The sequence below is a fragment of the Arthrobacter sp. MYb227 genome, from assembly GCF_002975435.1.
Taxonomy (GTDB): Bacteria; Actinomycetota; Actinomycetes; order Actinomycetales; family Micrococcaceae; genus Paeniglutamicibacter.
Genome location: NZ_PCPT01000011.1, coordinates 1 through 57,027, shown reverse-complemented (window position 1 = coordinate 57,027; position 57,027 = coordinate 1). Strand labels below are relative to the sequence as shown.

Annotated in this window: 56 protein-coding genes, 1 other RNA gene and 1 pseudogene (1 of these 58 only partly in view); 36 read left to right on the top strand and 22 right to left on the bottom strand. The window is 57.9% G+C overall.

Annotated features, from left to right (window positions below; all coding sequences use genetic code 11):
• The 3 genes from CQ018_RS16585 to CQ018_RS16575 form a co-directional block, all read right to left on the bottom strand.
• Window positions 1–279, bottom strand: partial view of a long-chain fatty acid--CoA ligase gene (locus CQ018_RS16585; protein WP_105551130.1) — the start only. The gene continues 1,536 nt to the left of window position 1, outside the view; only the first 279 of its 1,815 coding nucleotides appear in the window; it begins with the start codon at window positions 277–279; the stop codon falls past the left edge of the window.
• Window positions 280–510: 231 nt separating this feature from the next.
• Window positions 511–990 (bottom strand): hypothetical protein, encoded by a 480-nt coding sequence (locus CQ018_RS16580; RefSeq protein WP_105551129.1) that lies wholly within the window; start codon window positions 988–990, stop codon window positions 511–513.
• A gap of 5 nt (window positions 991–995) precedes the next feature.
• Window positions 996–1,766 (bottom strand): carboxylesterase, encoded by a 771-nt coding sequence (locus CQ018_RS16575; protein WP_105551128.1) that lies wholly within the window; start codon window positions 1,764–1,766, stop codon window positions 996–998.
• A gap of 191 nt (window positions 1,767–1,957) precedes the next feature.
• Between CQ018_RS16575 and CQ018_RS16570 the strand changes: the two genes are divergently transcribed.
• The 3 genes from CQ018_RS16570 to CQ018_RS16560 all read left to right on the top strand — a co-directional run bounded on the left by CQ018_RS16570 (window position 1,958) and on the right by CQ018_RS16560 (window position 5,672).
• Window positions 1,958–2,665: a 1-acyl-sn-glycerol-3-phosphate acyltransferase gene (locus tag CQ018_RS16570; protein ID WP_105551127.1), complete on the top strand. Its 708-nt coding sequence runs from the start codon at window positions 1,958–1,960 to the stop codon at window positions 2,663–2,665.
• Between the two features lie 98 nt (window positions 2,666–2,763).
• A complete protein-coding gene (locus CQ018_RS16565; RefSeq protein ID WP_105551126.1) occupies window positions 2,764–4,161 on the top strand; it encodes a class II 3-deoxy-7-phosphoheptulonate synthase in 1,398 nt (465 codons plus the stop codon).
• A 224-nt stretch (window positions 4,162–4,385) separates the two neighbouring features.
• Complete coding sequence (locus CQ018_RS16560; protein WP_105551125.1) at window positions 4,386–5,672, top strand: MFS transporter; 1,287 nt, start codon at window positions 4,386–4,388, stop codon at window positions 5,670–5,672.
• Between the two features lie 116 nt (window positions 5,673–5,788).
• Here CQ018_RS16560 and CQ018_RS16555 read toward each other — a convergent pair whose 3' ends face one another.
• Window positions 5,789–8,044: a Stk1 family PASTA domain-containing Ser/Thr kinase gene (locus CQ018_RS16555; protein WP_146111937.1), complete on the bottom strand. Its 2,256-nt coding sequence runs from the start codon at window positions 8,042–8,044 to the stop codon at window positions 5,789–5,791.
• A 208-nt stretch (window positions 8,045–8,252) separates the two neighbouring features.
• On the bottom strand, window positions 8,253–8,501 hold the full coding sequence (locus CQ018_RS16550; RefSeq protein ID WP_007271814.1) for a WhiB family transcriptional regulator: 249 nt from the start codon (window positions 8,499–8,501) through the stop codon (window positions 8,253–8,255).
• Between the two features lie 327 nt (window positions 8,502–8,828).
• Between CQ018_RS16550 and CQ018_RS16545 the strand changes: the two genes are divergently transcribed.
• Window positions 8,829–9,311 (top strand): hypothetical protein, encoded by a 483-nt coding sequence (locus tag CQ018_RS16545; protein WP_105551123.1) that lies wholly within the window; start codon window positions 8,829–8,831, stop codon window positions 9,309–9,311.
• Window positions 9,312–9,370: 59 nt separating this feature from the next.
• Here CQ018_RS16545 and CQ018_RS16540 read toward each other — a convergent pair whose 3' ends face one another.
• On the bottom strand, window positions 9,371–13,564 hold the full coding sequence (locus CQ018_RS16540; protein WP_181149953.1) for an FtsK/SpoIIIE domain-containing protein: 4,194 nt from the start codon (window positions 13,562–13,564) through the stop codon (window positions 9,371–9,373).
• 316 nt (window positions 13,565–13,880) lie between these two features.
• Between CQ018_RS16540 and CQ018_RS16535 the strand changes: the two genes are divergently transcribed.
• The 6 genes and pseudogenes from CQ018_RS16535 to CQ018_RS16515 all read left to right on the top strand — a co-directional run bounded on the left by CQ018_RS16535 (window position 13,881) and on the right by CQ018_RS16515 (window position 18,339).
• Window positions 13,881–14,972, top strand: coding sequence for a CpaF family protein (locus CQ018_RS16535; RefSeq protein WP_105551168.1), 1,092 nt, complete (start codon window positions 13,881–13,883; stop codon window positions 14,970–14,972).
• A gap of 683 nt (window positions 14,973–15,655) precedes the next feature.
• Window positions 15,656–15,850 carry a hypothetical protein gene (locus CQ018_RS16530; protein WP_105551121.1) on the top strand — a complete coding sequence of 65 codons (195 nt, stop codon included), beginning with the start codon at window positions 15,656–15,658 and terminating at the stop codon, window positions 15,848–15,850.
• 63 nt (window positions 15,851–15,913) lie between these two features.
• Window positions 15,914–16,681: a hypothetical protein gene (locus CQ018_RS16525; RefSeq protein ID WP_105551120.1), complete on the top strand. Its 768-nt coding sequence runs from the start codon at window positions 15,914–15,916 to the stop codon at window positions 16,679–16,681.
• Between the two features lie 104 nt (window positions 16,682–16,785).
• A complete protein-coding gene (locus tag CQ018_RS16520) occupies window positions 16,786–17,370 on the top strand; it encodes an HNH endonuclease (protein WP_181149951.1) in 585 nt (194 codons plus the stop codon).
• A 12-nt stretch (window positions 17,371–17,382) separates the two neighbouring features.
• Window positions 17,383–17,541: pseudogene (locus CQ018_RS20855) on the top strand (helix-turn-helix domain-containing protein); the annotation flags it as partial.
• 150 nt (window positions 17,542–17,691) lie between these two features.
• Window positions 17,692–18,339 (top strand): HNH endonuclease signature motif containing protein, encoded by a 648-nt coding sequence (locus tag CQ018_RS16515; RefSeq protein ID WP_258142665.1) that lies wholly within the window; start codon window positions 17,692–17,694, stop codon window positions 18,337–18,339.
• Between the two features lie 246 nt (window positions 18,340–18,585).
• Here CQ018_RS16515 and CQ018_RS16510 read toward each other — a convergent pair whose 3' ends face one another.
• Window positions 18,586–19,074 (bottom strand): hypothetical protein, encoded by a 489-nt coding sequence (locus tag CQ018_RS16510; RefSeq protein WP_146111935.1) that lies wholly within the window; start codon window positions 19,072–19,074, stop codon window positions 18,586–18,588.
• 176 nt (window positions 19,075–19,250) lie between these two features.
• On the opposite strand from CQ018_RS16510, the gene CQ018_RS16505 reads away from it, so the two are divergent.
• Both CQ018_RS16505 and CQ018_RS16500 read left to right on the top strand, forming a co-directional pair.
• Window positions 19,251–19,454 (top strand): hypothetical protein, encoded by a 204-nt coding sequence (locus tag CQ018_RS16505; RefSeq protein ID WP_105551116.1) that lies wholly within the window; start codon window positions 19,251–19,253, stop codon window positions 19,452–19,454.
• A gap of 4 nt (window positions 19,455–19,458) precedes the next feature.
• On the top strand, window positions 19,459–20,040 hold the full coding sequence (locus CQ018_RS16500; protein WP_105551115.1) for a recombinase family protein: 582 nt from the start codon (window positions 19,459–19,461) through the stop codon (window positions 20,038–20,040).
• A gap of 136 nt (window positions 20,041–20,176) precedes the next feature.
• Here CQ018_RS16500 and CQ018_RS16495 read toward each other — a convergent pair whose 3' ends face one another.
• Together CQ018_RS16495 and CQ018_RS16490 are read right to left on the bottom strand one after the other, a co-directional pair.
• Window positions 20,177–20,410 (bottom strand): hypothetical protein, encoded by a 234-nt coding sequence (locus CQ018_RS16495; RefSeq protein WP_105551114.1) that lies wholly within the window; start codon window positions 20,408–20,410, stop codon window positions 20,177–20,179.
• 192 nt (window positions 20,411–20,602) lie between these two features.
• Window positions 20,603–22,234 carry a recombinase family protein gene (locus CQ018_RS16490; protein WP_181149949.1) on the bottom strand — a complete coding sequence of 544 codons (1,632 nt, stop codon included), beginning with the start codon at window positions 22,232–22,234 and terminating at the stop codon, window positions 20,603–20,605.
• Between the two features lie 36 nt (window positions 22,235–22,270).
• Here CQ018_RS16490 and CQ018_RS16485 point away from each other — a divergent pair, with 36 nt between their 5' ends.
• The 13 genes from CQ018_RS16485 (at window position 22,271) to ssrA (ending at window position 31,961) form a co-directional block, all read left to right on the top strand.
• Entirely contained in the window at window positions 22,271–22,519 is a 249-nt protein-coding gene (locus CQ018_RS16485) for a hypothetical protein (protein WP_181149948.1), read from the top strand.
• Window positions 22,516–23,367 (top strand): type II secretion system F family protein, encoded by an 852-nt coding sequence (locus CQ018_RS16480; RefSeq protein ID WP_105551112.1) that lies wholly within the window; start codon window positions 22,516–22,518, stop codon window positions 23,365–23,367. The genes CQ018_RS16485 and CQ018_RS16480 overlap by 4 nt, the downstream gene beginning before the upstream one ends.
• Before the next feature lie 13 nt (window positions 23,368–23,380).
• Window positions 23,381–24,322: a type II secretion system F family protein gene (locus CQ018_RS16475; protein ID WP_105551111.1), complete on the top strand. Its 942-nt coding sequence runs from the start codon at window positions 23,381–23,383 to the stop codon at window positions 24,320–24,322.
• Between the two features lie 166 nt (window positions 24,323–24,488).
• The gene (locus CQ018_RS16470) at window positions 24,489–24,677 is read left to right on the top strand and encodes a hypothetical protein (protein WP_258142670.1); all 189 of its coding nucleotides are present in this window, start codon (window positions 24,489–24,491) and stop codon (window positions 24,675–24,677) included.
• Window positions 24,678–24,735: 58 nt separating this feature from the next.
• Window positions 24,736–25,245, top strand: a complete 510-nt coding sequence (locus CQ018_RS16465; RefSeq protein WP_105551110.1) for a TadE family protein — start codon at window positions 24,736–24,738, stop codon at window positions 25,243–25,245.
• A gap of 130 nt (window positions 25,246–25,375) precedes the next feature.
• Window positions 25,376–25,759 carry a hypothetical protein gene (locus CQ018_RS16460; protein WP_105551109.1) on the top strand — a complete coding sequence of 128 codons (384 nt, stop codon included), beginning with the start codon at window positions 25,376–25,378 and terminating at the stop codon, window positions 25,757–25,759.
• Between the two features lie 40 nt (window positions 25,760–25,799).
• Window positions 25,800–26,204, top strand: coding sequence for a hypothetical protein (locus CQ018_RS16455; protein WP_105551108.1), 405 nt, complete (start codon window positions 25,800–25,802; stop codon window positions 26,202–26,204).
• 67 nt (window positions 26,205–26,271) lie between these two features.
• Complete coding sequence (gene prfB / locus CQ018_RS16450) at window positions 26,272–27,387, top strand: peptide chain release factor 2 (RefSeq protein ID WP_105551107.1); 1,116 nt, start codon at window positions 26,272–26,274, stop codon at window positions 27,385–27,387.
• Window positions 27,388–27,622: 235 nt separating this feature from the next.
• The gene (ftsE, locus tag CQ018_RS16445; protein WP_105551106.1) at window positions 27,623–28,429 is read left to right on the top strand and encodes a cell division ATP-binding protein FtsE; all 807 of its coding nucleotides are present in this window, start codon (window positions 27,623–27,625) and stop codon (window positions 28,427–28,429) included.
• Window positions 28,426–29,340, top strand: coding sequence for a permease-like cell division protein FtsX (gene ftsX / locus CQ018_RS16440; protein ID WP_105551105.1), 915 nt, complete (start codon window positions 28,426–28,428; stop codon window positions 29,338–29,340). Before ftsE ends, ftsX begins: the two co-directional genes overlap by 4 nt.
• Before the next feature lie 53 nt (window positions 29,341–29,393).
• Window positions 29,394–30,920, top strand: coding sequence for a M23 family metallopeptidase (locus CQ018_RS16435; RefSeq protein WP_105551104.1), 1,527 nt, complete (start codon window positions 29,394–29,396; stop codon window positions 30,918–30,920).
• A gap of 57 nt (window positions 30,921–30,977) precedes the next feature.
• Window positions 30,978–31,463: an SsrA-binding protein SmpB gene (gene smpB / locus CQ018_RS16430; protein ID WP_105551103.1), complete on the top strand. Its 486-nt coding sequence runs from the start codon at window positions 30,978–30,980 to the stop codon at window positions 31,461–31,463.
• 127 nt (window positions 31,464–31,590) lie between these two features.
• Window positions 31,591–31,961: a transfer-messenger RNA gene (gene ssrA / locus CQ018_RS16425) on the top strand.
• Window positions 31,962–32,407: 446 nt separating this feature from the next.
• On the opposite strand, the gene CQ018_RS20115 is transcribed toward ssrA, so the two are convergent.
• Entirely contained in the window at window positions 32,408–32,863 is a 456-nt protein-coding gene (locus CQ018_RS20115; protein ID WP_219844074.1) for a hypothetical protein, read from the bottom strand.
• A gap of 22 nt (window positions 32,864–32,885) precedes the next feature.
• On the opposite strand from CQ018_RS20115, the gene CQ018_RS20110 reads away from it, so the two are divergent.
• Window positions 32,886–33,875 carry a YrdB family protein gene (locus tag CQ018_RS20110; protein WP_181149944.1) on the top strand — a complete coding sequence of 330 codons (990 nt, stop codon included), beginning with the start codon at window positions 32,886–32,888 and terminating at the stop codon, window positions 33,873–33,875.
• Window positions 33,876–33,917: 42 nt separating this feature from the next.
• Here the strand turns inward: CQ018_RS20110 and CQ018_RS16415 are convergent, their stop codons facing one another.
• The 6 genes from CQ018_RS16415 to aroA all read right to left on the bottom strand — a co-directional run bounded on the left by CQ018_RS16415 (window position 33,918) and on the right by aroA (window position 39,054).
• Window positions 33,918–34,385, bottom strand: coding sequence for a CrcB family protein (locus tag CQ018_RS16415; RefSeq protein ID WP_105551101.1), 468 nt, complete (start codon window positions 34,383–34,385; stop codon window positions 33,918–33,920).
• Window positions 34,382–34,873: a CrcB family protein gene (locus CQ018_RS16410; RefSeq protein WP_105551100.1), complete on the bottom strand. Its 492-nt coding sequence runs from the start codon at window positions 34,871–34,873 to the stop codon at window positions 34,382–34,384. Before CQ018_RS16410 ends, CQ018_RS16415 begins: the two co-directional genes overlap by 4 nt.
• Before the next feature lie 25 nt (window positions 34,874–34,898).
• On the bottom strand, window positions 34,899–35,696 hold the full coding sequence (locus tag CQ018_RS16405) for a metal-dependent transcriptional regulator (RefSeq protein WP_105551099.1): 798 nt from the start codon (window positions 35,694–35,696) through the stop codon (window positions 34,899–34,901).
• Window positions 35,696–36,496: a histidinol-phosphatase gene (gene hisN / locus CQ018_RS16400; RefSeq protein WP_105551098.1), complete on the bottom strand. Its 801-nt coding sequence runs from the start codon at window positions 36,494–36,496 to the stop codon at window positions 35,696–35,698. The genes CQ018_RS16405 and hisN overlap by 1 nt, the downstream gene beginning before the upstream one ends.
• 112 nt (window positions 36,497–36,608) lie before the next feature.
• A complete protein-coding gene (rsgA, locus tag CQ018_RS16395) occupies window positions 36,609–37,712 on the bottom strand; it encodes a ribosome small subunit-dependent GTPase A (protein ID WP_105551097.1) in 1,104 nt (367 codons plus the stop codon).
• Between the two features lie 4 nt (window positions 37,713–37,716).
• Window positions 37,717–39,054: a 3-phosphoshikimate 1-carboxyvinyltransferase gene (gene aroA / locus CQ018_RS16390; protein ID WP_308729235.1), complete on the bottom strand. Its 1,338-nt coding sequence runs from the start codon at window positions 39,052–39,054 to the stop codon at window positions 37,717–37,719.
• Between the two features lie 471 nt (window positions 39,055–39,525).
• Between aroA and CQ018_RS16385 the strand changes: the two genes are divergently transcribed.
• On the top strand, window positions 39,526–40,245 hold the full coding sequence (locus tag CQ018_RS16385) for a sigma-70 family RNA polymerase sigma factor (RefSeq protein ID WP_105551095.1): 720 nt from the start codon (window positions 39,526–39,528) through the stop codon (window positions 40,243–40,245).
• Complete coding sequence (gene rsrA, locus CQ018_RS16380) at window positions 40,245–40,511, top strand: mycothiol system anti-sigma-R factor (RefSeq protein ID WP_105551094.1); 267 nt, start codon at window positions 40,245–40,247, stop codon at window positions 40,509–40,511. Before CQ018_RS16385 ends, rsrA begins: the two co-directional genes overlap by 1 nt.
• A 205-nt stretch (window positions 40,512–40,716) precedes the next feature.
• On the opposite strand, the gene CQ018_RS20850 is transcribed toward rsrA, so the two are convergent.
• The 3 genes from CQ018_RS20850 to CQ018_RS16370 all read right to left on the bottom strand — a co-directional run bounded on the left by CQ018_RS20850 (window position 40,717) and on the right by CQ018_RS16370 (window position 45,444).
• The gene (locus tag CQ018_RS20850) at window positions 40,717–40,791 is read right to left on the bottom strand and encodes a 50S ribosomal protein bL37 (protein ID WP_372342882.1); all 75 of its coding nucleotides are present in this window, start codon (window positions 40,789–40,791) and stop codon (window positions 40,717–40,719) included.
• 99 nt (window positions 40,792–40,890) lie between these two features.
• The gene (locus CQ018_RS16375) at window positions 40,891–41,496 is read right to left on the bottom strand and encodes a GDSL-type esterase/lipase family protein (protein WP_105551093.1); all 606 of its coding nucleotides are present in this window, start codon (window positions 41,494–41,496) and stop codon (window positions 40,891–40,893) included.
• Between the two features lie 156 nt (window positions 41,497–41,652).
• Window positions 41,653–45,444 carry a multifunctional oxoglutarate decarboxylase/oxoglutarate dehydrogenase thiamine pyrophosphate-binding subunit/dihydrolipoyllysine-residue succinyltransferase subunit gene (locus tag CQ018_RS16370; RefSeq protein ID WP_105551092.1) on the bottom strand — a complete coding sequence of 1,264 codons (3,792 nt, stop codon included), beginning with the start codon at window positions 45,442–45,444 and terminating at the stop codon, window positions 41,653–41,655.
• Window positions 45,445–46,296: 852 nt separating this feature from the next.
• On the opposite strand from CQ018_RS16370, the gene CQ018_RS16365 reads away from it, so the two are divergent.
• The 5 genes from CQ018_RS16365 (at window position 46,297) to CQ018_RS16345 (ending at window position 51,560) form a co-directional block, all read left to right on the top strand.
• Window positions 46,297–47,682: a hemolysin family protein gene (locus CQ018_RS16365; RefSeq protein WP_105551091.1), complete on the top strand. Its 1,386-nt coding sequence runs from the start codon at window positions 46,297–46,299 to the stop codon at window positions 47,680–47,682.
• On the top strand, window positions 47,679–48,746 hold the full coding sequence (locus CQ018_RS16360; protein WP_105551090.1) for a hemolysin family protein: 1,068 nt from the start codon (window positions 47,679–47,681) through the stop codon (window positions 48,744–48,746). Before CQ018_RS16365 ends, CQ018_RS16360 begins: the two co-directional genes overlap by 4 nt.
• 69 nt (window positions 48,747–48,815) lie before the next feature.
• A complete protein-coding gene (locus tag CQ018_RS16355) occupies window positions 48,816–49,820 on the top strand; it encodes a metal ABC transporter solute-binding protein, Zn/Mn family (RefSeq protein WP_105551089.1) in 1,005 nt (334 codons plus the stop codon).
• A gap of 52 nt (window positions 49,821–49,872) precedes the next feature.
• Window positions 49,873–50,688, top strand: coding sequence for a metal ABC transporter ATP-binding protein (locus CQ018_RS16350; protein WP_105551166.1), 816 nt, complete (start codon window positions 49,873–49,875; stop codon window positions 50,686–50,688).
• Window positions 50,685–51,560, top strand: a complete 876-nt coding sequence (locus tag CQ018_RS16345) for a metal ABC transporter permease (protein ID WP_181149942.1) — start codon at window positions 50,685–50,687, stop codon at window positions 51,558–51,560. Before CQ018_RS16350 ends, CQ018_RS16345 begins: the two co-directional genes overlap by 4 nt.
• A gap of 179 nt (window positions 51,561–51,739) precedes the next feature.
• Here CQ018_RS16345 and CQ018_RS16340 read toward each other — a convergent pair whose 3' ends face one another.
• Complete coding sequence (locus CQ018_RS16340; protein WP_105551087.1) at window positions 51,740–52,183, bottom strand: Fur family transcriptional regulator; 444 nt, start codon at window positions 52,181–52,183, stop codon at window positions 51,740–51,742.
• A gap of 209 nt (window positions 52,184–52,392) precedes the next feature.
• Between CQ018_RS16340 and CQ018_RS16335 the strand changes: the two genes are divergently transcribed.
• On the top strand, window positions 52,393–53,085 hold the full coding sequence (locus CQ018_RS16335; protein WP_105551086.1) for an MBL fold metallo-hydrolase: 693 nt from the start codon (window positions 52,393–52,395) through the stop codon (window positions 53,083–53,085).
• Window positions 53,086–53,147: 62 nt separating this feature from the next.
• Here the strand turns inward: CQ018_RS16335 and CQ018_RS16330 are convergent, their stop codons facing one another.
• Entirely contained in the window at window positions 53,148–54,170 is a 1,023-nt protein-coding gene (locus tag CQ018_RS16330) for a PLP-dependent cysteine synthase family protein (RefSeq protein ID WP_105551165.1), read from the bottom strand.
• A 219-nt stretch (window positions 54,171–54,389) separates the two neighbouring features.
• Here CQ018_RS16330 and CQ018_RS16325 point away from each other — a divergent pair, with 219 nt between their 5' ends.
• Complete coding sequence (locus tag CQ018_RS16325; RefSeq protein ID WP_105551085.1) at window positions 54,390–55,265, top strand: sulfurtransferase; 876 nt, start codon at window positions 54,390–54,392, stop codon at window positions 55,263–55,265.
• 520 nt (window positions 55,266–55,785) lie between these two features.
• Here CQ018_RS16325 and CQ018_RS16320 read toward each other — a convergent pair.
• Window positions 55,786–56,223 carry a VOC family protein gene (locus CQ018_RS16320; RefSeq protein ID WP_105551084.1) on the bottom strand — a complete coding sequence of 146 codons (438 nt, stop codon included), beginning with the start codon at window positions 56,221–56,223 and terminating at the stop codon, window positions 55,786–55,788.
• Window positions 56,224–56,324: 101 nt separating this feature from the next.
• On the opposite strand from CQ018_RS16320, the gene CQ018_RS16315 reads away from it, so the two are divergent.
• Window positions 56,325–57,027: alcohol dehydrogenase catalytic domain-containing protein (locus CQ018_RS16315; RefSeq protein WP_181149940.1), on the top strand; the 703-nt coding region annotated here is incomplete at its 3' end.

Below are 57,027 nucleotides of genomic sequence, written 5' to 3'. Positions count from 1 at the left end.
GAACCAGATGGCAAAGTCGACGAGCGTCCATTCGTACCGGGTACGTGCCATGAGCCCGATGCGTCCGCCAAGTTCGATGCCGCTGGCAATGAAGCCCTTGGCGATGGCCGAGGCATCATCGGCGAACTCCGAGGCCGACATATCAACCCACGTCCCGTTGGGTCCGGGCTTGGAAAGAAGTGGGGGATTAGCCGCCGAGCGAGCGTGACGCAACAGCAGGTCTGTGATGTTTGTCTGCGGTGGCGTCTCTACCAGTGGCGGGACAATAATTTCCTGCATCGGGGGCTCCTTCGTTTTCGGGTCCGGGGGGTGCATGCCTGCGATCGGTCCCACTACCACCATCTTAGTGGTTTGAATCACATTGTTTACTCAGTAGTAACTTACGGTGAAAATACGATCTACGCAACATGGATTTTCCACTCACGGTCGAAACCAGACTTTGATTGGTTCGGGGCTAAAGTGCCCGAGCACATGGCGAGTGGTCCACTGCGCGAGGACGCGTGTTGAGGGTCAGACTTGCGCACCATCATCGTTATCATGACGGTGACGTGGCATGCGAGCAAAAAGATAGGCACCACCACCTAGCGCCAACACGCACAGCCCGATCCACAGGGGCATTGGCGCGCGACGCCAAAAAATTGCCAGCAGCAGTAGCACCAGTGGGGCACCGGCCGCGGCTACCCAGGCAAGATTCACCAAGGGGTTTCCCGAACCAATGGCTGGAGGATCTGCCGGGACGAAATCCTCGAGTAGTTCCTCGGAAGCCTCATAGTCACGTGGTCCACCCAAGGCAGGATGCATCGTGAAAAGAGTCGGGTCCACGCCCGGTGCGGCTTTGGGTGTCGGTTCCGCTGGAGCCTGAGCTGAGTCGGCCTCCAGCTCATGGGCGGGTTGAGTCGTAGGCTCATGCTCTAACCTGCGCACCAGATCTTCCCAGACCGCGTCGTCCGAACCGCCGGAACCGCCGGGCTCGTGAAATTGGTTAGTCATGGTGCTTACCGCTTAGCTTCTTTGAAAAATTCGATGGACTCGGCAAAAATCTCTTCCGCCTCATAATCAAGTGTCGCCACGTGATAGCTACGCGGCAAGCGACGCACCCGCAATTCCACTGCCGGCGTCAAACCCTTGTGTAGCGCCTCAACGCTGCTCTCCGGTACCACATGGTCTTGATCGGATCGGAAAACAATGATTGGACAGGTGATCTTGGGCAGGGAGGCGATGGTGGCCTTGAACAACTTGCGTAATTCATGGACCCCACCAATTGGTGTTCGATCATAGGCGTGCTCATCGCCGCCCGGCTTGGCAATATCATTGGCGATCGAAGGAATTGAAGGAACGACAAAGCGTAGTGCACCGCTAAATTTTGCCACCGGGGAAGCGATGGTCAACCCCGGGTTAATCAGCGCAAGGCCGGCAGGGGCATGGGTCGAGCCAAGGTGTAATGCAAGGGCTCCGCCCATCGACATTCCCGCAACATATACTCGAGTGTGTTTTGCTGCGAGTGCTTCGTAAGCACGTTCGACCGCAGCAACGATCTGCCTATAGGGAGTCTTGGCTAGCTGCTGCCAGCTGGTGACATGCCCGGGGAGTACCGGCAGATCAACCGTGTATCCGGCGTCGGCAATTGCTTGAGCCCAGGGAAGCATGCTTGCCGGCCCTGCGGTAAACCCGTGGATTACCAGTACCGCCTCACCATTGGTGCCTTGGTAGTGGAACGGGTCATTGGGTGTGAGGCTATTCGAACTGGCCGAATCGGATGCTGACATGTTCTCTCTCCCTTGCGGTAAACCACCCCTAGGAAACTGCCATCGTTAGTGACCGGGGTATGAGAATTGGCAATGTTTTGCCTACAGTTAGAGCGTAACTGAGAACCAATGAATCACCGCGTGATCAGCCATGCGGGCGCATCGCCCGGATAAACTGCATTAAGAACTCCGGCCCGGAAGGCACACCACACATGTTTTACCTCTTCATGAAACGGTTGATCGTTGGACCGTTGGTGAACGTGTTTTTCCGTCCCTGGGTCAAGGGCATCGATCACATCCCCAAAACCGGTGGTGCAATCCTTGCAAGTAATCACCTCTCGGTTTCCGACTCGATCTTCCTTCCGGTGGCCGTGGATCGCCCGGTCATCTTCTTGGCAAAAAGCGACTACTTCAACGGAAAGGGCCTGAAGGGGCGGGTCACCGCATGGTTTTTCCGCATGATCAACCAGATCCCGATGGACCGATCCGGGGGTGCGGCAAGCGCCAACTCATTGGGTGCCGGCGCCCAAGCACTTGTCGATGGGCAACTGTTGGGAATATATCCGGAAGGCACCCGCAGTCCAGATGGCCGGCTCTACCGCGGCAAACTCGGTGTTGCAAAGCTGGCCCTGGAGGCCGGGGTACCGGTCATCCCCGTGGCAATGATCGGCACAGATAAGGTCCAGCCCATCGGAAAACGCGTACCAAATATCCGCCGCGTCGGTCTGATTATTGGTGAACCATTGGATTTCTCCCGTTATGCGGGAATGAGCGAGGACCGCTTCGTGCAGCGCTCTGTTACCGATGAGATTATGTACGCGATTATGCGCTTGTCAGGGCAGGAATATGTGGATACCTATGCGGCAAGTGTGAAGGCCGCGTTGGAAGCCGAGCGCCGCGAAAACCCGAAGAAAAAATAGTGCCAGCCCGAGGAAAAACAGCTAACTGTTAACGCTTTGGCACCTTGGGTTACGCACCAAATACCACATGAAGCCGTGGGCCGGTCTACCCTTAGAGGGTGACTCAGCTATCTTCGACATCCCCATTCCCAGGCCGTTCCACGGCAGGTCCCGCTACCGATCCCGAACTGGATATTTGGCGCACTCTGCCCATTGCCCAGCAGCCCACCTGGAGTGAACATCCAAACTATGCCGAGTCCGTAACCGAACTCGGTACCCGTCCACCACTGGTTTTCGCCGGTGAGGTAGACATTCTTCGTGAGCGTCTCGCCGCAGCAGCCCAGGGCAAGGCCTTCCTGCTCCAGGGCGGCGACTGCGCAGAAACCTTTGACGGGGCAACCGCAGATAAGATCTCGGCACGAGTGAAGACCATCTTGCAGATGGCAGTGGTACTGACCTACGGCTCGTCGATGCCGGTAGTCAAGATGGGTCGCATGGCGGGGCAGTTCGCCAAGCCACGTTCCTCCAACGATGAGACCCGCGACGGTATCACGCTGCCAGCCTTCCGCGGCGACATCGTCAACGGCTACGAATTTACCCCCGAATCCCGAGCGCACGATCCGCGCCGCATGGTCGAGGCCTACAACACCTCATCCTCAACGCTGAACCTGATCCGCGCGTTCACCCAGGGCGGCTTTGCCGATCTGCGTTCGGTACACTCCTGGAACGCTGGTTTCATGGCAAACCCGGCACACACCGCCTACGAGCAGCTGGCTGGCGAAATCGACCGTGCCGTGAAGTTCATGGACGCCTGCGGGGCGGACTTTGAGGCGCTCAAGCGCACCGAATTCTTCGCCTCCCACGAGGCACTTTTGCTTGACTACGAGCGTGCGCTGACCCGCACCGACTCACGCACCTCGCAGCCTTACGACACCAGCGGCCACTTCCTGTGGATCGGCGAGCGTACCCGACAGCTCGACGGCGCACACGTGGACTTCCTCTCGCGCGTGCGTAACCCGATCGGCGTCAAGCTTGGCCCGACCACCACCGCCGAAGATGCACTCGCGCTGATCGAGAAGCTCGACCCGAACCGCGAGCCGGGCCGTCTGACCTTCATCACCCGCATGGGCGCGAAGAACATCCGCGAGAAGCTGCCAAACCTTGTAGAAAAGGTCACCGCCTCCGGAGCCCAGGTCCTCTGGGTCACCGACCCCATGCACGGAAACACCGTCACCTCCGAGAACGGCTATAAGACGCGCCGCTTCGACGATGTCATGGATGAGGTTCGTGGTTTCTTCGAGGTTCATGACTCGTTGGGCACCTTCCCCGGTGGCCTGCACGTGGAAATGACCGGCGACGACGTGGCAGAGTGCCTCGGTGGCGCCGACCCGATCCGCCAGGAACAGTTCGATGACCTCTACGAATCGGTCTGCGACCCGCGTCTAAACCACAAGCAGTCCCTGGAAATGGCATTCCTGGTTTCCGGTGCGCTTGCCAAGCGTGGTCCGCGTAACTAAGTAACACAGCCGCATAGCGGAATTAGTTGAGGCCGGTTTTCTTGCTCCATCCCCGTGAGGGGATCAAGAAAACCGGCCTCAACTTTTTAAGCACGTTGCCAGACCCAGAACACGACGCGGCCAGAACGGGAAGTGGTGTCGGGTACCCCCCCCGGGTCGGCACCAAGAAATTGCCTAAGGACCAGCGGAAGAACTGACACCAGGCAGGGGAGTCTGACCCACGCATGAAGAGCATCAACGAAGCATCAGCAGTTTTGCGCCACCGGCAGTTTCGTAGTTTCTGGATCGGTCGCGTTGTATCGTCGCTCGGCTCTGCTATTGCACCGATTGCCGTGGCCTTCGCCGCACTCGACGCCGGAGGCGGGGCTCAATGGCTAGGACTGATCCTTGCGTTAAATGTGGCCCCACAGGTGCTTCTGTTGCTGATCGGTGGCGTGCTGGGGGATAGGGTGCGACGCGACCGTGTCATGATGGCGGCTAATTGCGTTTCGGGCGTTGTCCAGCTATCGATCGCCATACTCATTCTCACCGGCGTGGCCGAGCTCTGGATGCTTGCCGCCTCGGTGTTCATGCTCGGTTGTGCCTCGGCATTCTTTCAACCTGCTTCGCAGGGGTCGATAGTTCAGTTGGTTCCCGCGCCGTTGCGCGTTGCAGCAAATGCGGTACTGCGGTTGCCACTGAACGTTGCCAAGGTGTTGGGACCGGCACTTGGCGGTTTGCTGGTGGCACTACTGGGATCCGGATGGGCATTGGCCTTCAACTCGGCAACCTTTGTTATCTCGGTGTTTTTCCTCGCCGCGATCAACTCACCGCAGCCGCTCAAACCGAAGGCCTCGGCGATCGCCGAGTTCAAAGCAGGATTCAAAGAATTTACAGCGCGGCGTTGGTTCGTGATCATGGTGGCCCAATCGGCAATCACCGTGTTGATGTGGCTCGTGGGATTCCAGCTCTTTGGCCCGGTGATCTCGCAAGAGTCCCTGGGCGGTGCCATGGCCTGGGGAATGATCAGTGCTGGCTTTGCCTTTGGCATGGTTGGGGGTTCGGTCATCGCCATCGCAGTGCGCCCGCAACGCATTGGTATCACCGTGTCGCTGTGTCTCGCAGCTCAAGCGTTGCCTTTGATCGCTCTGGCCTGTGTGGCACCAACCTGGGTGATAGTCGCAGCAACCGTGGTAGCCGGGGTGGCGCTGGATATTTCCATAGTGTCCTGGTCAGCGTTCTTTCAAGAACAAATTCCCGAAAGCTTACAGTCCAGATTGTCTTCGATCAGTACCTTTGGGCAGCTGCTGCCGGTGCCGTTGGGATACGTACTTTTTGGCTTGCTCAGCCAAAAATTTAGCACCACGGCAATGATGAGTTTGTTCTCGGGAATCTTGCTGGTAGCCGCGTTAGTACCACTCCTAATTCCGCTAATCCGTTCGCTGAAGCTTGGGCAACTTATTGAGGCGCGTTCAACCCGGGTAGCCGATCAGGCACGTCGGGACGAGACAACGCTAGATAGTGCTTCCTGATCTCAGCGTGATTCAACAGTTCACTGGAGTGTGCAAAGCTCCGGCAGGCCGGAGGTTAAGCGCTAGTAGCATTGCGTAGCCGTCCAAGGCTCTGCCACGTCAGCGGGAATAGATTTTTAGACAACCACGAGCTTGATAGTTGAACCTTCGGCAGCGGTTCCACCGGCAGGTGTTTGGGAACGCACAGTTCCAAAGAATCCGCCCAAGAATTCATCGACCTGGACCTTGAAACCCAGGGACTCGAGGGTCGCCCGGGCCTCGCGCAGCTGCTTACCCTGCACATTTGGAACTTCAATCATCTTCGGTCCCAGGGAAACCACATAACCGACCGTCGAACCACGCTCGGCCTGCCCCTTGGCTGGTTTCTGCGAGATCACGGCGCCGGCCGGGATGCTGCGGCTATAGGCCTTGGAATCTTCGGAGCCCTTCAACCCGGCGGTTTCAAGGGCTGCGTTAGCATCGGAAACGGTTTCGCCCACGATATTTGGAACGTCAACGGGAGCGGGACCCTTAGATATCACCAAGGAGATCTTTGAATCACGCCGCACCATCTCTTCGGGGCCCGGAGTGTGGCTGATGACAGCGTCCTTGGCGACCTCCTCAGAGTACTTCTGAGTCACCTTCCCCACAACGAGCTGGGCTGTCTTGAGATCTTTTTCGGCGTCCTGCTGACTGCGGCCGTTCAAATTTGGGACGGCAAAGAGCTCGGGTCCCTTAGAAACGTTAAGATCTAGACCTTGAAATCGGCGGATCGTTTCCCCAGCGGCGGGTTCACTTCCAACCACGAGGCCGCGCTCGATTTTCTCGTCAAAAACTTCAGTGGTACGTGCTTCGACCCCGGCATCCCTCAGCTGTGAAACTGCCTGTGCGCTAGCAACGTTGGTGAGCTGCGGGACGGTAAATGGTGCACCGGGTCCCATCCCAAAATAGAATCCAACGGCGGCAAGAAGTGCTGCAAGCATGCTCAGAAGCACGCCGATGAGCCATTTTCGGCGTGCTGGCATCTTGGGAGCCAGCTGATGGGTGGGGATTTGTGCGTTCTTTCTCCAAGCCACTTCGGTGGCCTTGGCATTCTTGCGTGCACGACGAGCCGACATTGGACGTCGACTCGGAACAGCAGCAAGTTCGCCCGTCGAGGGACTCGAAGCAGAATTTCTGCTTCCCAGCCCCGAAGGCATGACACTTGTATGGTCCGAACCCTTGTGCAGCACCGTGGTGTGATCCACATCCGGGTTTCCCGACGGCGAATTAATGATCGTCGTGTCTGCGGATGCGCTAATAACTTCTGTGGCATCAGGGTTCTTCTGCGGCGCGGTGCCAACGGGTGCTGAGCCTCCGGCACTTGGGTTCAGCGTACGGACTTGCTCTTCCATGGTTTCGGTCATGGCATCCGCAGCGCTTTCGGCAAGCGCATCACGTTTTTGTTGTGCCTGAGCCAACCTGTCGTGAACTGTTGTATGCGCGGAAGTTATCGCGGGGACCAGGTCCGAAACCATACCCAAGGTTTCGGATCCCAGATCGAGCTGCTCCTTGCCCAAGGTCGCGAGCATCTGCTGAATATCGCTAAGCAGGAACGAGGCGTTTTGCGGGCGGTTCTCCGGGTCTTTGTCGGTGCAATAGGCAACGAGTTCATCGAGTTCCGGTGAAAGACCCGGGACAAGTTCCGAAGGGGCCGGGACCGGGTTATTAATATGTTTGAAGGCAAGCCCGTAGACGCTTTCGGAACTAAACGGTTGGCGACCGGTCAGCAACTCGTAGGCCATGATGCCCACGGCGTAAATATCGCTACGCTCATCGGCCGGATCCCCGACGGCAAGCTCGGGAGAAATATATGCTGCAGTGCCAAAGACCGATGTTGCATTTGTGTGCGCCGATGCGGCACGTGCCAAACCAAAATCGGCGACCTTGACACTTGCCTCGTCGGAAATCAGCACGTTTGCCGGTTTCATATCCCGGTGCACGATGCCTTCTTGGTGGGCAACGGCCAAACCTGTACAGATTGCTCGCAGCATGGCCAAGGTCTGACGTGGGGTGAAACGTCCACGTTCATCAAGTAGCTGACGCAAATTAAGCCCACGGACGTATTCCATCACCAAGTAGGCGGCATCGGGGGATACATGGTGGTCAAGGATCTTGACGATGTTTGCGTGATCTAGCCCCGCAGAAATGATTGCTTCTGCAGTGAATCTTTCTAACACGGCGGGGTCGGAAGCCATGTGCGCGTGCAACACCTTAACCGCCACCGTGCGATGCAACCGGGTATCGGAGGCACGGTAAACGGTAGACATGCCTCCGTCAGCGATACGCGCTTCTAAGAAATAGCGTCCATCGAGCGTGGTGCCTATGCGTGGGTCGGTTCGGTTCTCTGTCACTTATCGATCGTAACTAGTGGTGTGGATATCGGGTTGTTCCAACACGTCAGGGTGCTGGTTTGTTGCGCTCTCGTCGATAGGTTTCTCTAAGGAAACAGGGTAGAGCCATGTTGCTAAGACTGCAGCTGGCCACATTGCGAAAGACAAAAATCGGGGGACGGCTCCGTACGGAACCATCCCCCGATCAAAATTTGTAAAGCTGCCGTGACTAGGAAGCGCGGCGGGCACGTGCTGCCCGACGCTTGAGCGCACGACGCTCGTCTTCACTCATGCCACCCCAGACTCCGGCGTCTTGTCCGGACTCGATGGCCCAGGCTAGGCAGGTGTCAACGACGGGACAACGTCGACAGACACTCTTGGCTTCTTCAATCTGGAGCAGAGCCGGTCCGGTGTTTCCTACCGGGAAAAACAGCTCCGGGTCCTTGTCCAGACAGGCCGCGCGGCTACGCCAATCCATGCTTGATGATGCTCCTTGAAAGTAGGTCTGAGGGAGAAGTGCCCCGGGAATGACGCCAGGGCAGCGGCAGTGACCGGAATAAATGGGATTAGCGGTCGACTGCCTAACAAGGTTTTCATGTTACGTTCACGTAAACAAGGGGGCGATGTTGCAAAAGCGGCAGCAGTCTTGAGTGCTTGGTCACAAGGACCAGATTTCACGTGACGACTAACAGGTTTCTGCGCCGCTGACAAGGGTGTTATTGGGCACCTTGGGAGCCGCTTGGCGCATATTTAGGTTTTTGCTGCTTTCGCGTCTGCACACCCACCGGGCTAGATTTAAGGGGTGATGAACCAACCAGAAGTACACCAGCCTGCTAGCCCGGCCCGCCGCCCTCGACCATTCTCGGTGCTGTTGATTAGCGCAATGCTGGTTCTCGAGGGACTAGCGGTATTGGCCTATGGCCTGAGCTACGCAATGCATCTGGGTGATGCAGGGGTGCTAAACCTTGGTGCACGACTCTTCATGCTGGTGATCATCTTCGTCGGCGGAATTTGGCAACTTACCGTCGCCCACTTCTTCTTCCGTGGCAAGGCCTGGACCCGAGCCGCAGCACTCTTCTGGCAGTTATTCCAGATCATCCTGGCGATCCCATACCTGCAGACCGAAGCCGCCCCGTGGGCCTGGATCTGGCTCATTCCCGCAGCAATCATCGTCATACTGCTCTTTGACCCACGCACCACGGCTTTCCTGGGCGACCGTCCGGCGGCTGCTAAAGGAGCGAACGAACATAACAACGACGGAAAGACCGGCGGAAAAAACCGCAAGTAGAGGGCTGCAACAACGTTGAGACGAGGTTCACACTAAACCCCCTACGAGGACGCGTTGAGCTATACAGCATTGACGCATTGAATCTGCCGCAGGGTCCCACCGTCAAAGACCAGACCGCGGCCCCGAACACTGCGGGCCTGGGCGGCGAATCTGAAATCGGCAGGCTCGGCATCAAGTGTGGAACGTGGATCTAGCACCAGAAAACTGCCTGGGTCACGCACCATTGAACTGAGTCCAAGATCAAAAAGTAGTCTTGCCGAGGGTTCGGTGCTGATGATCAACGGAATGTTTGCGGCAGTGATCGGCCCCAAAATATTGAGCGTTTCAGAGACCCGGGTATCCACCCGTTCAATCAGCACCAATCCCACGCTCGTTGAGCCAAGCTCCTCAAGGGTGCGCGGAAGACTGTCCTCGATTCCGTAGATCTTTATCTGGCAACCCTGGGTTGGAACACTTGTCGCGAGGTATCGAAGCAGCATATGTTTACCGGCACCTCGCCTGCCAACCACGATTCCAATACTTCCCGGGTTCCAATAGAAGAGTCGATGATCGGGTGCGCTGACACCCACGGGTAGGCCCAAGACGGCTGGCTCCAAAGACCCGGCCGAGTCCGGTGTGTGCGGCTCTTTTCTGCTATTCCATTGCTCACGCAGCAGGGAGCCGGAGAGCACCTCGGGGAGTTTGATATTTTTTATCCAGTGCTCGGGTACGGGTTCGCTCAATAGTTCGGCATTGTCCAATGCGCACGGGTCTAAGAGTTGGAATTCGGAACCTGATTGCGGACCTTGCGAATTTATTATGAGCCCTCGTCCGGGTGTAGGTGTGATGGGTTTGAGTTTTGGCCATCCCATAAGTACCTCTGGTCCGGCACCACAGGGGAAATACCAGCGCGTTTCGCACAGCGCCAAGGCCCGAACGCCAGCTAAATCCTTATCCCCGCAGAGCACCAATGAACGACCATTATGTGCTGCGCTTCGGGCGTAGGAACCGAGCGCCGTATCAAATTGTTGGAAAGCATGTGGTCCCATCGCCTGTGCCCATCCGGCAAGACCACTGACAATCAAGAGCATGGGCCCGGTGCCGCTCGAATCTTCGAGCTGCCGCAGAAGCTCATCGATGCGCCAGGTATCCCGGGGACCAAAATACCCACGTACCCCCGGAACATCGGCAAGATGCTCTTGATTACCATCACCATCAAGCACCAGGCCGGCCAGCTGCCATGAGTCTCGGTTCATTGACCTGACTAATACTTCGGGAACCGATTCAACTCCCGAACCGGGCAACCCACAAACGGCCAATCTACAACATGTAGCAGGCTCAAAGAGCAAGGGATCGGGACGCGGCGCATCGACTCTGTCGACCATTCCCAAAACAATGGCTCCAGGGCTCAGCCCACGCAAAAGGGATCGTGGAAGTGCACGTAAGGTTTTAGGCAGTTGCGCAGAGAACGGGTTTGCTGCGCTCTCGAAATGGGCCCAGCGCAGAAGAATACGGGAAACTCTGACTTCTAGTTCGGCAGCAGAACCTAGCTTGACCATCTCACTGGCGGCTTCTTGCCCGGTTTGTGGTACCTGATCAACGGCAAGCTTTTGCCCGAATGCGTCGGTGGCTAGCCGCTGGCTCCACAAGGGAGCCCCAAGATTTCTTCCCCAGGCACGCAGATGCAGTGAATCAGCTGCCCGCGCGTTGAGCCGTGCTCTAAACTTCCGCGGTGTTTCTCCGCCGCAACGCATCAAGGCGAGACCTGGTTCACCCGGGTCCAAATGTGCTGCAGCACTTGAACCTATCAAATCATTCGACTCAAATTCACCAATGGTCCGTAAAGCAATCACAGTTGAAATGTTTGCCCGTAATTGTGCGTTGAGGATGCCCGCGGGCCGCTGCGTGCTCAACACCAGATGAATCCCCAAAGATCGACCAACTGTGGCAAGTTGCACGATATTTTCTAAGGCTCCTGGCAACTCGGCAGCAAACACCCTAAACTCATCGATCACCACCACGAGTATTGGCAAATACGGGCGGTCCTCTGCACCAATTTTGAGGTAGTTCGAATGGTCGCTTGCTCCATACTCGGCGAATATGGTTTCACGACGCCGCAACTCGCAAGCCAATTGTTCAAGCACACGCCGAGCGGCCGGCGCATCCAGATCAGAGACGAAGCTTTGTACCTGCGGCAATTCTGCTAGCGGGGCCAATGTCGCACCGCCCTTGAAATCTACAAGCATAAAGGCCAACTCGGCCGGCCCATACTCAAGAGCAAGCCCGAGGATCATAGAGCGTAAGAGTTCTGACTTCCCACTTCCAGTGGTGCCCGCTATTAGAAAATGTGGTCCGTGCGCCGCGAAATCAAGTTTTACCGGTCCATGCGCGTCATCCCCAATCACCGTTCGAATGCCGGATTTTTCGTTGACCTCGGCCGTATCCGGTGTGCCTTCGAACAGGACTGGGCTCATGGCAGGTTCGACTTCATTCTTCATCGCGGCATCGACGGAGTATTTTGCCACAGCAGATTCGAGTACTTCCATGCTGAGTTTTGCCGGTTTCATAGCTACACCACGCCCTACGGTAGACATACCCCGCTGCAAAATGACTGTTTGTTCGGCAGGGGCAAACCACGGATTCATTTGGTGAGCTTCATGACTTAGCACCAAGGCACCCCTAGCATTGATGCGTGCCTGCGCGCGCAACCATGTGGGTGCGCTTCCGCAAAAAATCCAGATCCGTGGTGCCATAGCAGGATCGGCCGCGGCGACGTGGTTCGGTTGCATCGAGTCTAAAGAACTTGGGCCCTGAACCTGATCCTGCATGTTGATCCGAGCTGCGGGCCCCACAATCACGATTGTTGAAATGTGGCTTTCAGCGCTTAGCCCGACCGAATCTTCTAGTACTTCGACTCCGTCCATCAACAAGAGATTTGACGGGAGAAAGTCGGCATAATCAATAATTACCAACCGCAAAGATCCGATCCGCAACATGGGTAGCCAACGAACTACCAAGGCACGGCACAACGGCGCCCAAGCGTCGGCTTCACCTTCTAGAACCAACGACTGTGCGTTGGTTAGGCGCAAGAGCACCGGAGTGTGAATGCCGGGCACAGCAGGAAAACTCGTAGTATGCGAGGGCCTAGAAGAAACCCCAGATTTCCACGCACCCTTTAACGTTTTCGCCTCCTGCACCGCTCGAGCCTTGAAAGAACTTTCTTTGCCTAGAAAATCGCCTGTAGTATTCCCCGAGACATGGGCGAGCCACGGTCTGAGGGGAGCTATACCCAGTGCCAATGGGGGAAATCCATCTTTGGCAACAACGCTGGAGTGTGCAAGGCCAGCGGCAACACGTCCAAGCAGCGGTGCAAGGTCGGCACGTCGATCCGCGTCTTGGGCCGTGGCTAATTGCTGCGCTCGAGCAAATTTGCGTTTGCCACGCACTATAAAGAGTGCCGGTAGCCCACCGGTAAGTATTGAGACGGCCGAAAAGGCAAGAAAAAATACGCTGTGAGTCACCAAAAACAGTCCCAAGCCCATGACCAGTGGGGTCAAAGCTCCGGTCAGCAGCATAGCCAATCGTGTCGTGGGCGGTGAACCGGGGACTTGTACCGGTTCTAAGGGCCAGCTACCAAACCCACCTTCAACGCCAGCATGATCCTGCGCGGCTCCGTGATCTCGGTGCAGCTCTACTACCTCAAAAGCTGAGTTTCCTGCCCTGAAACGATCCCCGATCATGAGCCTGCATGACTCCACCTTGCGCGTGGCAAACCACACCCCATTTGCCGATCCCTCATCATTGAGCAGGATCGATGTTGGAAGGACGCTAATCAGTGCATGTCTTCGCGATAGTTTCGCATCTCCGATGCGAAGATCTGCCTCTCCGCGGCCCAAAGAATAAACACCTCGCCGTAGCTCTAGCACCCCGCCCGGATCCGGCCCGTCAACCACCACTAGCCCACTAAGTGCAGGTTCGGGGGTGTACAGCCGCTCGGGTAACCTTTCGCCTAAGGGATCTAAGAGTTGCCGTGGAGCGGGAATACGAACATCGCTGAAAATTAGCTCCCTCACTGATGCCCGGTTAGCCAATCCGATGAGTTCACCGGCCTCTGAAAGCGGATTACCTTCAAAAAACCAATCAACTCCAGGCATAAATTGTGCCAATACCGCGCAAAATGCTGCCCCGGTACATTCCCCGGTACCTTGGACCTCAATCAGTAAACAGCGGCGCTGATCATCGGAAACCAATCTGATGAGAACTTTTCGTGCCATCCGCATACACCTCCAGAAGCTGACTATCCTGCTGGCAACCATTGGCCTGCCTCCACCATAAGAGCGCCGGATTGCTTCCGACCGCACCTAGGCGCAGCTGTGGATAAACCTCAACCCAATAACGACGAGTTATCAACAGTTTCAAATAAGTCTTGTTCGGCCCACCAGCCACGGGTAGTCTCGGCCGTAATTGCGCGGCACCGACGTCCTCTGCCAGACCCAGCCGAAGCGGGAAATCTAGCAACATCGAGTTACCTACGCCGGATACCGCTCATCGCGGAATTAGAACGTGACGTGTGTGAAGCGGGGCGAAGACATGGAAGCAATTGAGATAGTTATCGATGAATTGCGCGAGCTTATTCGCCGCCATGGACTTGACCCAGCAACCCAACTAGGTGAAATTCGTCGACTCGCTGATGATCTGATTCGTGATTACGACGAACGCTCCTTACTCGGGGTGCTTCCCGCCTTGGGCGAGGTAAACGCTGCGCGCCGTCGTATCTTGGATGCCGTCATCGGCTTAGGCACATTACAGCCGCTCCTTGACGATCCGGAAATCGAAGAGATCTGGATCAACGGGCCCAACCAAATATTTGTGGCACGCGGCGGCACCTCGGAACTTACAAATCTACGTATCCCGGAACCCGAAATCCATGCGCTCGTCGAACGAATGCTTAAGTCCTCGGGGCGCAGGCTTGACCTTTCCCAACCCTTTGTTGATTGCCAGCTCAATGACGGATCGCGCCTGCACGTGGTCATCCCCGATATCACGCAGAAACACTGGGCGATTAATATTCGAAAATTTATTGCCCGAGCCAGCAAACTCGAACACCTAGTTGAGTTGGGTTCCATTACCCCGCAATGCGCACACTATCTCGACATCGCGGTAGGAGCGGGGCTCAATGTTCTTGTCTCCGGCGGCACCCAGGCAGGCAAAACTACGATGCTCAATTGTTTGGCATCCTCAATTGGTAGCCGAGAACGCGTTATCACCATTGAAGAAATCTTCGAACTGAAGATCAATCTGCGTGATGTGGTGGGTCTGCAAACCCGGCAACGAAACCTTGAAGGTCATGGCGAGATCGACATGCGTCAACTGGTCAAGGAAGCATTGAGAATGCGACCAGATCGGATTCTTGTCGGAGAGGTACGCCAAGCCGAATCTCTGGATATGCTTTTGGCGCTCAATTCAGGACTTCCCGGTCTCTGCACGCTACACGCGAACTCCGCCCACGATGCGATAAACAAACTTTGCACACTACCGCTGCTGGCTGGCGAAAATATTTCGAGCCAATTTGTTGTGCCCAACGTACAAAGACCCCCTGCATTCCAAGACAAGAATCGTGGATCATCGACACACAAATCTAGAAGCCGTAGAACGCATTCTAAGAGCCTGACTTACCACTAGCGCCCACTTGTGCCACTAACGCCTATCAGCGCGCTCAGCATTGCCCTGAAGACTGTTACGAGGATATCTGTCAGGTGGCAGCTGCATGCAATCCACGCTCGACACATGGCCGGCACCCATCATCTGATACGTCAAACACTGACGTTCGGACATGGCGACATGTATTTACTGAGTAGCGACACAATATAAGAGTCGAAGGGGGTAAGGGGGTTGAAGCTCTTAAGACTCAAACGTTCCTTACGACCCAAGCAGAACCCGTTAGGGTTCACTTAGAAGCTCCTACCCCCTGAAGCCGTTAACGTGTTGACGATGTAAAAGGGAACCCTAACGGGTTCTAGTCAAAGCTGTTACAGCGTTTATGCCTTAGGGGAGTCTCGGTTTTTTTGGTCTAGGAATCCTTGCGCTCGCCGAACATGAAACAGATTCTTTTACTAGGTCTAGGCTTCTGTAAAACTTCTGCCCCGGTTTCGCGTCAAATCCCCATATACTTATTTGTAGGTCGGAAACGATCAAAGAATTACCAACAAACTTCATACCTGGCACGCGGACACCACGGGCAAGAATAGCTAGTCATCGAACTAGAGCCATGTCAACGCCATACATACACCCTTACCGGTGTGCGTATGGCGTTTTTTATTTAACCAATCATTCAATATGAATCCATATGAAATGGAGCATCATCAATGCCCCGAGCGCTTGGCGAACTACACCACCTATCCAAACTAAAAGAACATCAGGTGCTTTCAATCCGAAAGAAATACGAACCGGGCAAAGTCACCATGCAGACCTTGGCCAATGAATACAGCGTGAGCCTTGAAACCATTTCCCAGATCATCAATCGGAACACATGGGCATGGCTAGCCGCCGAAGACACATAGAGCTAGCCCTCTCACAAGTCCGCAAGCATCAACAACTAACCATCCAACAAAAAGGAAAACACAATGACCGTTCTCTCACTAGAAGAATCCAACTCCCGACTTCAGGCAGCAACCAACACTCTGACCGAACTTCAAGACAAGATTGCAACAGTCGAAGCTGACCAGCAGAAGGCCAACGGTGAAGTAACCCGGTTGACCGCTCTCATCGCCACCGGTGACCGTCAAGCCATGAGCCTCATCGTCGATGCACAAGCACAAGCAGACGGGCTTATCCCGTTCCTAGCCACCCTGAAGCGTGGTCTTGCCGGTGCCCAGCATGTGCACGAGCATGCGTTTGCCGTTGATCAGCGTAACCGCGCAGTACACCGCGACGTAGAAGGCTTGCTATCGCCCGAGCAGATCACGGCGCTATGGGCAGGACTTGCCGAACAGGTAGACGCTCTACACTTCCCGGTGCTCGACAAGCTCAAAGCACACGAGGAAGCCATTCAGATCCTTGGATCACTCGTTACTGAATCAAACAAGGTGCTAGGTACAAACTCAGGATTTGAAACCTGCCGTGAATCTGCATACGCATCTGCCCGCGTTACCTCAGTCCTCATCGACGGGGAACTAATCAAGCCCACATACCCAAGCCAAGACTCGGATGATGCAGTAAAGAAGTCTGGGGATCGTTACCGCGCACCAGAAATTGAAGCCCGCGAAGCAGCAGCAAACGCAGAACGCAAACGCATGGCCGACGAACTGGCGCGCATTGAAGCATCCAATGTGTACCCCGAATACAAGGAGCGCAAAGCCCCGTCAGCAAGCTTCCCGATGGGTGCCCGCTAAAGAATGCCCTAGCCCACTAGGGAAAGAGCAACAAACAGAAGGCCATGCAATCACCGTTCGGTTGCATGGCCTTCCACCTACCACCCACAAACCTAGGAAACATCATGAAGAAACCTTGCAAAGCCACTTTCAAAAACCAGAACTGCACCCGTAAAAGCCATGCCAACGAACTATGCGGACTACACGACACCCAGACACGACGACACGGACACATCACCTCACTGCACCCCAACCCACAACGAGCAATCGCACACCTGCCAGCAATCCAACGGTTCGCTAGCCGCCTTGCACCCGGTGGAGTCAATGAACAGTGCTGGGAATGGCAAGGCCACCAAGACAAAGACGGCTACGCATGGTTCCATGACAGCGGCAAAAAGCAACGAGGGCACCGCTGGGCATGGGTAAACCTGGGAGAACAGCCATTGAACAACGGAACAGAAATAGATCACATCTGCTCAAACCCTTGTTGCGTACGCCCAAGCCACTTGCAAGCACTCACCCCAACTAAACACCACACCGTAAGCCAACAACGCAAAGCCTTGTTAGCTGCACACGGTAAAGATGAATGGGAATGGAACGCCGGAAACCCCAAGCCGCTAAGTATCCGTGAACTGAACTTTGGAATCGTCAACGGATTACCAGTGAACCTATGGGGGAGTGAAGTTGATCAAGTGAAGATTGAAGACTAACGACGACTGAGAATGAATGCCACGGATAAGTTGAACCCCACGGATCAACTAGTTCTCTCAGCCCTGCACCAGTTCACCAACGCTCAGGGAATCGTTACAGAATCAACTAGGACTATCGCGGCACACGTTGGCAGGTCTGCTCCTACCGTCGCAACATCCCTCAAACGATTGGTTGCCAATGGACAGATTGAAGCCTTACCCAAGACCTCAACACGGTCTATCGGACGATACAAAATCATTGAAGAATCTTCTGTAAAAAACCGGGGTAAAACCTTGCTAAATAAGTGCCCTCTTTTACTAGGTTCTGAAGGGTTGCCAGACATGTTTAGGTCACCAGCTTTACGCACAGCCGGAGTGCTTCACCGTGCGGCAGTCAAGGGGAAACCATCGACCGTTCCCGAGCTATTGGGATTGGGTATTGTTCGCACAGCTAAGACCATGCGCAAAGTGTTAGGACAGCTCAACGAGTTGCCTAGTCCGCTTGCTACCCCTAGCCCCGATGAACGTCACGCACAGCGTATCCTCTGGACACTGCACCCGCTCACGTCTGAAGCCGAGACAATCAATCTTCAGTACCTCAACCAGTTGCCCGGAGCCATGCCAAAGATGCGTGCCCAGCAGGAAATAGAATACAAAGAACAGCAGCAGAACTATGTTCGATGGTTCGGTGGGCATCATGACGTTGCAACGGCTTACGCCCAAGACGTAGAGCCATTCATCATCCCCGACCCTAACAATCCTGGGTGCATGGTCTGGGCAAAAGAGCCTAGTGAAGACGGATATGCTCGCCCCTACCCAAGCAAGCCCTATCTCACGGTTCACCGCATGGCATGGTTGGCTCTGGTTGGATACCTTGCCCCCGGCCATGCCCTGCATCATGCGTGCGGCAACCGTGCATGCGCCAGCGTCTACCACCTCATGCCGGTAACGCCCGAGCAGCACCGTGCAATCCATCAAACAGCGGTTTGAAGACCTCTAAAACTCGTACAGAATGACGGATGCTACCCACGGGCGGTGGGCTGGCAAGTCGTTTGGGGGAGTGCCCCCACCCCCTACACCCTGGCACGCCCTAGGCAGTGTGCGTAAGCGATTCTAAGAGCATGTGCGGCAGTCAGTGCCGGATCAGTGGTTGCGTCGCTTACGCGGGCGCTTAGAGCCGCGCCCACTAGTACCAAAGCCGAGTGCCTGCCTAGTGTTCGGGCGCTCACCGTTGGATCACAGCACCTTGTCTAGGTACAGCACGATGAACGGTACGATCACAGCGCCACCTGCCAGTACAGATGCAAGTATCGTCATGCCCTTGTTGAACTTTGCTTGCTTCTCTTCAAGGTACTTAGAGCGTCGCCGCTCACCTTCCAAGTCTTCACTGAGCTTGCGCATGGCCGCGAGCGTCTGCACTTGCTCTCGGCTCGCCTTGTTCATGGCGGCCATCGTCTGTGCTTGCTCTTCACTCAGTGCGCTCAGCGCGCTAAGCAGTTTCGTTTGTGCGACTCGCTCAGCTTGCGCGCGCTCTACCGCTTCATCTTCTGCCGCTTGTCGTTGCCTAACGCGTTGCGCTAGTTGTGCGGCCTTCGCCATTTCTTCAGTGTGACGCATCGCTGCTTCTGCATTGCGCTGCGCCTCACCTGAAATGCGGGCAAGGTGATCACTGCTTATTAGATTTTCAATTCCCATTTGTGGACTTCCCCCTCGTGTCTCGGTCATTTATGTAAATGGTATCGGTGTCTCGCAACCGAAAGGATGTAAGACAGTTCAGTGAGACACATTGCAACCCCCGTGAAATCAATGAACCATGTGTCTCGCTTGCTTGTCTCACAACTACCTGTTACATTTTAGTTATCAACCTGAGTTGTGAGACACTTTTAGAGGGGAAGCAAACAATGAACACCGAACACCGCCACTACCTAGACCACGGTTACAAAGAATGGCAGTGCATTGAATGCGACACATCAGCAGATGAATGTAATTTCCCATCAACTCGCGTCGATACAGCCACCGGTTGCCATGCCGCTAACCGCTGGCCAATGGGCTTACAAGCCAACCATCCTGAATTTATCCAATGGGCAACCGAGAACGGACTCTAAGAACATGACAAAGCTAATCGGATACGCCCGAGTCAGTACCAAAGGTCAAGACACCGACCGCCAGGAAATTGATTTACTCAATGCCGGGGTACGCAAAGATGACCTCTACGTTGACCACGGCGTAAGCGGATCACGCGACAAACGCCCACAACTAGACCGCATGCTAGAAGCGCTCCACACGGGAGACACGCTAGTAGTCGCCACGCTAGACCGTCTCGGGCGGTCAACTCAGCACATGCTTGCACTATCAGAACAACTCAAGGCCAACGGTGTAAACCTGCGAGTGCTCAACCTTGGCGGCGGCGACGTTGACACATCCACCCCTATGGGCAAGATGATGTTTACGGTTATGGCATCACTGGCAGAGATGGAACTTGCAATCAAGACAGAGCGCATTCAAGACAGCGTGGCAAAGCGCAAAGCCAAAGGCGGTGACCTTGGGGGTAGACGCGAAAGCATCAGCGATGAAACGATCCGTAACGCGATGACACTTATCGACGCAGGTAAGCCCGTCGCACAAGTCGCCCGAGAAATGGGCATTGGCCGCGCCACCCTATACCGTCGCATGGAAGCCCTATCAAACTAAGCACTCATACAAAGAACCCCCAAGCCAAAAAGGTTTGGGGGTTCTTTCGTCTGTGGATCACAAGCCCGTAGAAGCACGCCTAACAGCCGTAGAGCAGCGTCTCAGCATCACTGGGCAACCACGCATAGCGCGGCGCTTACACAGCTCTTAACGCGGGCTGATACACACGTTCAACACCTGCCACACGTAGCGCCGTTCCCGGTAACAACGTGTGAAGCAACCCCACAAAATGCAACTCAGCTTCAGGTGTGCTGTCGTAATACCTGACCGCCGACAACAACCCCGTCAACCGTTCACCGCTCGCCCAATCAGTCTGAACATCAAGAACACTGCCAACCAAACCCAGCAGTTCAGCCCGATCAATTCCCATTAGCCGTAAAACATCCTTCAAATCCTGGCAAACATTTGGCGCTCACCGATAACGAAACAAACGGGAAACAGATTAACCACGGATCACAAGGTGTCTTTGCCAATGTCCGGCAACGGGGCGACATGTCCAGTCTTTTGTCTAGACATGTCCGGCAAAACATAGGCTAATCGGTGTGATTGTTACGCGACATGCCTAGTTGGACATGGCATGCTCCCGCATAGTGTTCAAATATTTTGCTGTAGCGAGTGACCGATCAAAGCCACCGCCCTCACGGTACGCTCGCCACCGCTCCAAAATTTCCAAACCCGCTGCCGGTGTCTCGGCAAACGGCACATGTTCCAACGCCGCCAACTGCTCAGCGTCAAACCGTGCCCCCAAATCAGCAGGGGAGCGCGGAACAAAACTAACCGTCTCGGGATTGAACTTGCACCCAGATTTGCCCTTCAGCATCACCACATGAAAGTTAGCTGAAATGAACGCGCGTCGATCATCAACCGGTAGGTTCAACCATTCCCTAAAGCGGTCATCAGCAACCTGCCTAGTCTCGGCAGAGTCAACCATCATGCCAGCACGCACAACATGCGTACCAATATTCCCAAGCTCAGACTCAAGAGCTTCACGTTGAGCCTTCAGTGATTGATTGAACGCCTGCAACTGTTGGAAGGTCATCAATCCAGTTGCTACAGCGTCACCCGCTTCAGCTTCACGCGTCGCCAAGTTCGCAAGCTCAGCCTTTAGCTCGGCAACCTTAGCCCCAAGTTCAGGTGACTTGGATTCATTGCCAGCACCATTCATAAGCATGCGCCAAACCCAGACCTCGGCCATGTGATCCATGCGTTCCATACGCTTAGCAACATGGCTACCGGTGCCCTTCTTACCAATATCCCGGCACTTATAAATCGGTGCCTTAGGTGTCTCGGGGTTCTTACCATCCTTGATTTTTCCCGGTTGCGTAATCTGCCCACAAGAACACTGCGCGATACCCGAAAGCAGATGCTTGGCAACCCGCGTCATGCTAGTACGCCGCTTGGGGTTATCCAGCACCGTGCACACCGCCCGCCAAACCTCTTCCGAAACAATCGGCGGCACAACGTCATCACTCATCACCTGATCCTTCACCACAAAGAATCCAGCATTACGCGGACGCATCAGTGTGCGCTTCAATGAGTTGGCATGCCAATCATTACCGAACGTACTTAGAAGCGCGCCACCCTCTCGCTCTGGGTCATTCCAGTCAGTACAGATAGCCCGCAGGGAACTGCCTTCAAGAATCGCATATGAAGCTTTCGCTAGTGCTTCAGCTTCACGCACATTTAGATCCCAATCAGACCCCTTGGGGTTCCAGCCAAACGGGCGAGGGCCACCCATGTAACGAGACTTAGAAGCAAGCTCCACACGCTTACGCTTCATACGCTCGGCCATCTGGTCAGCTTCTTTTTGAGCAACCGACCCCATGATGTGAGCAATCATCTTGCCGGTACTAGTCCGCAGGTCATACTCACCAGCGCTAACCGTTTGAATCGTGATCGAATGCGCTTCAACCAGCTCAATGAACGGCACAAGCTCAACCATCTTGCGAGTCAGGCGGTCATTGTGCCAGCACAAAATCGTGTCAACCTCTGCCAAACGCATAAGCATCGACTCATAACCCGGACGCTTACGCCCGTTGGACGCACTCATGTCGTTATCCGTGAACACCTCAACGACCTCAACCCCAAGGCTATCGGCGAGCGCCCGGCAGTCAGCTTCCTGACGGGCAACGCCCAAACCCTCTTTAGAGCGATCCTGGCTAATGCGGCAATAGATGAAAGCTTTCTTGGTCATACCAACACCATAACCAATACATGCAGTCTTTAGAACTTGGGTGTTCCCACCGTTGCAGCGTGTATCGACTTGGTGGTGCATTGCCGCAAAGACAGCGATGGACGTCGTTACGTACGCGAAGTATTAGGCCTGGGTCGCCGGGTTGAAAATGGTGCCATCGAGACCACCTCAATATTCGAAGCTACAGATGGAAATCTCGAACTCCAACCAGCAGCAGATTTGGCCCATCCAAAACTAGTCGATGCCGGAATTGATGTTGCTGCACTGGGGCGGGCAGTAGCATGAGCCTGCTCCTGGGATTGAGCCTGGGCTTTGGCCTACTACTGATATTCAATTCTTTCACCCCGCCAGCCGGGAACACCGGGCCCAAAAAGTCCTCCCGCATCGAACAATTATTACTCCGTGCCGGAATGGACAAGGTCACTAGAGCCGGATTCATTTACGCCTCGGTCACCAGCAGCATCATCGTGGGGCTGATCGTTTTAGTTCTCACCGGGGCCGGCATGATCTCGCTAACCTTCGCAGGATTCGGAGCCGCAGCACCCTTTGCCGTAGTGAACCATCAGGCGGCCAAGCGCAGTGCAGCCTTGCGCGAACAATGGCCCGATGTGGTGGACCATATCCGCTCGGCAATTCGTGCGGGACTCTCGCTACCCGAAGCCCTGACCCAACTTGGGGTTCAAGGACCCCTTGCCTTACGCCCGGCCTTTACCGACTTCGGGCTTGACTACCGCGCTACTGCCCGCTTTGAAGAATCCCTCAACCGGCTCTCCGACCGTCTGGCCGACCCGGTGGCAGACAAAATTGTTGCAGCACTACGTATCACCCGTGAAGTCGGAGGCACCGATCTTGGCGAAATGCTCGGAACCCTGAGCTCATTTCTTCGGGACGCGGCCAGAACCCGCGGAGAACTCGAAGCACGACAATCATGGACGGTTTCCGCGGCACGCCTTGCTGTTGCCGCGCCCTGGGTGATCCTCCTACTGCTAGCGGCCCAGCCGGCCGCCGTCTCAGCCTACTCAACGGTCACCGGAGTGATGGTACTTCTCTCGGGACTTGGCATCTCATTTGTTTGTTACCGCGCCATGATGCGCATTGGCAAACTCCCCGAGGAAGAACGGGTGTTCAGATGAAACGGGCACAGCCATGAAAAGCACAACAACCCTCGCCCTGCTACTGGGACTGATCCTGGGCTGCGGGCTATGGCTGGTCTTGGTACGCCTGCCCTTCATGCGGCCCATTAGCTTCGCAGACCGGATGGCCCCACACCTACGCAGCGGACGAACCTCCGCCCGCATGCTCAGCGAACCGCTTGCCGCACAAACCCCCTTCGGCCCATTGGGGCGCATCCTAGGCCCGCTGATCTCGGATCTTATCCGCAACACCGCACGACTAAACCCGGGCAACGAAGCACTTTCCCGCCGCCTAGCTAGAGCCGGACTCAAAACAAGTGTGCTTGACTTCCGCGCCCAACAATTACTCTGGTCAGCCGCGCTGACCCTCATCGGAGCAGCACTGATAGGACTAAACCTGCTCGCCGGACGATTCAACCCCATGCTCTCACTTGTCGTCCTGATTGGCTGTGCCATAGGTGGCTATCTCTTGCGTGATTGGTACTTGGGCGAACAAATCTCCCGCCGATCTAAACGCATCATTAACCAATTCCCAACCATCGCCGAACTCATGGCACTCGCCGTCGGCGCGGGGGAGAGCACCATCGGTTCCATCGAACGAGTTGCACGCAGTTCAACCGGGGCCCTGAGCGAAGAATTCTCCATGGCGCTCGCCGATGTCCGCTCCGGCTCCACACTGGTCTCGGCGCTGGCATCCATGGCCGATCGCATCGGGCTCACGGCGATGACACGTTTTGTTGACGCGATCACCGTGGCAGCTGAACGAGGCACCCCGATCGCCGCTGTGATGCGTGCCCAAGCTCAGGATGTGCGCGATGCAGCAAAGCGGGAATTGATGGAAACCGCCGGGAAAAAGGAAATAGGGATGATGGTTCCCGTTGTCTTTGGCGTGCTCCCGCTAACCATCGTTTTTGCCGTGTATCCGGGGCTTTCACTGATTGATATGAGCTACTGATGCGCCCCAAGCTCAGCGCGCATGCCGGTCAGCTATCCGGGAACATTCAACGATTGGGCTTCCCACCGGGGACGGCCCACTTCATCACCTGCACAAAAGTTCCGCCAAGGAGGGAACTATCATGAAAATGACAGAGAAGTTTGGATTGATGATCTTCTGCCTGGGTATGTGGTTGACCGATTCAACCACGACGCTCGTGCGCAAGGTACGGCGGGAGGAACGCGGAGACGTACCCGGATGGGTCATGATCACGCTCATGAGTGCGCTCTTGGTAGCGGCACTCATTGCGATCGCCGGGCCGCGCTTACAAGATCTGTTCAACCAAGCAATCGATCGCGTTGCCGGCATGAAATAACGGCTGAAGGGTGGCTAGCTGCGAAGCCTGAAGCTGCCCCCACATCCACACAAAAATCATGCCAATTTTTAGATCTTGCACCAGCAACCGCCACATAAAATCGGCTCAACGTCACGGGCCAAGAGACACCGCGCGCCACCGTGCGGGGCACCGGCCGAGCCGGAAACTATTTCGATACAGCTCCATTGACGCGCGGGCACAGCTCGAGCGGGGTTCGGCAGTTGCCGAGTTTGTGATGGTTAGTGCCCTACTCATCGCCGTTTTCCTGGGCGTTCTTCAACTCACTCTGGCGCTGCATGTGCGAAACACGCTGCTGGATGCCGCGGCAAATGGGGCACGGTACGGAACTCTTGCCGATCGAGGACCGGCCGATGGAGTCGCGCGCGCCCAAGAAATCATTACAGGTGCGTTGAATGCTTCCTACGCTACAAACGTCAAAGGAACCAGCGTCACCATAGGTGGACAACCGGGCCTAGTGATCACGGTGCGAGCGGGAGTTCCAATGATCGGGATGATCCCACTGTTTGCGCACTTTGAGGTCAGCGGTGAGGCAGTGCGCTATGGCTGAGCCGCGTCGCTACACAGTTAACTGCGCTGGAATATTGAGCAGTGTTGGCTTGCTGCCCGGGAGTGCTTGTGGATTACAGCCCACAACCCCTGATCAGGAGCCAGCCCAGAATGATGAATCAGGATCGGCTATGGTGGAATTCATCTTTTTGGTGACTTTGTTACTGGTTCCGCTGATCTATTTGGTGATAGCCGCCGGGGCCCTGCAAAGCGCAACCTATGCAGCGGTGGGCGCCGCCGACCACGGAGCCAAGGTATTTGTTAGCGCCGCCTCGGAGGCGGAAGCCAATGCTCGCGTATCGGATGCGGTGCGTAGGGCAGCAGCAAATATGGGTATCGAGGGGACACGGGTCTCCTACGGCTACAGCTGCACCGGCAGCTGCCTGGCCCCGGGTAGCACCGTCACCGTCCAAGTCACCGTGGATACCGTGCTTCCCTTGCTCCCGGCAGCCTGGACCCCGCGCACCGGTAGCGTGAAATCAAGTGCAACGCACCGGGTCGATCGTTATGGCTAGGTGCAATATTTGCCAGAAGAGAGACGAATCGGGTCAGTCAATGATCCTGATCATAGGCATGATCGCCATTGCCCTGCTGGTGATCTCCGTGGTCCTTGCCGCAACTGCAGTCAACGCTCAGGCACGCAGGTTGCTCTCGGTTGCAGACGGAGCGGTGGCGGCGGCAGCGGATAACTTTGATCTCAAGGCCCATGGCGCAAACGAGGCAACGCTGTCACTGAACCCGGCCCAGGTACGCGCCGCCGCATCCAAGTACATTGCCGAGGTGGAAGCCGGTAGCCAATTCGCTGGCCTACACATTATTTCCGCCGGCGTACAGGGCGATTCACTCACGGCTCACTTGAAATTAGGTGCGGTGGTACATCCACCAATTATTGGCTGGATGGTGCCCTCGGGGGTGTCGATTTCCGTCGAAGCAAAGGCTCGAACCTTGTTGACCCGTTAAACCCACACCGCAATAATGCCTCTGCACGCCAAGAACCACCGCTGAGATGTCGTAGGCTGGAAGCACCATGGCTTCAACTGACTTCCCCGCAGAAATCCGCGCATTGCGCTCCACCTACGCCTCCATCGAAGAGGTCTCCGACCTGCCGCGCATTCGCGCAGACATCGAGATGCTCTCCGAGGAAGCCGGTGTGCCAAATTTGTGGGACAACCCGGCAGCCGCACAGGTGGTGACCTCCAAACTCTCGCACCGCCAGTCCGAGCTTGAGCGCATCACCAAGATCGCAACCCGCATCGATGACCTCGAGGTTCTGGTTGAGCTCGCCGAGATGGAGGGCGATGCAGACTCGCTTGCCGAGGCCAACGACGAGCTCAAGGCAGTGAGCAAGGCGCTTGCCGACCTCGAAGTTGTCACGCTGCTCTCCGGAGAATTCGATTCGCGTGAGGCCGTGGTGACGATTCGGGCTGGTGCCGGTGGCGTCGATGCCGCCGACTTCGCAGAAATGCTGTTGCGTATGTACCTGCGCTGGGCGGAAAAGCATGGCTACTCAACCCGCGTGATGGATACCTCCTACGCCGAAGAAGCCGGCCTGAAATCTGCAACCTTTGAGGTCAACGCGCCCTACGCGTTTGGCACACTCTCGGTTGAGGCGGGTACCCACCGCTTGGTGCGCATCTCCCCGTTCGATAACCAGGGTCGCCGTCAGACCTCCTTTGCCGCGGTAGAAGTCATTCCGCTGATCGAGCAAACCGACTCCATCGAGATCCCAGAAAATGAGATCAAGGTCGACGTGTACCGCTCCTCGGGCCCCGGTGGGCAGTCGGTGAACACCACCGACTCCGCGGTACGCATGACCCACATTCCCACCGGCATCGTGGTGTCGATGCAGAATGAAAAGTCACAGATCCAGAACCGTGCCGCGGCCCTGCGCGTGCTGCAATCACGTTTGCTGCTCGTCAAAAAGGCCGAAGCCGACGCCAAGAAGAAGCAGCTTGCCGGGGATGTAAAGGCATCGTGGGGAGACCAGATGCGCTCCTACGTGCTTAATCCGTACCAGATGGTCAAGGATTTGCGCACCGAATACGAGGTTGGCAACACCTCCGGTGTACTCGATGGCGAGATCGACGATTTCATCGATGCCGGTATTCGCTGGCGTGCAACCCAACGCCGCCCGCAGTCCTAAATGCGGTAAAGCCCACAAACACTTTTGCCTAGCTATCAAACAGTAGTCAAAAGGTATCTTGCTGCCCTTGCAGGCACCACACACCCGATACCCAGTTTCGTGACACGCCTAAGCGGTGTGCCGTGCAGATCCCGCGGTGCCGATAGAGTGCAAGGGCTGGCCTTGTTGAATCTCCCTATAAGACAAAGTCCCGTTCCCTGGATCCTCTGCCGGCGATCCGACGGGCAGAGCTGTGATGATTAGATTCGAAAACGTGACGATGGTCTATGACCAGAAGTCCCGTCCCGGTTTGGACGACATCAGTATTGAGATCGACCGCGGCGACTTTGCGTTCCTCGTGGGCCCCTCGGGCTCGGGCAAGTCCACGTTCCTGGGCTTGGTGCTGCGCGAACTTATCGCCACCGGCGGTTCGGTACACGTAGCAGGCCAAAACGTTGCCCGCATTCCCTCCTGGCGTGTGCCCAAATTGCGCCGCGGCATCGGTGTGGTCTTCCAGGATTTCCGCCTGCTGGAGCAGAAGAACGTCTTTGACAACGTTGCCTTTGCCATGCAGGTTATTGGCGAGAGCCGAAGTGCCATCCGCGAACACGTCCCCGAGGTGCTGAAAATGGTCGGCCTCGAGGGCAAGGAAAAACGCAAGCCACATGAGCTTTCCGGCGGTGAAAAGCAGCGCGTTGCCATTGCACGCGCCATTGCGAATAAGCCGGCAATCTTATTGGCCGATGAACCCACCGGTAACCTTGATCCGGCCACCAGCGTCGGCATCATGAACGTGCTCGATAGGATCAACCAAAACGGTACAACTGTCCTGATGGCAACCCACGATGATGGAATCGTAAACTCGATGCGCCGACGCGTCATCGAACTTTCCGAGGGCCATATCGTGCGCGATGAAAAGCTAGGCGAATACACCTCGATGATCCCGGTGATCAACCAGGACGGCACTCGTGAACTACGTGTCGCAACCCCCGGGGAACGAAGCAAGGCCGCACCCGGCAAGCAGGCCTTCGCCCCGTTCGACACAGAGGATGACATGCCATGAGGCTAGGATTTGTACTTTCCGAGGTCGCAGCCGGCCTGCGCCGCAACCTCTCCATGGTGATTTCGGTTATCCTTGTCACCTTCGTTTCGCTGACCTTCGTGGGTGCCGCGGCACTGCTGCAAATGCAGATCACCCAGATGAAGGGCTACTGGTATGACAAGGTCCAGGTAGCAATCTTCCTGTGTGGTGAAGACAATGAATCAATGACCTGTGCCGATGGTGCCATCACCGATGCCCAGCGCACCGATATCCAGGGCATGCTCGAATCCGCCGCAGTTTCTCCCTATGTGGCAAGCTTCGAATACGAGGACAAGGCCCAGGCCCTGACGCATTTCCGCGAACAGTTTGAAAACTCGGCAATCGTTGACACCGTCACCGCCGATCAGCTGCCCGAATCTTTTCGCGTCTCACTCGTAGACCCGGAAAAATATGAGGTGATCAACGAACTCTTCTCTTCAATGAAGGGCGTCGATGTTGTCATTGACCAGCGCGAACTGCTGGAAAAGATCTTCTCAATCATCAATATCGCCTCGGTGGTAGCCATTGGCATTGCCGCCGTTATGATCGTATGTGCAGTGCTTTTGGTGGGTACCACCATCAGGCTCTCGGCGTTTACTAGACGCCGTGAAACCGGCATTATGCGTCTTGTTGGAGCATCGAAAGCCTCGATTCAGCTGCCCTTTGTGATGGAAGGTGTGATCGCTGGCTTACTCGGTGCACTGCTTGCTTCCGGGGTGTTGTGGGGCATGGCCCGTTTCTTCATCGATGGCAAACTTGCACGAGAATATCCGGATACCGCGTTCATCTCCACCAGCGAAGTATTCATCGTTGCGCCAGCTCTGATTCTGTTGGGTGTTCTTCTTGCTGGTGTATCGTCGATCATAACCTTGCGGCGTTACTTGAAGGTTTAGCACGTCGTGTTCATGCCTGATGCTCATTCTCACCCCCGGGATTAAGGAAATTTATGCTGGCCAAAGCAGTATGGTGCCGAATCGCACGCGCCGGAATTGTTGGCACGCTCTCCGTAGCGTTGCTAGTCTCCGGCGGTATCGGTGCCAACGCCGACGAGCTTGACGACCGTAAGACCGAACTTCAGCAGAACTACAGTGATCTGAACGAAGATCTTGAATACCTTGATGCCGATATCAAGGAAGCCGACGCAGAATTGCGCGGCTACCAGGCACAGCTTCCCGCTGCTCGCTTGGCCTTGGCCGATGCCGAGGGCCGGGTGCAACGGGCCTCGGATGAGGTTGCAGATCTTGAGCGTCGACTCCAATCGGCACGTGAAACCCGCGATCAGTTGACCGTGAAGATGGCCGAGGACAAGGTCAAGCTCGAAGAAAGCAAGAAGATCATTGGTCGGATCGCAACCCAGGCATACAAGCGCGGGGGAGTGTCCTCGGATTTGACCTTGATGCTCAACGTCAGCGCCTCGGGCAACCTAGCCACCGGCATGGATCTGGCCGACCAAGCCATGCGTTCACAAAACGCAGCGCTGGATCGGTTGACCCAGCAATCAGCGACCGATGCCAACGCGAAGCTTCGTTTGGCCGCGGTTGAAGGCGAAATCACAGATTTCAAGGCGCAGGCCGATGCCGCTTTGGCTCGTGAACAATCGGCTCGAGCCGAGGCCGAAGCCAAGAAGGCCGATCTTGACGGAATCATTTCGCAGACAGAATCGCTCAGCGCCACGTTGGTAGCCAAGAAGCCAATTTTTCAGGCCAAGATTGAAGCGAATGAAAAAGAAACTGCCGCGGTAAACGTGCAGATCAAGGAACGCCAGGAGCGTTTGATCCGTGAGGAAGCCGAGCGTAAGCGCAAGGCGGCCGAGGCGGAGGCCAAACGCCAGGCCGAGGCCAAGGCCAAGTGGGAAAAAGAGCAGGCCGAAAAGAAGGCTGCATGGGAGCGGGAACAAGCAAGGATCGAGGCTGCCGAAAAGAAGGCAGCTGCCGATGCCAGGAAGAACGCTTCGGCAACCACCTCGAAGAAGCCTGCAAATAAGCCCAAGCCCTACGAGAAGCCTTCCTACGTTGCACCCAAGCCGCCGGCTTCGACGGCCGACCGCAGCTCCTGGGGTCTGATCCGTCCGGTCTCCGGTGGTCGACAGACCTCAAGCTTTGGCTGGCGCCCAACCCCGGCCGGAACCATTGACTATGGTGGACGCGGCGGTTACGTCCACGCCGGTGTTGACTGGGGCTTTGGTGGCCAATGCGGTACGCCTGTTGTAGCTGCTGCCGATGGTGAAGTGTGGTTCGCTGGCTGGGGCGGAAGCTCCGGTAATAAAGTGACCATCAGCCACGGTGTGATTCGAGGTAAGGCACTTGCCACCAACTATCACCACATGCAGCGCATCGTTGCTCGCAATGGGCAACGCGTAAAGCAGGGTCAAGTCATTGGTTACGTTGGCACCACGGGTAACTCAACCGGCTGCCACATGCACTTTGAAACTATCGTCAACGGTGCAGCAGTGAACCCATTGGGACTTCTCTAGGGCTAAACTGTAGTTTCGGTTGACTAAGAATTACCTGCGTAGAGAGGAGGCTGAAACGTGGCCAAAAAAGAGCAGGGAGAACGAATCATTGCCAGTAACCGCAAGGCACGGCATGATTACGAAATCCTCGATACGTTTGAAGCTGGAATGGTGCTCAGCGGCACCGAAGTGAAGTCCCTGCGCGAGGGCAAAGCGTCGTTGGTAGATGGGTTTGGTCAGTTTTACCGCGACGAGCTTTACATAGAGAACGTCTATATTCCCGAGTATCTCAACGGATCATGGACCAACCATGCTGCACGCCGCCGCCGCAAGCTGTTGCTGCACCGCCAAGAGCTCACCAAAATTGAACGCAAGATCACCGAGGCTGGTCTGACCATCGTCCCGTTGAGCCTGTACTTCAAGAATGGGCGCGCCAAGATCGAGATCGGTGTCGCGCGAGGCAAGAAGGAATACGACAAACGCCATACCTTGCGTGAGAAGCAGGATAACCGGGAAGCACAGCGCATGTTGCGCGAGCGCAACCGCGGAATCCGCGAGCAGTAATACAACAAAATTCCATGGGGGAACCCGCGGGGAATAGACGAGACGCTTTTGTGCGTTAGACTATATATCCACGGGTAAACCGTGGCGTTGGGATCGTACCTAGTGCGATTCATTGACAACAAAATACGGGGATGATCGGTTTCGACGGTGTGAGTCGCGACAAGTGAAGCGGGCCGAGGATGCAAAGTTATCTCGTAAACGATCTTTGCAAAACAATAAGTGCCGACTCAAAGCGCACTGACTTCGCTCTCGCTGCCTAAGCAGCCAGAGTAGTCCGTTAGCCAGGGGATGCTATCGCCCCTGTTCCTAACGTCATTTAGATAGCCACTGCGGGAAGTTAGTGTTACCGGAACTTCCTGCATAATTTAGGTAACTGTGCTTGGATCAGCCGCTTGTTTGCGTGACGGCTGGAGCAGAGAAAATCCACTGCAAACTGCGCCCGGAGAAGACCTGGCAACACCACATCGGACGGGAGTTCAATTCTCCCCATCTCCACAACTACCGGCTTCGGAATCGACATGATTCCGGGGCCGGTTTTGTTTAACCGGAGCCCTTGTTGGCGAGCTAAGCCTTTTTGTTGGCCCCTGTCGCGCAGAAGAATAATGAAACACAGGTTCCCTTACGAGAAACAGGTGCAAATTCTCGGTGTCATCTGGTACGTGCTCGCCCCGGTGTGCCGGTGATGCTGGCTCTTGAACGTGCGGCATAGACTTGAAGGGTAAAAGATGGGCTTGGCGTATGCCGAGCAAAGTCGAGTGCCGGTGAGGAACAGTTATCATGCAGAAGCAACCAGCGTCCCCAAACGGCGCGCCCGCAGAGAATGGCAACACCGGAATCCCAGGAAAAGCGCAACGGACTGTAACTTCAAAGCCCGGAGCCCCCACACCGCAAACGCCCAAACCGGAGGCACCGGCCTCAGCGGTGTCTAAACCATCTGCTCAACCTCAGACCGTAGCGAAGCCAAAGTCGGCGGCCAAGAACGCGCCTGCGGCTAAAATTAAGCCAGTGACTGGTGCAGCGTTGAGCGCCTCCACCGTTCGGCCTGCGCGAAACGAGAAAAGTGTTGCACAGCTTTCGCCAATAAAACCACCGAGCGAGGTTCCGACGTCTGACGCTAAACCGGTGGTGGCCCAACAAAGGCCTAACTCAACGTCAAAACCCGCTGTGCCAAAACCAGTTGCGCCAAAGCCCTCAACGGTAAGACCCGAGTCTAAAACACAGAACCGTGATTTACCCGTGGCAAGGACCAGTCCGCGGGCTTCAGTCTCGGGGAGTGTTGTAAAGCCGCACAAGCCATCTGCACCGGTAGCTCCGGGAACTACACTGGCTCCGGGTGCCCCCAAAGAACCGATTGCTACCGCCAGCGAAAAATCACAAGCCAAGGACGCCGATACTGGCAAGGAAGCTGTGCAGGGTAAAATCTTGCACAGCAGTGTTCTCGAAACCGCGGGAGACACCGCAACAGCTGCCAAACCGACACCCACATCGGCTCCCAAGCTTTCAGCAAAACCTCGCCAGCCGGGCAAACCTGCCACGCCGTCTGAGAAAACACCACCAGTTACTCCAACAGCAACCGTTGACTCAGCGAAAGTGGCGGAAGAGCTAAAAGCGGCCGCAACACCAGCACCGGTGAACGTTAACACACCGGTGACCGGCCGAGCCGCAGAAAATCAAATCTCGCAGGGCAGCCGGGCCGATTCTGCGGGTACACCGGATACCGTTGCAGCAAAATCACCGGCCAAAGCCCAAAGCACAGACATCAATCGTGGCGATGAACAGCTACCGGATTCTGAACAAGCAAAGATGGCCGAACTATCCGAAGTGCTAGCGCAAGATGCACCAGGAAGCGAAGAAAAAACCGACGCAGAACCCGTGGTAGCGGGTGCACGGGAGGCAAACCCGCAACAAAAATCTCCTGCCGAGGCGCAAGAATCGGTAGAACCACACAACGTGCCGGCCGAACCAACCCCCGAATCTAAAAAATCTGGTGCAATACTGAGCCTCCTGCTTGGCGTCTCGTTTGTGCTCGAGGTGGCATTGCTTGGTGCTGTCGCATTCGGTGCCATGTGGGCCCTTCCGCACGTGAACCCCATCGTCGCCATCTTGGTGACGGTTGTACCGCTGATGATCTTCTGGGGGCTCTTCATGTCCCCGAAGGCTAGCTTCAGGATTGCTTCGGTCATGCATGCGGTATTAGCACATGTGTTATTCATCGGTGGTGGGTTGCTACTCTTCCTTGCCGGGCAGCCGATTCTGGCCATCGCGATGGGCGCACTGACCGCATTGAGCTTGGGGCTCACACTGGTGGTTGGTGGTCAAGGTGTGATCACCGAGGCAGTTGCCACACGTAAGGCACAGGCCGGGGGAGCAACGGGCACTGGCAAGGGGTCGGGCCGCCGCGCGGCACGGTAAATCTTGAGCAGGTTAGTGAAAGCTAGGCGCCGGTGAGGGCCCTCAAAACAACGTTGGGATGTAATATCCGAGTGATCCGGCCGCAAGGCCGGCGGCAAGGCTCACTCCGAGGTATGCCAAAGCCATGGTGCGGGCCCCGGAACGCGACAACGCTAACACCGAAACCATCAGGGTGCTCATGGTGCTCAGAGAGCCGCAGAAGCCGATGCTCAGCGCCAGCAACACCAATGATACTGAGAATGACAATGGATCCCCGGCGCCTTGGGCGTTAAGGAGCCGATCCAGCTGCAGTTGCACCCCGGTGTGTGCTGCAACGCCAAGAATGCCTGCCATTAGAAAACATGCGAGTGTGTTAGCGCTGAAGATTCCCCACGGAAAATAATGTTTGCGTCTGGGAGCCTGGCGTACCTGCGCAGCGGTGAAGCTCACATCGATCAGATAGCGTAGCATCGCTCCGGCGGCTCCAGCCAGGGCCAGAACCACCAGAGCAGTAAGCGAAAGAAAACTCATGATTCTTCACCCGAGCTCTGGCTCGGCCCCTGCCATGGCTCGCGAGCATCGGTGCCTTCTAAGATCATCGGGCCGCGGCCCTTGGCGGAGTAGTGCGCTTCCGTGAGTCGCACAGCTAGCCATGCGGCAAGCCCGCACAAGCCCAGGGAAAGTCCGACGTAGAGCAACGCCAGAGCCACGGGAGCACCAAGTAGGAAAATGACAAGCGTTGAAAATGTGGTGAAGGCCCCCAGAAATCCTGTGCCTATTCCCGCACGGCACCAGTCACGCAGGCGCGGATGAACAGCAAAATAGACACTGAAGAATCCGAGCGCGGCGGTCCCTGTGACGTTCACGGCTAGGGTAGTTGCAGGAAACGCCGGATTCTCGGGAATCAGTACCGCTAGCAGGATCCGTGCCGCGGCACCCAAAAAGCCACCCAGCGCGACGGCCAACAACGAGCCGACGGAAAAATGGGGGCCTTCTGGTGCCTGTTTGCGCTGCTGCATGCCGGGGGCTAGCTACCCAATGGCCCTAGGCACCGGTACTACCGCTCGCCTTGACCCCGGAGTCATTCCCTGCCGCTTGCTCATGAGCAGGCGAATGGGGCAGCACCCACAGCATTGTCTCGTCAATTGCCGAGAGATCGGCATGCGGAACAGTGATCAGCGCGCCGGGGGAGATACCCAGCTCGGTGCAACGGCGTAACCAGGCAGGATCCTCATCGCTAATACGACTGACAATGACCTGAGAACTGATCACGCCCGGGGTAGCGCTTGGCGCGCTGGTGACGGTACGTGAGCTGCTTGTGGTGCTTGTACGTCGTGCGTCCTCAGACACCGGGTACAAGAACCTGTCCAGGCGGATGGCCGGTGGCATCAACACCGTACCATCGGGCCCGGGAATTGGGTCCCCATGCGGATCGGCAGCCGGGTTGCCCAGCCGCTCGGCTAACGCATCGATGAAACGCGTGGAGACCGTGTGTTCTAGGCGTTCGGCCTCCTCATGGACCTCATCCCAGCCATAGCCCAGCTCCTTGAGCAGGAATGTTTCGATGAGTCGGTGCCGGCGGACCACCGAGAGAGCCGCCAAGCGTCCGGCATCGGTAAATTCAATGGCACCGTAGCGCGGGTGGATCAGCAGATTCTTGCCGGCCAATTTGGAGACCATTGAGGTGGCGGAGGCCGGTGCCACACCCAGTTGGGCGGCGATGTTCCCCGTGGTGACGGGGTCGGACTCCCATTCGGTGAGCGCGTAGAGCGCCTTGAGGTAGTTTTCCTCGCTACTTGTCAGCGGTGCGCTGGGCACGGCCGCATCCTGACCCCGTGGCATTAGCGGCCAGCGTTCAGGATCTCTAGCGCGGCATCATGCAAGAGCGTGTTGCTGGCGATGGCATTGCCACCATTGCAGCCTTCGACGCCCTCGACGGAGGTGAAACGGCCACCGGCTTCGCGCACGATCGGCACCAGGGCCGCCATATCGTAGAGGCTCAGTTCCGGTTCGCAGGCAAGATCTACTGCGCCCTCGGCGACCATGCAATAGGACCAGAAATCCCCGTAGGCGCGCGTGCGCCACAGCGAATCGGTCAGCTCGATGAAGTTATCGCGTTGCCCGCGTTCCTTCCACCCGCTCAGCGAGGAGTAGGAAAGAGAAGCGTCGGAAAGTTTGGCAACCGAGGAGACCTGCAAGCGATGGGCGCTGGCCATCGATTTGCCCGTGTAGGCACCCATATCTTTGGCTGCCCACCAGCGCCGGTTCAGTGCCGGCGCGGAAACCAGCCCGACCACCGGTTCGCCGTCCTCAATCAACGCGATCAGCGTGGCCCAGACCGGGACGCCGCGTACAAAGTTTTTGGTCCCGTCGATGGGGTCAATGACCCAGTGGCGGTTTGACTTGCCGGTGGTGCCAAATTCTTCGCCGGTGATCGCATCGCGTGGCCGGGCACGGGAAAGATGTGAACGGATGGCCTGCTCGGCGGCCTTATCCGCATCGGAGACCGGGGTGAGGTCCGGTTTGGTTTCAACAACCAGGTCCACTGCCTTGAAGCGGGAAAGGGTCAACGAGTCGACCGAGTCCGCAATCACATGGGCCAGGCGCAGATCGTCGTTGTACGTCATCACATCGGTGTTCATGGAGTTAAACCTATCCCAGTTGGGGTGTTGCACGGGTGTTGATGTCAGCTGCGCCCCCTGCGAATTTTCGATCCGCGATGCATTACGGAGCCCGAGGAGTCTTGGCACCGGTCTAGAACGCGCCAAGTTCCTTGGCTTCGGTGCTCTCATCTTGGCCCAGCAGGCGGCGGAAGGAGTCGAGCCTGGCGATGCCGATGGTCCCGGCTTCACCGGAAGCCACCCAGATGTCTAGCGCGCAATGCGGTTCGGAGGCCTTATGGGTGCAACCACGTTCGCAATCCGCGGCAATGGGTTCCAGATCATCGAACGCCTTGAGAATGTTTTCCGGGTCCACGAGGGCCAACCCAAAGGAGCGGATGCCCGGGGTGTCGATGATCCAGGTGCCTTCCGGTGCATCGTCAACGCGTAGCGCCAGCGCGGAGGAAGAGGTATGTCTGCCGCGGCCGGTCACGGCGTTGACATTACCGGTGGCCCGCGCGGCGCCGGTCAGCGCATTGACAAGCGTGGATTTACCCACGCCCGAATGCCCAATGACCACCGAAACCCGGCCGGCAAGCATTTCACGCAACTCTTCAACGGGGGTTCCGGCCAAACGTGCCGAGGCACCATCGGCGGAACGCGCATCGATGCCCGTGGCCGACTCGTCGGTGGTACGCGAGACAATAATGTCGATATCCAGGTGCCGGTAGTTCTCCAAGAACGGTTCCGGGTCGCGCACATCGGCCTTTGTCACACACAAGAGCGGGGAGATCCCGGCATCGAATGCCGCAACAATGGCACGGTCGATGAACCCGGCGCGTGGCTCCGGGTTGGCAGCTGCCACCACGATCACCAGCTGGTCGACGTTTGCCACAACCACGCGCTCCACCGGGTCGGTGTCATCGGCGCTGCGGCGCAGCAACGTTGAACGTTCCTGGATACGCACCAGCCGGGCCAAGGTGTCAGGTTCCCCGGAGGTGTCGCCCACCAGGGCGACGAAATCTCCGGGGACCACCGGGTTACGGCGCAACTCACGGGCTCGGGCGGCAACCACCACACGCTCTTGCGGGGTGTCCTCGTCGAGGATGGCCCGGTAGCGACCACGATCCACCGTGATAATGCGCCCGATGAGCGCATCGTCGTAGGCGGGGCGGTCCTTGGTGCGTGGGCGGGTGCCCTTCTTGTTGGGGCGGATGCGAACATCCGATTCGTCCCAGTCCCGTGCGTTACGTGCCATGTGCTTAGTGTGTGGCCTTTCCGCTGGTAGCCAGCGTCGTCCAGAGTGCGGGGAAATCGGGCATGGTCTTGGCGGTGGTTCCGATATCGATGACCTTGATATCCGGGACCACCAGACCGATGATGGCCGCGGCGGTGGCCATGCGGTGATCGGCGTAGGTTTCAAATTCGCCGCCCTGTAGCGGGGCCGGGGTGATGGCCAGCCCGTCCTGAAGTTCTACGACGTTTCCACCGAGCTTGGTGTATTCGGTGACCAAGGCGGCAAGCCGGTCGGTTTCGTGCCCGCGCAGGTGTGCAATCCCGGTGAGCCGCGAAGGCGTGGTGGCCAGCGCGCAGATGGCGGACAACGTGGGAGCAAGTTCGGAGGCATCGGCAAAGTCGATGCCCTTGATGGTTTCCGGCCCGGTGAGCACCAGCGTGCCATCTGCGCGGTGTTCGATGTGTGCACCCATGCGCGTGAGGATTTCGCGCCACTGATCGCCCACCTGCGTGGTGGTCGTGGGCCAGTGCGGGATACGCACGGTGCCGGCGGTGACCATGGCTGCGGCAAGGAAAGGTCCGGCGTTTGAAAGATCAGGTTCCATGACCTTGTCAAAGGCGTTGATGATACCGGGTTCTACCTTCCAGCTGCGTTCCGTGGGGCGCGTGACGGTGACACCGAGTTCGCGCAGCGTTTGCACAGTCATTTCGATGTGGTCCGGGCTGGCGATCGGTCCCGGAGCCGCAATGATTTCAATACCGTTGGTGGTGCGGGCGGCGATCAGTAGGATCGCGCTAATGAACTGTGAGGAGCCCGAGGCATCAATCTCCACGCGTCCGCCAGCTAGCGTGCCGGTGCCGTTCACGGTGGCCGGCAACATCCCCGGCTCGCCGTGCTCGATGATTTCCACGCCCAGATCGGACAGCGCGGAAAGCACCGGTGCCATGGGGCGCAGCCGCGCATGTGGATCGCCATCGAAGGCGAATCGGCCCTGGGCTAGGGCGGCTAGTGGGGGAGCGAATCGCATGACGGTTCCAGCCAGACCACAGTCGATGTTTATCCCCTCGACCGACGCGTCGGTAGCCGAGCCATCGGCCACCTGAATGGGGGTGATGACAAGGTCAAGGGTGCCGTCATGCTGGGGAAGAATCTCGATCCCGGTGCCCAGCGCACGCAATGCCTCGATCATCAAATCCGAGTCTCGAGAGGCCAGTGCGTTGCGCACGCGCGAGGTTCCATCGGCAAGTGCCGCGAGCAACAGATACCGGTTGGTCAGCGACTTAGAGGCGGGCACCACAACTGTGCCATTAACTGGCGTATTGGGGTGTGGTGCGTCCCAAAGCTGATTAACTGTGTTCTGCATGCTCATTGGCTGCCTCCAGGTAAAGGTGTGGGCCAGAATATCCGGCCACAGGTGGGAGAACGGGGGGGTGAAGATGTTCAACGCTGAACCGCGGCCCGGGTACATGAAGCGAATAGTGGGTGCGGTGCCCGGCCGCTGGCTAAGTAACGCACTCTCCCTGAACGATTGATGTTCGATGCCTGCTTCAATCCTACCGTTTGGTGCCGGGCTATTTGCAGTGTGCCTCAGTGTGAGCGGTATTTAGCTGTCGATGGAGCTTGCCTAACTGCCGCGGCGCTCCGCTTATGATGCGCACCCAGAGCGGCTTGACGCATCGGCCGCGGAATACTGTGGGGGTTTATGGCGTTGAGAGATGTATCTGGTATGCGTGTGGCTGGTGGGCAGATCCGTCGCAGAGGAACAGCCGCAACCCGGCAACGCTTACTAAAGGATTCCGGTGTGCAAGGCATTTGAACGAGGGTGGAGGAACATATGGCTGTACTTGAAGCCGCGGCCCCGAGCGCCACGTTTGCGCCGCTACGCGTAGACTTGGCCGTGATGACCGAAGATATACAGGGCACCGACACTGTACCGGTAGCCGATGAGACCGAATCACAGCGCCGCGAGCGCTTCGAACGCGATGCCTTGCAATATGTCGACCAGCTTTATTCGGCGGCAATGCGCATGGCCCGTAATCCTACCGATGCCGAGGATCTGGTTCAGGAGGCCTATACCAAGGCCTACTCGGCGTTCCACCAGTACAAGCCAGGGACGAATCTGAAGGCCTGGCTGTATCGGATCCTGACCAACACCTACATTAACCTGTACCGCAAACGTCAGCGTGAGCCGCTGCGTACCGGTAGCGATACCGTCGAGGACTGGCAGATGGCCAAGGCCGCCGAACACACGCCCACCGGGTTGCGTTCGGCGGAGATGGAAGCGCTTGATCACTTACCGGATTCGGATGTGAAAAACGCGTTACAGGCGATTGCCGAAGAATTCCGGCTGGCCGTCTACTTTGTAGATGTTGAGGGATTCCCCTATAAGGAAGCCGCCGAAATTTTGGGTGTTCCCATTGGAACGGTGATGTCCAGGCTGCACCGCGGACGTAAACAATTGCGAGAATTGCTTGCCGACTACGCTCAGGAACGCGGTGGTCGACAAGCAGCAAAGACTCAAGGGGCCACAAAGCCCGGAGCGGAGAAGAAGTAATGGGCGACTGCCACTCGCTGGGCGATTGCGACGACAAGCGGATCGTCCGGCTCTACGAATATCTTGATGGCGCCTTGTCGCTGCAGGATCTTACCGAGGTGCGGGCTCACCTGGAACATTGCGCCGAGTGCACCGAGGAATACGATCTTGAGTGCATCATCCGATCGGTCGTGCGCCGCAGCTGCCAAGAGATCGCTCCGGAAACACTGAAGTCCAAGATCATTTCGCGGATCAGTGAGATCCGTGTGGAGATCGGCCACGGCTAATACGTTCGGGTTTATCCGTTGGCTCCTGCGGCTACCCCACATCTCGACGCGGGGCTAGGTCAAGAGAATCTGCCGGGCGTTAATGAACCGGGCACTACAAAAGGTCGGTTTCCACTGAGGAAAACCGACCTTTTGCGTTGTGGGGAACTACTACTGCAATTCACCGTATTACCAGCGCCGTTACGGTGCCGGAAAGAAATCTTGTTTAGGTGTTGGGACGCTTGCCGTGGTTTGCTCCGCCGCGCTTACGGTCCTTGCGCTTACGTGATCGCTTGCTCATGTGACGTACTCCCTGCTGTGATCTGGGTCATCCTGTGGACTGTGACTCAGTCTTTCACATGCGGCGTCGATTTTACAAAATGACGCGCAACACTGCTCATTAGCTTGCGCCGGGTTCGGGCAGTCCCAACCAGGAATACCAGCCGCGATGCAGCACCAGCCACGCCATGAGTCCGTAGCCTGCCTGCCCGGGCAGCCCGCCGTTAGCGTTCAGGTCGTTGAGCCACTGTGCATGATTCTGCAGCGGGGTAAAGGTGTCGACGTAGTGGTGATGGCGTCGTGTTGCAACATCGCCATACACATTTGACAGTTCGGCAAGTCGGGCGTTCCGTGCGGGGTCGAGTCCGGGAGCCGGACCGACAACTAGTGCCTTGATGCTCATCTGCGATGCCATATCAAGAATATTTGCCAGGTTCAGCCGGCTGCGCGCCGTGGAGAGACCCAAGTCGAGATCGCGATCGGACAGCGCAACCACCAGCCGGTTATCAACGTTTTCGCCAAAGCGGCGCGATGCTTCATCGAGCCAACGAGTGCTCAAGGCCTCAGAGCCTTCGCCCGGGGCTGCAAGGGTGTAACTTTCGATCCGCACATCGTTGTTGGTGGTGCGTGCCAAAACACGGCCATACCAGCCAAGAGCCCGCGGATCCCCGTGCCCGGCAAGTAGCTCGTCGCCTATGGCTGTGAATCGAATTGTGCGGTATTCCACGAATGACCTTTCTGGGACGGACTAGAGAACAACCCTAGCATTTTGCTTAAGCACCTTCGGGGCGAGACGCAGCCGCGTCTCGCCCCGAAGGTGAAATGAGATCTAACCGTGGGGGCCACCCGACGAATTGTGCGGCCCCCACCCAGCTAGATCACTTTAGCGTTTGAACGCCTGCATGAGCAGTTCGGCCTGCTCAACCTCGTGACGCTTGTGCGTACCGGTCGAGGTTGCGGCGGAAGCCGGACGGGACACCAGACGGACAAACTTGCCAAGTGCTTCTGGCAGGTTCAGTCCGACGAACGGCCATGGGCCCTGGTTTGCAGGTTCGTCCTGTGCCCAGACAACTTCTGCGTTCGGGTACTTGGCCACCTCGGCGGCGATTGCCTGTGCCGGCAGCGGGTAAAGCTGCTCGACGCGCACGATTGCCGTCTTGGTATCTGCTGCCTTGGTGCGTGCCGCGGCCAGGTCGTAGTACAGACGACCGGAAACCAGTAGCACGCGATCGACCTCTGCCGGGTTCAGGTTGGCGGTATCGCCAATGACTTCCTGGAAACCGCCGGTGGTGAAATCCTCTACCGAGGATGCCGCGGCCTTCAGGCGCAACAGCTGCTTCGGGGTGAAGATGATCAACGGCTTGCGTGGACGGGCGTAGGCCTGACGACGCAGCAGGTGGAAGTGGTTGGCACCGGTTGAAGGCTGAGCCACGACCATGTTCTGCTCCGCACACATCTGCAAGAACCGTTCGATACGAGCCGAGGAATGATCCGGGCCCTGACCTTCATAGCCGTGCGGCAGCATCATGACGATCGATGAGCGCTGGCCCCACTTCTGCTCGGCCGAGGAGATGAACTCATCGATGACCGTCTGGGCACCGTTGACGAAGTCACCGAACTGCGCTTCCCAGAGCACCAGGGCCTCGGGGCGCTCAACCGAGTAACCGTATTCGAAGCCTAGGGCCGCGTATTCGCTCAGCAGTGAGTCGTAGATCCACAGTGGAGCCTGATCCTCGGCTAGGTTCAGGATCGGGTACCACTCATCGCCATTGAGACGATCGTGGAAGACCGCGTGACGCTGCACAAAGGTACCGCGGCGCGAGTCCTGGCCCGCCAGACGAACCGGCACGCCTTCCATGGACAGCGAACCGAAGGCGGCGATTTCCGCGAAGCCCCAGTCGATACCACCCTCGGTGCTCATCTTGGCACGACGCTCCAGCAAGACCTTGAGCTTCGGGTGGACCGTGAAATCTTCCGGAATTGCAAGGTGTGCTGCACCGATGTGTGCAAGAGTTTCGGCGCTGATGGCGCTGGCATTCTCGCGTGCAGGGGCTGCCTCATCATCACGCTGAGCCGCTGGCAGCTCAAGGTCGTGAATCGAGGTGGCACCGGCGGTGATCACCGGGATCGGTGAGGTCTGCGCGGCGTGAGTTTCGGCGAAGACGCGTTCCAGACGTTCCTGGTAATCGCGCAGTGCCTGATCTGCCTCGTCCTGGGTGATGTCATTACGACCAACCAGGGCCTCGGTGTACAGCTTGCGGGTCGAGCGCTTGGCTTCGATCAAGTTGTACATCATTGGCTGGGTCATCGACGGGTCATCGCCCTCGTTGTGACCACGGCGGCGGTAGCACACCAGATCAATAACGACGTCCTTGTTGAAACGCTGACGGTACTTGAAGGCCAGCTGTGCGATGCGCACCACAGACTCCGGGTCATCACCATTGACGTGGAAGACCGGTGCCTGAACCTGCTTGGCAACATCGGTGGCGTACACCGATGAACGTGAAGAGGTAGGTGCAGTGGTGAAACCGACCTGGTTGTTCACGATCACGTGGATGGTGCCGCCGGTCTTGTAACCGGGCAGCTGCGAGAAGGCGAGAGTTTCGGAGACGACGCCCTGGCCGGCGAATGCTGCATCGCCGTGTACCAACAGTGGCAGGGTGTTGAAGTTCTTCGAGCCAGCCTTATCCTGCTTGGCGCGCACGATGCCCTCGAGCACCGGGTCAACTGCCTCAAGGTGCGACGGGTTCGCGGCAAGGTAGACCTTGGTCTGGTTGCCGGTGTCCGAGGTGTAGGAACCCTCGGTGCCCAGGTGGTACTTCACGTCTCCCGAACCCTGGACCGAGCCCGGGGTTGCTGTACCTTCAAATTCGCGGAAGACCTGTGCGTAGGTCTTACCGGCGATGTTTGTCAGTACGTTCAGCCGTCCTCGGTGGGCCATGCCGATGCCAACTTCTTCGATTCCGGCATCTGCCGCGTCGGAGATAATGCCATCGAGCAGTGGAATCAGGGACTCGCCACCCTCAAGGGAGAAGCGCTTCTGGCCGACGAACTTGGTCTGCAGGAAGGTCTCGAAGGCCTCTGCGGAGTTTAGCTTGCCCAGGATGCGCAGCTGCTCTTCGCGGGTTGGCTTCAGGTAGGGGTGCTCCAGCTCGTCCTGGAACCACTTGCGTTCCACCGGATCCTGAATGTGCATGTATTCGATGCCGGTGGTGCGGCAGTACGCATCGCGCAGCACGCCCAGGATGTCACGCAGCAACAGGCGGTCCTTGCCGCCGAAGCCGCCGGTGACCCATTCGCGGTCCAGATCCCACAGGGTCAGACCATAGGTCTGAATGTCGAGGTCCGGGTGGCGACGCTGGACGTATTCCAGCGGGTTGGTATCGGCCATCAGGTGGCCACGCACGCGGTAGGAGTGGATCAGCTGCTGAATGCGAGCGATCTTGTTGACCTGCAGCTCGACGTCTACCTGGTTATCGACGGCCCAGCGCACCGGCTCGTACGGGATGCGCAGCGCTTCGAAGATTTCGTCGTAGAATCCCTGCTCGCCGAGCAAGAGGGATTCAACGAGCTTGAGGAATTCGCCCGAGCCGGCACCCTGAATGACGCGGTGGTCATAGGTGGAGGTCAGTGTGATGACCTTGCCTACGCCCTGCTTGGCCACGGTGACCTCGGCCGCGCCGCGGAATTCGGCAGGGTATTCAAGGGCGCCAACGCCCACGATGGTGGCCTGGCCCTTAGACAGGCGCGGGACCGAGTGAACGGTGCCGATGCCGCCGGGGTTGGTCAGTGAGACGGTGGTGCCAGCGTAATCATCGGCGGTGAGCTTATTGGCGCGGGCACGCTTGATCAAACCCTCGTAGGTCTCCCAGAATTCGGAGAAGGAGAGGGTTTCGGCTGCCTTGATGTTCGGCACTGCCAGCATGCGTGAGCCATCGGGCTTGGGCATATCGATGGCGATACCGAAGTTCACGTGAGCCGGGGCGATGGCCATCGGCTTGCCGTCGATCTCGGCGTAGGTGACGTTCTGGGAAGGGAAGAGCTTCAGCGCACGGATCACGGCAAAGCCGATGATGTGGGTGAAGGAGATCTTGCCGCCGCGAGCGCGCTTGAGGTGGTTGTTGATGACCACGCGGTTATCGATCAGTGCCTTGGCCGGCACCGCGCGAACGGTGGTGGCCGTGGGAACGGTCAGTGACTGTTCCATGTTGGTGGCAATGGCCTTGGCGGGGCCACGCAGCTGAGTGCGCTTTTCCTCGCCCATGGCCGCCGCAGCGGTCTTCTTGGGCAGCTGCGCCGGGATCGGCTGTGACTTAGTCACCGGGGCCGGATCTGCCGGAACGCGCGGAGCTGCCGCGGCGGCTCCGGAGACTGCCGATGATTCTGCCGATGCCGTTGCTGTGGTGCCGGTGGTGTCAACCACGCGGGCAGCAGTGGCAGCCCGGGGTGTTGCCGTTGGTGCTGCCGGTGCGGTAGCTGCGGCCGGCGCGGCGGCAGGTGCTACCGCCGTGGCGTCGGAGGCATTTGCCTGATTGGAGCCGAGGGACGCAAAAATGTCCCACCACTTCTTGTCTACCGAGTTCTTGTCCTTGAGGAACTGCTGGTACAGCTCATCGACTAGCCATTCGTTCCCGCCGAACTCTTCTGTGAGTCGGTGGTGCGATTGATCTGGCACGGTATTACGCCTCTTCCCTGTATTTCCGTTTGTCCTAGCGCCGCATCGTGACGCTAACCATCACGAGGGCATAGTTCTAGACCTGCTAAGTAGTCTAGTGACATTTAGCGCCCAGCGGGGAAGCATTGAGTTAGGTATCACATGTGTGCTGCGCCAAGCGGGCAAAACTACCCTCCGGACGGGTCGTGATGAGTTGCTTGTAGGTGGCGCAGCACGCTCCGGGCTCGGGGTGCCCCGGGGGAATGCATCACAGTTTTAAGCTTGACGATGTTTAGCCAGCTGCTTGGTAGCTGGTACGGGGGGGCACCCCCCCTCTTGCGCGCGCAAACTATTTGGCGGTGTTCAAGCATTTTGACCATGTTGGTGCCCGTAAGGCGCCACGAGATTCCCCCCAGCTAAGGGTTCGCCGCCGGCCAATTTTCCGCATCGGGTCAGCACCGTTGCTCGCTAGGAGCGGGGCAGGATCACACACGGTACCGCGAAGCCTCGGCGCATTGAGGCGCAGCGTGCCCGAAGTGATCTTGGTTTTCGGGCGTGTCGCGGCGGGCATCACCCGGCGGCCCCGATTCCTGGACTCGGAAGCATTGACCAACCCATGGCAGTGTGCCCGAACCCGGCGCCACCACGGCCCGCTTCGAGCATCGCTTCGGCTAGACTATTTGCATAATGGACAGCCACTCTCTGTGCCGGCCAGTCGTGAATACACGCGGTGCCGGCCATACATGTCATTGCTCGACCAGTTCGGCTTCGCTATCGGAGCCTTCTAGACCGGCCTGGATCCAGCATCAGAACCGTTGCCAGCGGCCGTTTAAGCCCGCTGTGCGCATCGTCCCTCGAGGCGGTGAAAAATAAGTGGAATGGATACTTCTAGCCGTCGGCCTGGCGCTCATTCTGGGCACCGGCTTTTTTGTCGCCGTCGAATTTTCCTTGGTAGCGCTTGATGCCTCAACGGTCCAGCGGGCCATCGATGCCGGAGACACCAAGGCAGAACCGTTACTGCACTGCCTCAAATCCCTATCCACCCAACTCTCCTCCTGCCAACTGGGCATCACACTGACCACGCTGCTGACCGGTTATGTCATGGAACCCTCGGTCGGCAAGCTGCTTCAGGGTCCACTGCGCGAGCTGGGCCTGGGGGACTCAGCGGTGCCCATCTCCCTGATTGTTGCCATGGTGTTGGCCACGCTGCTCTCCATGGTCATCGGCGAACTGGTCCCCAAGAACCTGGCGATCGCCAAGGCGTTTGAGATTGGTCGGGCGGTGGCCCGTCCCCAACTTATTTTTACCGCAATTTTCAAGCCGGCCATCGTGCTATTGAACGGTTTTTCCAACAAGGTATTGCACCTTTTTGGGCTCGAGGCCAAGGAGGAAATCTCCGGTGCTCGTTCTCCGGCCGAGCTTGCCTCGCTGGTGCGTCGCTCGGCGCAACTTGGCACCCTGGATAAGGATGCCGCGCTCTTTGTTGATCGCACGCTGCGTTTCTCACAGCGTTCTGCGGCAGATGTGATGACCCCGCGTACGGCCATGGAAACCATTGAGCACGACGCGGACGTCAAAGACGTCATAGCGCTTGCCAAGAAGACCGGATTCTCCCGTTTTCCCGTCACCGATGGCTCAAGCGATGAGATCAAGGGCGTGTGCCATATTAAGACTGTCATCGCCATCCCACGCGAAAAGCGTGTGGGTAAAGAGGTCGGCGAATCCAAGACCCCGGTGATCTTTGTTCCCGAAACCGTGCACCTTGACCATCTGTTGGTCCAGCTGCGCACGGCAAACCTGCAGATGGCCATCGTGCTCGATGAATACGGTGGAACCGCCGGCATGGTCACCCTTGAAGATTTGATTGAAGAAATTGTTGGCGAGGTCGCCGACGAGCATGACACGGCAATCCCCGAGGTTCGCCAATTGGAAGATGGCTCCTGGGTGATTCCCGGGATGTTCCGCCCCGACCAGCTCAATGAGCTCATTGGCGAGGTAGAAATTCCCGATGACGCGTCCTATGAGACCGCCGCCGGATTTGTCATGGCGGAACTGGGCAGAGTTCCGGTGCTTGGCGACCACGTTGATACCGAGGGTGGTGTCTTTGAAGTAACTGCGCTTGATAAGCGACGCATCGCCGAATTGCGCTTTACTCCGGCGGCCCCGCTGCCCGATATTTCCGCGGATTCCGCCTCAAGCGCGCCCTCGGCACGCACCCCCGAATCGGGTTCGGACACCGGCACGGAGGCCACAAAATGAGTAACTGGGTAGGAATTTTCTGGTTAGTCATCCTGCTGCTGGGCAACGCGTTTTTTGTTGCTGCCGAATTTGCCGTGATGTCCGCACGTCGCTCCCAAATTGAGCCGCTTGCCGATGCCGGGGATAAGCGAGCCACACGCGCGCTACGTGCCATGGAATCGGTATCCGTCATGCTCGCGGTCTGCCAGCTGGGCATTACCGTATGTTCGCTGCTGATCCTCAACGTTGCGGAGCCGGCAATTCACCACCTGCTGGTGGTTCCGCTCGAGGCCTTTGGTGTGCCCGCAGGCCTTGCCGCAAGTATCGCGTTCATTATTGCGCTGCTGATTGTTACCTTCTTGCACGTGACCTTCGGCGAAATGGTGCCCAAGAACATCTCGGTATCGATGGCCGATAAGGCGGTGCTGTTGCTCTCCGGGCCGCTGCTCTTCCTGGCCAAGATGGTGCACCCCATCGTGAGCACGCTTAACAGCATTGCCAACATGTTCCTGCGCCTCATGAAGGTCGAACCCAAGGACGAGGTGACCTCGGCGTTTACCGCTGAAGAGGTCAAATCGATCATTGCGTCCTCGGCGCTTTCGGGCACCATGGAGGCCGACGACGCTGTGATGCTTTCCAAGGCGCTGGAATTTTCAAACCTCACCGCCCAGGGCACCATGGTTGCGCGTCAGGCGCTAGTCACCCTGCCGCCGGAACCCACGGTTGAGAAATTTGAACGCACCATTGGGCGCACCGGGTTCTCCCGCATCGTGATTAGCGATGGCGATGAGTTGCTGGGCTATTGGCATCTGAAGGATGTCATGGGCATCCCGGATTCGCGTTATCGCGAGCCGATTACCGGGGTGAAGCTACGCACCATGGGTGTGGTGCAAGCCGATGCCGAGATCGAAGATGCACTGGAGCAGATGCGCGCCGATGGTGAGCATATGGCCCGCGTCGTCGATGAATCCGGCAGCACCCTGGGCGTGCTTTTCTTGGAAGATGTGCTTGAGCAGCTGGTCGGTGAGATCGATGATCAGAATCAAAAGCGCGGTATTCGTCGTGAAAATCGCAGCGCTCAATGATGCGAATGATTCGCATTTGAGATAGTCTGGTGTTCTTGTTCTCCTTCGAAAGGGCCCGCGAACCCCACCATGCGCGTACCACTGAGCCTCCTGTCCGCAGTCGTCGCAGCCCTGCTGCTTTCCTCATGTTCCGCTACGGGACCGGCGGAAGGTGCGGGTGTCACGGCCTCTGGACAGCGCGTGCTTAACGTTGTCGCTTCCACTTCCGTATACGCGGATGTGGCCGAAGCGGTGGGTGGCAAGCATGTCAGCGTGAAGGCCATCGTGGATAAGACCTCACAGGATCCGCACTCCTACGAGGCGACGGCGCGCGATATGCTCGCGCTGTCCAAGGCCGATGTCATCATCGCCAATGGTGGGGGATATGACCCGTTCATGGACTCGATGGCCGCTGGCCTCGAATTGCCCACAGGTTCGATACTGCATGCCGTGGACTTCCTGGCTGCCGGCGGTCACACCGAGGCGCACGATGAAGCCGGCCACGACGAGGCGGCACCCGATGAGGCATCGGCACCCGTCACCGATCACGGGACCCATGATCATTCCGGGCCCAACGAGCACGTCTGGTATGACGTACATACCGTCGGTGCCCTGGCCGCTGAAATTGCTCGCGAATATGGCCAACTCATGCCCGAACACGCGGAAGACTTCACCGATGCCGCCCGCGGATTCGACGCCCAGATCGGTTCGCTGGCCGGGCATCTAGAATCGCTGCGGCCGCTGGCCGAAGGCAAAAAGTTTGCCATGACCGAACCCCTTGCCTACTACCTACTGACCGATGCCGGACTCACCGATGCAACCCCCGCCGGGTTTAGCGCTGCCATGGAAGCCGGCGAGGATGTCTCCCCGCTGTTACTCAAGCGCCTCACCGATGGGCTACACCACGGAGAATACGCGGTACTGGCACTCAACACCCAAACCTCCGGAGCACAAACCGACAAGGTCCGCTCCATCGCCCAAGAAGCCGGGGTACCGGTGCTGAGCATGACCGAAACCCTGCCCGAGGGGCAGCATTACATGAGCTGGATGGAATCTAACGTGCACGAACTCGAGGTCGCTCTTGGAAACGGCTAACCCCACTGGCGCTGCAACACCCGACGCCGGCGCAGCACACCATCAAGAACCGGTGGTCAGGCTGCGCGATGCCTCGCTGAGTTTCGGCAACCGGCTGCTCTGGGACGGATTGAACCTAGATGTGGCACCCGGCGAATTCCTGGCGGTGCTGGGCCCCAATGGGTCGGGAAAAACCACAATGCTCAAAACCCTGCTGGGCTTACAAAAACTCTCGAGTGGCAGCGTCGAGGTCGCCGGCAAGCCGGCAACACGCGGCTCCCGGCTGGTGGGCAGCATTCCGCAGCAGCGCCCCTTTGCCGATAACACCCCGCTGCGTGCCCGCGACCTGGTTGCCTTGGGCATTGACGGTCATAAATGGGGGATCCGGCTCAAGCATCGTGCGGTGCGTCAGCGCGTCGATGAATTACTTGAACTTGTCGGCGCCACGGCCTATGCCGATCGGCCGGTGGGGGTGCTCTCCGGCGGTGAGCAGCAGCGCCTACGTGCCGCCCAAGCGCTGGCGGATAATCCGCGACTGCTGCTCTGCGACGAGCCGCTACTCTCGCTTGACTTGCATCACCAGCAGGCGGTCTCCTCACTGATTCACAAACAGGCCTGCGACCAGGGTGCGGCGGTGATCTTTGTGACCCACGAGATCAACCCGATCCTGCAATACGTTGACCGAGTACTCTACCTGGCCGGCGGACGATTCCACGTTGGAACTCCGGCCGAGGTCATGAAATCCGAGGTGCTCTCCGAGCTCTATGGCAGCCCCATTGAGGTCTTCCGTTCCAACGGCCGCATCGTGGTAGTTGGCATGCCAGAAACAGTGAATCATTCCCACCCGCATGCAGAAACTACGCAACAGCTCAGGGGCGCCGCATCGTGAATCTTCAAGAAATCTGGAACACGGTGTTCAGTTTTCAGGACTACGCCGAAATCTTGCCACTGGTCAGCAACTCGCTCATCGCCGGGGCTCTATTAGGCCTGGTCGGGGGCATGATCGGCATCTTCGTGATGCTGCGGGACATGGCATTTGCGGTGCATGGAATCGCCGAGCTTTCCTTTGCTGGGGCCGCCTTTGCGCTGCTGATCGGTACCAACGTGGTGGTCGGCTCGCTGGTCGGCTCGATTTTGGCGGCACTGGTTTTGGGCCTGATGGGCGCGGCGGCCAAGGACCGCAACTCGATCATCGGGGTTCTGATGCCCTTCGGACTGGGCCTAGGCATCTTGTTCCTGGCCCTCTATGAGGGACGCAGCGCCAATAAATTCGGCCTGCTCACCGGGCAAATCGTGGCAGTAGATACGGTCCAGCTGGGCTTGCTTGCGGTGTGTTCGGTCATCGTGATGGTGGCGTTGATCGCCATGTGGCGCCCGCTAACCTTCATGAGCGCGGATCCTGCGGTTGCCACGGCGCGCGGCATCCCGGCGGGCAAACTTTCCGTTGCCTTCATGGTGGTGCTGGGTCTTGCCGTGGCCCTGTCGATTCAGGTGGTTGGCGCGCTGCTGGTGCTCTCGCTGCTCATCACCCCGGCCGCTGCGGCCATGCGGATCAGCGCAAATCCGCTGGTCACCGTGAGCTTGTCGGTGGCCTTCGCGATGACCTCGGTGGTCGGCGGCATCCTGCTGGCGCTTGCCGGCTCGCTACCGATCAGCCCATACGTCACCACCATCTCGTTCTTGATCTACGTGATCTGCCGGTTGATTGCTTGGCGACGGGATAAGGTGCGCCGCGTCGTGCATGCGGCGGTTGCCGCCTAGCAAATTCCCATCTCGGCGCGGCCAAGCAGGAAGCAAAGCCGCGCAGAATCACCTGGTCTTCAACGCCCGAAGGCGGGTGGCTCACCAAGAACCACCCGCCTTCGGCGTAAAATTTTGCTGCGGCTATCCAACCGTTAAGCGCATTCGTCGCAACGATGCTTTAGTGCAAAACTGTGCTGTTACTTAGTTGTGGATTCGCCATTCTTGGCAGCCGAACAGATAGGGCACAACCCATAAATCTCCACGGTGTGTGAGGGCTCCGTAAAACCGTTTTCCGCAGCAACACGGGCCGCCCACTGCTCAACGGCGGGTGCCTCGACCTCAACCGCCTTGCCACAAATTCGGCAGACCAAGTGGTGATGATGATGTTCGGCAACGCACTGGCGGTACATTGACTCGCCCTCGGGGTTGCGCAGCACATCAACCAGCCCGTCTTCGGCCATCGAGAAAAGCAGCCTGTATACGGTGGCCAGCGAAACCTTGTCGCCCTCATCGACCAGCCAGCGGTGCAATTCTTGGGCGGTCACAAAATCGTCAACCTGGCCGAGGGCCGCGGTAACCGCCAAACGCTGTTTAGTCACGCGTTGTTCGGGTTGGCGTCGCTCGGTCATGGGATTGGTCATTTGGTTGAAGCACTCCTTGAAAATCAGCACGACATCATCGTATGCATGCCATGAACCCCTAAGAATCGGCGCGGCAACAAATGCACAGATGCTAAACCAAGTTTAGCAGTGGGGGATCAGCACGCATCGTGGGCACCACAGTGTGGGTCAGCGAATAAACCAGGAGCCAGTGCTTCTCGCGGTGCGCACGTTCACCTAGGCTGAGGAACATGGAGATTCAAAAGTTTTCCCACGCTTGTATTCGTCTCTCGCACCGGGGCCGCGCGCTGGTACTAGACCCGGGGAACTTTTCCCCGCTCGATCGGGCCATGGCAGATGTAGAAGCGGTGCTCATCACCCATGAACACGCAGATCACCTAGATATTCCGGCGGTGCTAGCGGTACTTGGTGCAAACCCACAGATCACCGTGTACGCGCCGGGGACCGTTGCAAAACAGGTGCTTGCTGCCATCGCGGCATCCGAGGATGTGGCAGTCAGCGGCATCGAGACCGAAAGCATTAATACGGTAGAAGTCGGTGAACACTTCAGCGTCGCGGGAATGGAGATCAGCACCCATGGTGGAGCCCACGCGATCATCCATTCATCGCTGCCACGCGTTGCAAACATTGGTTACTTCATTAACGAGTTTCTTTACCACCCCGGAGACAGCTACCAGGTGCCCGAGGGCATCAGCATCAAAACCCTACTGGTGCCCTTGCATGCACCGTGGGCCAAGATTGGCGAAACCCTCGATTTTGTCGCAAGCGTAGGTGCTGCACAGAATTTTCCAATTCACGATGGACTGCTCAATGAGCGCGGGCTTTCCATGTTCGACGGGCACCTGACCCGGATTTGCACCGCCGCCGGAGCCGGCTACCAGCGCCTGGGCGAGGAACCGTTGGCACTTGACGCGCCGAGCTAGCCGGCGCTCAGGTGTGTGGCTGGTGCGTTGAGGCGCGCCAGCCACACGCAATTCGGTGCGTATTAGTCCCAGGAACCGGTTTCTAGCAGGCGTTCGATGCGACCTGCGTAACGGGCAGGTTCCAGCCCGGCACCTGCTAACCAGTCATCGTTGTAATAGGAACCGGCATAGCGTTCCCCGTTGTCACAGAGCAACGTCACCACCGAGCCCTTCTGTCCATTGGCCAGCATGCGTGCCACAATCTGCCAGGCCAACCACAAATTGGTGCCGGTGGAAGGCCCCGGGGACAGCTGCGCAAATTCCTTGAGGTGACGCATCGCGGCAACCGAAGCAGAATCGGGCACCGTTGACATAAAATCGATGACCGAGGGCACAAAGCTTGGTTCCGGACGCGCGCGCCCAATGCCTTCGATGCGGCTTGCGGTACCGGTGGCAAGCGCCGGATCGCCCCCATCATTCCAGGCATGCCATGCGGGGGAGAAGGCAGAGCCCTCCGGGTCAGCGATCGCCAACCGGGTTGGATAGCGGTGATAGCGGGCAAAGCGGCCAATGGTTGCCGAGGTCCCTCCGGTGCCGGCACCCACGACGATCCACGCCGGAATCGGGTGCCCCTCCATGGCCAACTGCTCAAAGATGGATTCGGCAATATTATTATTCCCGCGCCAATCGGTGGCCCGCTCGGCATAGGTGAACTGGTCCATATAGTGCCCATTGGTTTGTGCTGCCAGCTGCTCGGCCACCTCATAGACGGTGGATGGGTCAGCGACCAGATGGCAGGTGCCGCCGACCTCTTCGATCAACGCAATCTTTTCCGGGGAGGTGCTCTGCGCCATGACCGCAATAAACGGCAAGCCCAATAGCTTGGCATAGTACGCCTCGGAGACCGCGGTTGACCCGGAGGACGCCTCAACAATCGTGGTGCCCTGGGTAATCCACCCATTGACAAGACCATAGAGGAAGAGCGAACGGGCCAGCCGGTGTTTCAGGCTGCCGGTGCGGTGCGTCGATTCATCCTTCAGGTATAAATCGATGCCCCACTGTGCGGGCAGTTCTAACTTATGCAGGTGCGTATCGGCCGAACGCATCGATTCGGCGTCGATGGTACGCACCGCGGCATCAACCCAGGCACGGTTGGCGCAGGGTTCGGGCAGCGAGATCAGGGGTGTTGTATCCACCACACCAGACTACCTAGGGCTCAGATCAAATGGTGGGTTTGGACGCCCGCCCGGCTGTAGAGTCGTGCATGTCGGCAAGGAATCTTTGACCGGCAACACTTTTACCGGCCCCACCCGAGGGAGAGACGCATGGCAGGCACACCACTGATTGAGGCAGCAGAACTCGAGGCGCTGCTGGCCACCGACACCGAAGTGGTGCTCCTTGATGTCCGCTGGGCGCTGGGGGATCCTCAGGGGCATCAGCACTACCTCGACGGACACATCCCCGGCGCGGTATTCGTCGACCTGCATCACGAACTTGCCGGGGTGCCCAGCCCCGCTTCCGGCCGCCACCCGCTTCCCGATCCCGAAGAATTTCAGGCCGCGGCACGTCGCTGGGGCATCAACCGTGCTTCAACCGTGGTTGTGTACGATGCCACCCGTGCACTTGCCGCGGCCCGTGCCTGGTGGTTGCTGCGTCACGCGGGCTTTGAGAACGTGCTGGTGCTCAATGGTGGACTCGATGCTTGGACCGGCTCCGGTCATCGTCTGGAAACCGGTGAGGTCATGGCGCTTCCCGGGCATGTTCAGCTCGGCTGGGATCAGCTGCCGGTCATCGATATGTGGGCGGCCCAGGATTTCCCCGGTGCCTTGCTCGATGCTCGCGCCGCTGAGCGCTACACCGGAGAGACCGAACCCATCGACCCGCGTGCCGGGCATATTCCCGGTGCCCTGAGTCACCCGACCACGCAGAATTTGGCCGACGATGGACGGTTCCTACCCACCGAGGCACTCATCACCGGTTTTGCTACCCTCGGTATCCATGCCGAAGCCGAAACTGAAGGGAACGAGGACACAGCAGGCACGGCACCCACGGTGGCCAGCTACTGCGGTTCCGGCGTGACCGCCGCCCACCAAATCCTCGCCCTGCATACTATCGGCATTACCGCGGCACTGTATCCGGGCTCGTGGTCGCAATATTCGGCCGATGCCACCCGCCCCGCTGCCACGGGGGAGACCCCTTAGCCAGCACGTTGATGAGCCAGCGCGCCCCGGGCAACGCCAGCTAAATTTCATCTGGTGTGAGTCCGAGCCCCCCAGCTGCCTAGAAGGCTGGAGTTCACCAAGGTTCCCTACCGTGCGAGATCTAATTCGTGCGAGAAAGGAATTTTATGACACAGCCGACGCATCGAAGCGTAGTACAAGGAATTGCCGGCGCCGCAGCGCTAAGCGCACTAGCGCTGGCGGATGGCGGATGCCGGGCGCCGATGTACGAGACCGCATCGACGACATCTTCCACCATCCCGATCCGCGCCTCAAACTCAGGGACGCACGCGTCGTGGGACCGTGCGCATCAATGGTGCGAAACCAGCGGCGACCGAGCCCGGCAAAGATCCCTTTGTGCTGGAAGACGCGCCGTGGCCAACTGACCCTCAGGGAGTCTTGGCCAGCCATACGGTGCGTAGCGATGCCACGGTAGCAGCCCCGTACCTAGCTTATGGAACATCGGTTCGGGGCACCCACTTGGACGGCCGGACCTACGGACTTAGTCCCGGCTCAATTCTTGGGCGAGCATCACCAAGATCCCGCTGGGACCGCGCAGATAGGTGAGTTTGTAGATGTCTTGGTAGTTTGCCACCCCACGCAGCGGATAACAGCCGTGCGACGCGGCAATGCTAAGGGCCGCCTCGATGTCATCGACCGAAAATGCCACGCGGTGCATGCCGATCTCGTGCGGCAGCGTCGGGCTCGTCTCGATGGCCCGCGGGTGAATATATTCGAAAAGCTCAAGGCGCCCGTGGCCATCGGGTGTTTGGAGCAATGCGATCTTCGCGTGATTTCCATCGAGCCCCACGGCAGTATCGGCCCATGCGCCGCTGACCTCGTCACGGCCCAGCACCTCGAGCCCCAGATCGGTGAAGAACGCGATGGCGGCCTCCAAATGCTCGACGGCAATGCCCACGTTCTCAAGTTTAATGCTCATGGGGTGAAAGCTAGCAAACGGAGCCCCATAATTCCAGAGGAATACGAGCCGGTTTAAGCCTCACTGGCTCAGGCCACCGCAAAGGGGGTAAGTTCGAAGATATGATTGGTCGCCCAGTTCCTCCCGTTCCCAAGGCACTTCAAAGACTCAGAGAGCGCGCCGATGAATTAGCTGCGCAAAAGATTGCCCCGGCACCGTCAGCGGGTCAGCTTCTCGATGCCGCAGCAGACCCCGCGCGCACCACAAGCAGCAACCTGGTCAGCGCGCTGGGCATCGCCCAGGAACACGGCCCGTTGACTGCGCTGGAAATCCCACGCCGCACGCCGGGCCCACAGGATGTGCTCATCGACATCGAATTTTGCGGGCTTTGCCACTCAGATGTACACGCCGGACGTGGCGAATGGGGAGCCAAGGCCCTGCCGCTGGTCCCGGGGCACGAGATCGTTGGCATCGTCGGGGCAGTGGGTGAAGAGGTTACCGACCTGGCCGTTGGTGCACGCGTGGGCGTCGGCTGCCTGGTCGATTCCTGCCGCACCTGCGATGCCTGTACCCAGGGACTAGAACAGTTCTGCAGCAAATCCGTGGGTACTTATGGTGCGCGCAATATCCACACCGGTGAAGACACCCAAGGCGGATATTCCAAGGCCGTGGTGGTTGACCGCGACTTTGTGCTGCGCATCCCCGATGCGTTGGATCCGGCCGCAGCAGCCCCGCTGCTTTGTGCTGGCATCACCACGTATTCGCCGTTGCGCCACCACAACATTGGCCCCGGTAGCACCGTTGGTGTGTTGGGGCTGGGTGGGC

Bases quoted from the DNA above. Each gene is read 5' to 3' on its own strand.
- CQ018_RS16580 (WP_105551129.1), bottom strand. From the start codon at position 990: ATGACTAACCAATTTCACGAGCCCGGCGGTTCCGGCGGTTCGGACGAC.
- CQ018_RS16575 (WP_105551128.1), bottom strand. From the start codon at position 1,766: ATGTCAGCATCCGATTCGGCCAGTTCGAATAGCCTCACACCCAATGAC.
- CQ018_RS16570 (WP_105551127.1), top strand. From the start codon at position 1,958: ATGTTTTACCTCTTCATGAAACGGTTGATCGTTGGACCGTTGGTGAAC.
- CQ018_RS16560 (WP_105551125.1), top strand. From the start codon at position 4,386: ATGAAGAGCATCAACGAAGCATCAGCAGTTTTGCGCCACCGGCAGTTT.
- CQ018_RS16550 (WP_007271814.1), bottom strand. From the start codon at position 8,501: ATGGATTGGCGTAGCCGCGCGGCCTGTCTGGACAAGGACCCGGAGCTG.
- CQ018_RS16545 (WP_105551123.1), top strand. From the start codon at position 8,829: ATGAACCAACCAGAAGTACACCAGCCTGCTAGCCCGGCCCGCCGCCCT.
- CQ018_RS16540 (WP_181149953.1), bottom strand. From the start codon at position 13,564: ATGGCACGAAAAGTTCTCATCAGATTGGTTTCCGATGATCAGCGCCGC.
- CQ018_RS16535 (WP_105551168.1), top strand. From the start codon at position 13,881: ATGGAAGCAATTGAGATAGTTATCGATGAATTGCGCGAGCTTATTCGC.
- CQ018_RS16530 (WP_105551121.1), top strand. From the start codon at position 15,656: ATGCCCCGAGCGCTTGGCGAACTACACCACCTATCCAAACTAAAAGAA.
- CQ018_RS16525 (WP_105551120.1), top strand. From the start codon at position 15,914: ATGACCGTTCTCTCACTAGAAGAATCCAACTCCCGACTTCAGGCAGCA.
- CQ018_RS16520 (WP_181149951.1), top strand. From the start codon at position 16,786: ATGAAGAAACCTTGCAAAGCCACTTTCAAAAACCAGAACTGCACCCGT.
- CQ018_RS16515 (WP_258142665.1), top strand. From the start codon at position 17,692: ATGTTTAGGTCACCAGCTTTACGCACAGCCGGAGTGCTTCACCGTGCG.
- CQ018_RS16510 (WP_146111935.1), bottom strand. From the start codon at position 19,074: ATGACCGAGACACGAGGGGGAAGTCCACAAATGGGAATTGAAAATCTA.
- CQ018_RS16505 (WP_105551116.1), top strand. From the start codon at position 19,251: ATGAACACCGAACACCGCCACTACCTAGACCACGGTTACAAAGAATGG.
- CQ018_RS16500 (WP_105551115.1), top strand. From the start codon at position 19,459: ATGACAAAGCTAATCGGATACGCCCGAGTCAGTACCAAAGGTCAAGAC.
- CQ018_RS16495 (WP_105551114.1), bottom strand. From the start codon at position 20,410: ATGGGAATTGATCGGGCTGAACTGCTGGGTTTGGTTGGCAGTGTTCTT.
- CQ018_RS16490 (WP_181149949.1), bottom strand. From the start codon at position 22,234: ATGACCAAGAAAGCTTTCATCTATTGCCGCATTAGCCAGGATCGCTCT.
- CQ018_RS16480 (WP_105551112.1), top strand. From the start codon at position 22,516: ATGAGCCTGCTCCTGGGATTGAGCCTGGGCTTTGGCCTACTACTGATA.
- CQ018_RS16475 (WP_105551111.1), top strand. From the start codon at position 23,381: ATGAAAAGCACAACAACCCTCGCCCTGCTACTGGGACTGATCCTGGGC.
- CQ018_RS16470 (WP_258142670.1), top strand. From the start codon at position 24,489: ATGTGGTTGACCGATTCAACCACGACGCTCGTGCGCAAGGTACGGCGG.
- CQ018_RS16465 (WP_105551110.1), top strand. From the start codon at position 24,736: ATGCCAATTTTTAGATCTTGCACCAGCAACCGCCACATAAAATCGGCT.
- CQ018_RS16460 (WP_105551109.1), top strand. From the start codon at position 25,376: ATGGTGGAATTCATCTTTTTGGTGACTTTGTTACTGGTTCCGCTGATC.
- CQ018_RS16455 (WP_105551108.1), top strand. From the start codon at position 25,800: ATGATCCTGATCATAGGCATGATCGCCATTGCCCTGCTGGTGATCTCC.
- prfB (WP_105551107.1), top strand. From the start codon at position 26,272: ATGGCTTCAACTGACTTCCCCGCAGAAATCCGCGCATTGCGCTCCACC.
- ftsE (WP_105551106.1), top strand. From the start codon at position 27,623: ATGATTAGATTCGAAAACGTGACGATGGTCTATGACCAGAAGTCCCGT.
- ftsX (WP_105551105.1), top strand. From the start codon at position 28,426: ATGAGGCTAGGATTTGTACTTTCCGAGGTCGCAGCCGGCCTGCGCCGC.
- CQ018_RS16435 (WP_105551104.1), top strand. From the start codon at position 29,394: ATGCTGGCCAAAGCAGTATGGTGCCGAATCGCACGCGCCGGAATTGTT.
- CQ018_RS16415 (WP_105551101.1), bottom strand. From the start codon at position 34,385: ATGAGTTTTCTTTCGCTTACTGCTCTGGTGGTTCTGGCCCTGGCTGGA.
- CQ018_RS16410 (WP_105551100.1), bottom strand. From the start codon at position 34,873: ATGCAGCAGCGCAAACAGGCACCAGAAGGCCCCCATTTTTCCGTCGGC.
- CQ018_RS16405 (WP_105551099.1), bottom strand. From the start codon at position 35,696: ATGCCACGGGGTCAGGATGCGGCCGTGCCCAGCGCACCGCTGACAAGT.
- hisN (WP_105551098.1), bottom strand. From the start codon at position 36,496: ATGAACACCGATGTGATGACGTACAACGACGATCTGCGCCTGGCCCAT.
- rsgA (WP_105551097.1), bottom strand. From the start codon at position 37,712: ATGGCACGTAACGCACGGGACTGGGACGAATCGGATGTTCGCATCCGC.
- aroA (WP_308729235.1), bottom strand. From the start codon at position 39,054: ATGCAGAACACAGTTAATCAGCTTTGGGACGCACCACACCCCAATACG.
- CQ018_RS16385 (WP_105551095.1), top strand. From the start codon at position 39,526: ATGGCTGTACTTGAAGCCGCGGCCCCGAGCGCCACGTTTGCGCCGCTA.
- rsrA (WP_105551094.1), top strand. From the start codon at position 40,245: ATGGGCGACTGCCACTCGCTGGGCGATTGCGACGACAAGCGGATCGTC.
- CQ018_RS16360 (WP_105551090.1), top strand. From the start codon at position 47,679: ATGAGTAACTGGGTAGGAATTTTCTGGTTAGTCATCCTGCTGCTGGGC.
- CQ018_RS16355 (WP_105551089.1), top strand. From the start codon at position 48,816: ATGCGCGTACCACTGAGCCTCCTGTCCGCAGTCGTCGCAGCCCTGCTG.
- CQ018_RS16340 (WP_105551087.1), bottom strand. From the start codon at position 52,183: ATGACCAATCCCATGACCGAGCGACGCCAACCCGAACAACGCGTGACT.
- CQ018_RS16335 (WP_105551086.1), top strand. From the start codon at position 52,393: ATGGAGATTCAAAAGTTTTCCCACGCTTGTATTCGTCTCTCGCACCGG.
- CQ018_RS16330 (WP_105551165.1), bottom strand. From the start codon at position 54,170: ATGCGTTCGGCCGATACGCACCTGCATAAGTTAGAACTGCCCGCACAG.
- CQ018_RS16325 (WP_105551085.1), top strand. From the start codon at position 54,390: ATGGCAGGCACACCACTGATTGAGGCAGCAGAACTCGAGGCGCTGCTG.
- CQ018_RS16320 (WP_105551084.1), bottom strand. From the start codon at position 56,223: ATGAGCATTAAACTTGAGAACGTGGGCATTGCCGTCGAGCATTTGGAG.